Genomic DNA, 54,715 nt, shown 5'->3' on the forward strand with positions numbered 1-54,715 from the left:
CGGATGCATCGCATCCATTGGGTGGGCCGCCAGTCGGCCCACACAGTTACTGGGAAGGCATCGCCGGACAATGGTTCGAAGAAGTTTCGCCAGTGGTTGAAGCACCGTCGGATCAGGCGCCGGAAGGCGTCCGCGAGGGGCGGAGCAGGTCGATGACCTCCTGGTCGTCGAGCTGGTGGAAGTCCCGGTAGTAGTGGCCGACGCTGTGGAAATCCTCCGGCGTCAGCAGGCACACCAGCTCGTCCACCAGCGGCCGCAGTTTCTCCACGGTGGCCGGCGGCCCCACGGGCACGGCGAGGATGATCCGCCGCGGGTCGTCCTCGCGCAGGGCCTGCAGCGCCGCGCGCACGCTGTTGCCGGTGGCCAGTCCGTCGTCCACCAGAATCAGGTCGCGGCCGCGGCGTGACGCCAGCGGTTGCTGCCCACAGTAGCGGGCGCGGCGGCGCTCGATTTCCCGCAGCTGTTCGGCCAGGCGGCGTTCGAACCAGTCGGGCGCCATGCGCAACTGGCGCAGCAGGTCCTCGTCCTTCACCCACCTGGGCGGGTCGCCTTCCACCACCGCGCCCACGGCGTATTCCTCGTGGCCGGGCGCGCCTATCTTGCGCACCAGCAGCAGCTCCAGGGGATATTGCAGGGCCAGGGAGATTTCATAGGCCACCGGCACGCCGCCGCGGGGCAGGGCCAGCAGCAGGGGGTCGTGCATGGGCCGTTCGCGCAGCGCCTCGGCCAGGGCCTTGCCGGCGTGCCGGCGGTCGTCGAATGCGTTCATCGTCGGACTCCGAAGGGGATGGTGTCTGCCGCGTCCGGCTCCGGCAACGGTTCGGCGGCGTGGCAAAGGCGTTCGCGCCCGGCTTCGCTGGTGAAGGAGGACATGCTGCGTACCTCGTCCCGTGGTTCATTCTGGTTTGAGAAGGCAGCGGGGCGGGCGTTCAGGTTTTCAGTGCGGCGGCGGGCAGAGCAGGAAGCGCAGGGCAGGGGGCCGCTGGCCCCGCTCGCGCCGAAAAGCTGACGTCAGGAAATGACGGTAACTGGCTGGCGAAGCGTCGTTATAATTTCCTCTTATACAGGGGGTGGGATTTCAACTCGCGGACGGCGTCCTGGCGCATGAGCAGGCACGGCTTTTCGTAGGATGGTGTTGAGCGAAGCGATACCCATCAGCGCAACAGCATGGGTATCGCAGGCTCAACACCATCCTGTTCCTCCAGGCGCGCGATGGCGGCGTCCTCGGCGCGGTAGGCCGGGTCGGCGAAGCGTTCGCGGAAGCGTTCGGCGAAGGCCTGGCGGTCGAGTTTCGGCGGGGCCTCGCCGAGCCGTGGCTGGAGGGTCATGGGCGCCTCCTCGGGGCCTGCTGTGCAAAGGCTCATGCAGGTGCGAAAGCGTGGCGGGCGCCGAGTTCAAGGCCGATGCCCCGGCGGCGCCAGCGCTGCCGGTCGGCGAGCGCGGCTGAACCTTGGCCCGGAGCGCCGGTCAGCCGGAGACCATGCACCACGGAGGAACACGACCATGGCGCAGCCCCCGCGCTTTCGCATCCATTACGAGCTCGAAGGCCAGCCCTGCTCCCACGAGGTGGATGCCCCCAGTGGCAACCTGACTCCCGACCAGGCGCGCTTCCAACTGGAAAGCCTGCATTCGGACAGCAACCCGGCGGACATCACCGAACTGCGCATCGTCCCGCTGACGCCCTGCGAGGGCGAACCCGGCCCCGGCGACGGCTGGCAGGCCGGCGCCCTGGATGGTGTGGCCTGAGGCTGGCGCGTGATGAAACCTTGCAAGCCGCCCCGGGCAGGGGAGCCGTCGGCATGAAGTCAGCCCTGTTGTGCCTGCTCAGGGGCTGCGAGTGGGAAGGCCGGGAGGTGCTGGAAGTGGGCCACGAGCGCCTGCTGCACCAGTGCTGCCGGCGCTGCGGCGCGCACCGCTACGCCGTCACGGCCGAGCTGCCCTGAGCCCCTGGCCGCTGGTAGAGGGCGATCGGCTGCTCGCAGGTGCGCCGGCGATGGCTCATTCGCCCTGCGCCAGCGGCAGTTCGGCGAGGCTCTCCAGGTAGGCGCCGAAACCGCCGTGGGCGCGGTATTCGCGGCGGGCGCTGGTGGTCACGCAGGTCTGGTGCGTCCAGACGATGCGCGCGCCGCAGCGTTCCAGGTCGCGCACCAGATGCACGTCCTCGTCGCAGGGCAGTGGGCGGAAGCCGCCGGCGCGGCGATAGGCCAGGGCGCAGATGCCCAGGTTGGCGCCGTGCACGTGGCGGTGGCCCTCGCGGGATTGGTAGTGGCGCAGGTAGCGCGCGCGCACCTCGGGGGCATGGGCCGACCAGTCGTCCAGGCACACCGTGCCGCACACCGCCTCGGCGCCGAAGGCCAGCTGGCGCACCAGCCAGTCGGGGCCGACGCGGCTGTCGGCGTCGGTGCAGGCCAGCCAGCGCGCGCCTAGGCCCAGCAGGTGCTGGGCGCCGGCGCGGCGGGCCTGGCCGACGTTGCGTGCGCTCACCGGCAGCACCGCCACGCCCAGTTCGGCGGCGATGGCCGCGCTGCCGTCGGTGCAGCTGTCGAGCACTGCCAGCACGGCTACCGGCTCGCCGTTCAGGGCCGGGTGGCGCGCCGCTTCCAGCAGTGACAACAGGCAGCCACGCAGGCGCTGTTCCTCGTTGTGCGCCGGCACCAGCACGCCGATCACGGGGCGGCCCCGGCGTTGCCGTCGAACCACAGCTCCAGGCGGAAGTCCGGTTCCAGGTGGCAGACCCGCGCCGGCGTGCCCATGGCCTCGGCGAGCAGGGCATGGACGGAGTCGCCGGCCAGTTCGCAGCCCTGGATCGGATGGCGCCAGTGGCAGGCCGCCAGCGCGGCGCCGCGCTCCAGGCTGGCGGCGGCGCGTTCGCAGGCCAGGCGCCAGGACTCCGCATCGAGGTAGTAGCCCAGCTCGCTGAGCACCACCAGGTCGAAACGGCCGGCGGGCCAGTCCTGGGGCAGGCCGCCCTGGCGCACGCGGGCGTGCTCGCAACTGGCCAGGCGCTGGCGTGCCAGGCTCACGGCAGTGGCGCTGGGGTCGCTGCACAGCAGTTCGTCGCAGCGCTGGGCCAGTTCGATGCTCAGTTCGCCGTTGGCGCAGGCCGGCTCGAAGCCGCGGGCGAAGCGCGGGCGCGGCAGGCAGGCCAGCAGCAGCGCGCGCTTGCGCCGTTCGTACCAGCGGGTGCGGAAGGCCCAGGGGTCGGGATCGTCGGCGTACAGCGCCTCGAAATGGCTGGCGGGCAGGCTCACAGGAAGTACACCTCGAAGGGTTGGCTGAGGGTTTCCAGCAGGTGCGGGCCGAGGATGGGGCCGGCGCCGCGGGTGGGGTCCGCTTGCAGCTGGCTGGCATGGGCGGCGATGGCCCGGCGCTTGCGCCCCCGGGCGCGCGCGTCCAGGTCCAGGCGCCGGGCCCGCGCCCAGGGCAGGTGCGGGTCGCCGGGGGCGGCCCAGTGCCAGGCCCAGATCGGCACTTCGAAATGGCGCGCACCGGAAGTAGCGGCTGCCGCCGCGCAGGCCAGGCCGACCTGCTCGTGGTCCGGGTGGCCGTCGCGGCGCCAGGTGCTGAGCAGCCTGTCGCCGGGGCGCAGCAGGCCGCGCAGGGCGGTGTCGAGGGGGGCCGCAGCGACTTGGCCGTCGGCCATGCCCAGGCGCCGCCAGTGCAGGCGCGACAGGTCCAGGCCGAGGCGGGCGAGGGCCTCGCGGCTCTCTTGCGGGCGCACTTCGCGCAGGCGTTCGCGCGTCCAGCGGGACGAGCCGGGGTGGCTGGCCTCGCCATCGGTGACCGACACCAGCAGCAGCTCGCCGGCCCAGTCGCCCAGGCTGGCGAGCAGGCCGCCGCAGCCGAGCACCTCGTCGTCGGGGTGCGGCGCCACCAGCACCAGGCGCCCGTCGCCCAGCAGCGTCTGCGGGGTGATCCGCGGCAAGCGCCGCAGCGCCCGGCAGGCGCGCCAGGCCTGCGGGTCGGTGCCGGCGCCGGCCGCGGCTATCGGGTCCTGCGCCGCGCTCATAGCGCCCAGGCCTCGGCGGCCTGGGCGGCCAGGCGCAGGCCGAGGAAGGCCAGGTCGCGCTCGCCGTGGCTCTGGCGCAGGAACACCGGCAGGTCGGCGGCCAACTGGGCGAAATGCTGGTCGCGGCAGAAGGGCGTGGCGCCCAGGGCGCGGCCGACGTGCCATTGCACCGCCTCCACGGCGCCCTCGACCTGGGCCCGCACGCGCCGGGCGCCGAGTTCGGCGCAGGCGTCGGGGTTGTCGTCGATCCAGCCGGCGCATTCGCGCAGCGCGCCGGCGGCGCCGGCCAGGGCGGCGTCCACCGCGCCCAGGTGGGCCATGGCGTGCGGGTCGTCGGTGTGGCCGTGGTGCAGGTAACTGGCCAGGCGGCTGGCCGCGCCGTACCAGCAGGCGGCGATGCCCGCCGCGCCGTGCCAGAAGCCCGGGCGTTCCAGGTAGGCCAGCGGCCCGCCCACGCAACGCGCCCCGGCTGCCTCGAAGCTGACCTCGACGCTGGCGGTGGCGGCCATGCCCACCGCGTTCCAGCCGCCCTCGGCGACCTGCACGCCCGGCTGCCTGAGGCTCACCGCCACCAGTTGCGGGCGCTGGTTCTCGTCCCGGACGCTGAGCAGCGCCTGGTCCACCTGGGCGGCGCCGGAGCACCAGGGCTTGACCCCGCTGATGCGCACCTCGTCGCCCCGGCGCGCCTCGATGCGTACCCGTTGACTTGGCGGGTCGGCGGCCCACACCGCCCAGACGCCGGGGCGCCGCGGCACTTCGGGGGCCAGCTCGGCGAGGATCGCCAAGGCATCGGTGTGGCCTTCGTACAGCTTGAGCAGCGACAGGTCGGCGCCGGCCACCGTGGCCAGCGCCTGCCAGCGCTGCAGGGTGCGGCCGCTGCCGGGGCGGGGCAACTGGTCGAGGCCGGCGGCGCACAGCTCGCGCAGGCGCCGGCCCAGCGTGTCGGGCTGGCGGCTGAGGTCGCGGGGGAGTTCGAAGTCGGCGAGGGCCTGCAGCAGGCCGGTGGGCAGGTCGTGGGACATGGCGGCTCCGGCGAAGGTCGTTTCCCAGCCGACTGCCGGGCAAGGCCGGAGGTTCAAACCGAACGCCGAACGCGCCGCCGGCCTACCGCCGGGGAAAAAAGCCTGAACTCCGCCGCCGCGCCCGCCCCCAACCAAGAGCCAGCGCGCCCATGGGCGCCGCCCACCTGATCAGGAGATGGACAGATGACGCAGAACAAAGAGTCCGGCAAGCAGAGCCAACTGGCGGGGACCCAGACCACCGACCGCGGCAACGTCAACGAGAAGCTGGAGCAGTTGGAGCGCTACCGCGAGGACGCCACCGGGCAGGCCCTGACCACCAATACCGGCACGCGCATCGCCGACAACCAGAACAGCCTCCGCGCCGGCCCGCGCGGCCCCTCGCTGCTCGAAGATTTCATCCTGCGCGAGAAGATCACCCACTTCGACCACGAGCGCATCCCCGAGCGCGTGGTGCATGCCCGCGGCTCGGCGGCCCACGGCTATTTCGAGGCCTACGAGGACTGCAGCGCGCTGACCAAGGCGGCGTTCCTGGGCAAGGCCGGCAAGCGCACCCCGGTGTTCGTGCGCTTCTCCACCGTGCAGGGCCCGCGCGGCTCGGCCGACACCGTGCGCGACGTGCGCGGCTTCGCGGTGAAGTTCTACACCGAGGAGGGCAACTTCGATCTGGTAGGCAACAACATGCCGGTGTTCTTCATCCAGGACGCGATCAAGTTCCCCGACTTCGTCCACGCGGTGAAGCCCGAGCCGCACAACGAGATCCCCACCGGCGCCTCGGCCCACGACACCTTCTGGGACTTCGTCTCGCTGCAGCCGGAGTCGGCGCACATGGTCATGTGGTTGATGTCCGACCGCGCCATCCCCATCGCCTTCCGCAACATGCAGGGCTTCGGCGTGCATACCTTCCGCCTGGTCAACGCCAACGGCGAGAGCCACCTGGTGAAGTTCCACTGGCGGCCGAAGTCCGGCACCTGCTCGCTGGTCTGGGACGAGGCGCAGAAGCTCGCCGGCAAGGACCCGGACTTCAACCGCCGCACGCTCTGGGAGGACATCGAGAAGGGCGACTACCCGGAATGGGAGCTGGGCGTGCAGGTGATCGCCGAGGACGATCAGGACAAGTTCGACTTCGACCTGCTCGACGCCACCAAGCTAGTGCCCGAGGAACAGGTGCCGGTGCAGCTGCTCGGGCGCATGGTGCTGGACCGCAACCCGGACAACTTCTTCGCCGAGACCGAGCAGGTGGCCTTCCACGTCGGCCACATAGTGCCGGGCATCGATTTCAGCAACGACCCGCTGCTGCAGGGCCGGCTGTTCTCCTACACCGACACCCAGCTGCTGCGCCTGGGCGGGCCGAACTTCAACCAGATCCCGATCAACCAGCCGCTGTGCCCGTTCCACAACAACCAGCGCGACGCCTACCACCAGCACAGCCTGCACCGCGGGCGGGCCTCCTACGAGCCCAACTCCATCGACGCCGGCTGGCCCCGGGAAACCCCGCCGGCGGCGCGCCAGGGCGGCTTCGTCAGCTACCACGAGCCGATGACCGGCAGCAAGGTGCGCGAACGCGCGGCGTCCTTCGCCGACCACTTCAGCCAGGCCGCGCTGTTCTGGCACAGCCTGAGCGAGGCCGAGCAGAATCACGTGGTGGCCGCTTACGCCTTCGAGCTGGGCAAGGTGGAGCGCCAGGCGATCCGCGAGCGCGAGGTCAACGAGGTGCTGATGAACATCGACGCCCAGTTGGCCGCGCGGGTGGCCGCGCAGATCGGCGTGCAGGTCACGGCGGAGGCTCCGCAGAACCCGGCTCCGCAGCCATCGCCGGCGCTGAGCCAGGCGAACCTGCTGGCCGGCGACATCCGTTCGCGCAAGGTGGCGATCCTGGTGGCCGACGGTGCCAGCGAAAGCGAGATAGGCGACATGCTCCAGGCCCTGGGCGCGGAGGGCGCCAGCGCCAAGCTGATCGGCCCCACGGCGGCGCCGGTCAAGACCGACAGCGGCACCAGCCTGGCGCCCCAGGGCACCTGGGACGGCCTGCCCTCGGTGGCCTTCGACGCGGTCTACGTGCCGGGCGGGGTGGCGGTCACGCTTGGCGGGGACGGCCGTGGTCTGCATTACCTGCTGGAGGCCTACAAGCACCTCAAGCCGCTGGCCTTCAGCGGCGATGCGCAGGCGTTGCCGGGGCAGTTGGGGCTGCAGCCGGATGATGGCCTGGTGATGGGGACGGCGGCGGGGGATGTGTTCGCTGGGTTGAAGAACGCATTGCTGCAGCATCGTATCTGGGCGAGGGAGGCGCAGGTGGGGGCGGTGCCGGCGTGACGTGGGGACGCTCCTACGGCCAGAAGGCACGGACGTAGGAGCAACTGTCTTGCCGGCCGCGCCGAGGTGCGCCTCAACGGATGGATTGAGCCTTGGCGAAACCCATGCGGCCGTGGTGATGGGTATCGCTTCGCTCAACCCATCCTACGGGCTTCCCGGAACTGGAGCGGACTTTGTCCGCGATTAGACTCACCGAGCGCACCGGACACCCCGATGGCACGGACAGCCCCCTCTCCCTCTGGGAGCGGGCTGGGGTGAGGGCAACGGACTTCGCCCACACACTGCTGCCAACCCTGACTCCACACTCGTCTAGCCGCACCCATCGCGGACTGGCCGCCACCGCACTGAACTCGCCGTCCGCTGCGCCAGTCCACTGCCAGAGAAGCTCCGGAGGCGGTGATGAAAAGACGCTACAGCCTGCTCCTGTCGAGCGTCCTGGCGATCCTGGCGTTGCTGCTGGTCGCGCATGTCGCGTTGCCCTACGTGATCCGCGACTACCTCAACGGCAAGCTCGACCGCATGGGCGACTACCACGGCCAGCTCGCCGACGTCGATCTCGCGCTGTGGCGCGGGGCCTACCGGATCAATGGCCTGAAGATCGTCAAGGTCAACGGCAAGGTGCCGGTGCCGCTGCTGGACGCGCCGGTGATCGACCTCTCGGTGAGCTGGCACGCGCTCTGGTACGACCACGGCATCGTGGCGCGGGTGGTGTTCCTGCGGCCGCAGCTGAACTTCGTCGACGGCGGCGACCGCCAGGACTCCCAGAGCGGCGCCGGCACCGACTGGCGCGAGCAGCTGGACAAGCTGCTGCCCATCACCCTGGACGAGGTGCGCATCGACGACGGCCGCATCCACTTCCGCAATTACCGCTCCAGGCCGCCGGTGCACCTTACCGCCAGCGCGGTGCAGGCGAGCCTGTACAACCTGACCAACGTGAGGGACGAGAAGGGCGAGCGGGTGGCCCGCTTCGAAGGCCACGCCCAGCTGTTCGGCCAGGCGCCGCTGGAAGTGCAGGCGTCCTTCGACCCCTTCGCCAACTTCGAGGACTTCGAGCTGCGCCTGCGCGCCAGCGACGTGGAGCTGCGGCGGGTGAACGACTTCGCCGCGGCCTACGGCAGGTTCGACTTCAACCAGGGCCACGGCACCCTGGTGATCGAGGCCAGGGCGGACAAGGGCCGGCTCAGCGGCTACATCAAGCCGCTGCTGCGCGACGTCGACGTGTTCAACTGGCAGCAGGACGTGGAGGAGAAGGACAAGGGCCTGTTTCGCTCCATCTGGGAGGCGCTGGTGGGCGGCGGCGAGACGCTGCTGAAGAACCAGCGCAAGGACCAGTTCGCGACCCGCGTCGAGCTCAGCGGCAACATCCATGACCGGGACGTCAGCGCGTTCCAGGCCTTCCTCGGCATCCTGCGCAACGCCTTCATCCAGGCCTTCACTGCGCGCTACGAGCGTTCCGCGCCCGAGGACTGAGGCGCCCGCTCAATGGCTGGTGGAGCCCTGGCCGCCGTCCTGCGCCGGCGGGCGGGCGAAATGGCGTTGCGGGCCGCGCGGGGCATCGCCCGGCGCCTCGACGTTGCGCAGCTCGCGGACCGGGAAGGCGAAGTCGACGCCCAGCGCCTGCACCCCGGCCAGCAGCCCCAGGTTGATCTGCTGCTGCACGTCCATGTAACGGTTGTAGTCGGCCGTCTGCATGATGTAGACGACCTCGTAGAGCAGGCGGCTCTCGTCGAAGCAGAGGAAGTGGGCGCGGTCGAACTTCGCCTCGCGCTGGGCGTCGATGATTTCCTTCACCAGTTCCGCCACCGCCTTGGCCTGCTCGGCCGAGGTCCGATAGCTGATGCCGAACTGGAAGACGATGCGCCGGGTGTTCATCCGCTTGTAGTTATGCAGCGTCTGCTTGAGCAGCTCGGTGTTCGAGCAGACGATCTGCTCGCCGCTGAGGCTGCGGATGCGCGTGGTCTTCAGGCCGATGTGCTCGATAGTGCCGGCCACGTCGCCGAACACCACGAAGTCGCCGATCTCGAAGGGCTTGTCGAAGCCGATCGAGAGGGACGCGAACACGTCGCTGAGGATGGTCTGCACGGCCAGCGCCACGGCGATGCCGCCCACGCCCAGGCTGGCGATCAGCGCGGTGATGTCGACGCCCAGGTTGGCCAGGATGGACAGCAGCATCACGGCCCAGACGACGATCAGGATCACCACCGAGAGGAGGGTCGCCATCACCGGGTTGCGGATGCCGCCGAAGCGCGAGCGGGCCAGCTCGCCGGTCCACAGGCGCACGCAGGCGTCGAGCCACAGGGCCACCTGCAGCACCAGGATGACGAACCAGCCATGGGTCAGCGCCGCCTCCCAGTTGCCCGGCAGGGCAACCAGCTTGAGGGCCAGCATCAGCGAGAAGGCGAACAGCAGCAGGTTGCTGGTCCTGTTGGCGATCGCCGAGGCATAGCGGGCCCACTGGCTGGTCCTGGCCGCCAGGCGCTTTCTCAGGGAACCGATGAGCAGGTGCAGCAGCCCGGCTACCACGAAGGCGGCGGCCACCACCAGCAGCAGGCGGCCGAGGAAGGCGAGCTCGAGCCAGGAATTCAGCGACGCCATGGTGTTCCCCCTTATCGATGCGTATGAGTAGTCTTGGTCGGGGCGAGGCGGCAGAAGTTCAGGAAAACGGCGCGCCGCGGCGGGTCGCTCGCTGCGCAAAGAACCTGGCAACCGGCCGGTTGCCAGGTTCGCGCGCACCTCAGGTTTCGCTGTAGCAGGCCATCACGCCGGCCATGTTTTCGTAGTCCTTGTCGGGCAGCTTGCCGATGGGTTCGATGAGGCTGCTGCCGACCCCGTTGCCGCGGGCCGGGTCCACCAGCATTTCCCGGTTGGCCGGGAAATCGATGCCCTTGAGGTAGGCGGTGAGGATGGCGGGCGACTTGCCGCCGCTGCCCTGGCTCGTGTTCATCTCCCGGCCGTCAGCGCTTGGCCTCGGCGTCCGGGTCGCTGTCGCGGGCGAGGAAGGCCTGGGTCAGCTCCGGCAGGTGGCCGCGCAGCCACTCGGCCATGGCCACCTCCTGCGGCAGTATCCGTTCCAGCACGGCCTGGGTCTGGGTGTCGCCCAGCGCCCGGGCGGCGGCGATCAGCACCGTGTAGGCGGCGATCTCCATGTTCTCGAACACGTAGCCGCTCATGGCGCCCTTGACCACTTCGTCGCTGACGGTCATGCCGCCGATGCCCTGGGCGAAGGCCATCAGCCGGGCGCCGACGTCCTTGAAGGTGGAGGGGCTGCTGCCCAGGCGTTCCAGGCAACCCTCCAGCAGGCGCTGCTGTTCCAGGGTTTCCTGCAGGTGCGCCTCGATGCGCGTCTTCAGCTGCGGGTAGTGCTCCAGGCGCTCGGCCTGCGCCTTGAGCATGCGTTCGGCCTGTTGCTCCATGGCGTGGGCGTCGCGCAGCCAGTCCAGCAGGTTGTCTTTCTTGCTTGTCATCGCATGGTCCTCCTCGGGTGGGGTGTGCCTGTTGGGAGGGGCGCGGCCGCGGAGCGTTCAGATTGTTTGCCCGACCGGGTGGCGGCGCGGGGCGCCGGGTGCCGCCGGGGAGAACTTCTGAACTCTCGGCCGCGGCGCTTTTCCACCGAGGGCGACACCAGAGGCTTTGGGGGCTCGGCCCCGGGAGAGAACGTGATGAGCGACAAGAACACCATCGTGCAGAAACCCCGCCCCGGCCCCGTGGCCGAACATGACGACCCGCCGAAGGCGCCGGTACGCGAGCGCAAGGGCGAACCGCGCCGGCCCGGCCCGGTCATCGAGACGCCCGAGGAGGGCAGCGACGACGAGGGGTGCGTGCAGAAGCCCCCGGCGTCGACGGAGGAGTACTCGCCCGAGGACATCGACATCCAGGGGGGCGGCGATGAGAAGCGCCCGGGCTGAGCGGCCGGGGCGAGCGGCGAAGGCAGCCGCGCCGGGGGCCGACGAGGCATCCCCGGCCGCGGCTGGCGCCGAGCGGGAAAAGCCCGGCGGGCTGTCGTTTTCCCGCTTCGCCCAGTGGCTGTCGCTATGGGCCGGGCGCCCGCCGACCTTCGCCGTGGCCTGCGCGCTGCTGGTGGTCTGGGCCGTCAGCGGGCCCTTCTTCCATTTCAACGACACCTGGCAACTGGTGATCAACACCTCGACCACCATCGTCACCTTCCTCATGGTGTTCCTCATCCAGAACACCCAGAACCGCGACACCGACGCCCTGCACATCAAGATCGACGAATTGCTGCGCACCACCCACGCGGCCCACGACGCCCTGATGGGGCTGGACGAGCTGGACGCCGAGCAGTTGCAGAAGCTGCGCGAGACCTACCAGCGCATGGGCGAGAGCGCCTGCGCCGGGGATACGCCCCAGGGCGTGGCCGACCAGGAGCAGGCCGAGGACGACCCGCCGCCAGCGCGCTGACACCCACCCGACCTGCCGAGGAGCCCCGCCATGCCAAGCCTTCGCACCTTCTGTCTCTGCTGCGCCCTGTTGTGCCTGCAGGGGCCGGCCCTGGCGCTGGACATGCCGGTCTCGGCCCCGCAGGACTTCGTCGAGGCCGCCACCGGCATCAGCTCGGCGGCGATCCGGAGCGGCCAACTGGCCCAGCGCAAGAGCCGCGCCGCGGATGTGCAGGCCTATGCCCGGGAGATGGTCGGCCGCCACGAGGAACAGCGTGCCGCGCTGGCCTCCCTGGCCCACGGCGAGAAGCTCGCCCCGCGCGAGGACCCGGGCCTGGCGGACCAGGCCCGCGAGGCCCTGCTGGGGGTGCGCGAGGCGTCCTTCGACGCCGCCTATGCCCAGGCCGAGGTGGCACTGTACGAGCGCGCCATCGAGCAGTACCGCAATGCCGCGCGCAACCTGGTGGACCCGCAGCTGAAAGCCTTCGCCAAGTCCAGCCTGCCGCGCCTGGAGGACGACCTGCGCGCGGCCAGGGCCCTGCGCGAGGCACACCCGCCGGCCGCGGACTGAGCACCGGCCCATGGGCTTCAACCAGTGGCTGCTGGTGCTCGGCGGCATCCTGCTGACCCTCGGCCTGAGCTCCGCCTACCTGCGCCTGCTGCCGGTCAGCTCCTCGCTGCTGTACCTGCTGTTCGGCCTGGCCATCGGCCCGCTGGGGCTGGACCTGTGGCAGGCGGACATCGGCCGCATCAGCCCCTGGCTGGAGCACCTGGCCGAGGCCACCCTGCTGATCTCGCTGTTCATCGGCGGGCTGCGCATGCGCCAGAGCCTGCGCTCGCCGGTGTGGACCGCCACCTGGCAGCTGGCCGGGCCGGTGCTGCTGGGCTGCATCGCCGGCGGCGCGGCGCTGGCGCACTACCTGCTGGGCCTGGACTGGGGCCTGGCGCTGCTGGTGGCGGCGATTCTCTCGCCCACCGACCCGGTGCTGGCGAGCCTGGTCCAGGTCGACGACGCCAGCGACGACGACGCCCTGCGCTATGGCCTGTCCGGCGAGGCCGGGCTGAACGACGGGGTGGCCTTTCCGTTCGTCAGCGCGGCCTTCCTGCTGCTCAGCGAGCCCCCCGGCGGCGCCCCGGCGCTGCTCCGGCAACTGCCGCACTGGCTGCTGCTGGACGTGTGCTGGGCCATTCCCGCCGGGCTGCTCACCGGCTACTGCCTGGGCTACGGGGTAGGGCGGCTGGCCATCCACCTGCGCGCCCGGCACACCGACACCAGCGTGTCGGCCAACGATTTCCTCGCCATGGCGCTGATCGCGCTGTCCTACGTGGGCGCCGAAAGCCTCGGCGGCTGGGGCTTCCTGGCCTGCTTCGCGGCCGGCATCGGCCTGCGTCACGCCGAGGTGGCCACCATCGGCAAGCGCGAGGACCCGGCCGAAGCCCAGGCCGAGGCCGCGCACGTCCGCGAGGCGGGGCAGGCCCATGGCGCCATCGCCTTCGGCGCGGACCGCGCCGAGCACCCCAAGGTCGCCGCCGGGGCGGTGATGCTCGACATCCTCTCCTTCGGCGACCTGCTGGAGCGCTCCCTGGCGCTGCTGCTGGTGACCCTGCTCGGCGCGCTGCTGGCCCACCACTGGGACTGGCGCGCGCTGCCCCTGGCGCTGGGGCTGTTCTGCCTGCTGCGCCCGGCGCTGGTCTGGCTGCTGGTCACCCGCCGCGCCCTGGCGCCGCGTCAGCGCTGGCTGCTGGGCTGGTTCGGCATCCGCGGCATCGGCAGCCTGTTCTACCTGTGCCACGCGCTCAACCAGGCCGGTTCGCCGCAGGCGCTGGGTACCGCCAGCGACCTGGTGCTGAGCGTGGTGGCGCTGAGCATCTGCCTGCACGGGCTGAGCGCCCAGCCGCTGCTCGAACGCTACGAGCGCGCCCAGCTCAGCTGTCGCTCTCGGGAATGATGGAGATCTTGCCGTTCTTCTCCAGGATGGCGAAGCGGATCTGCTCCATGCGCTCGAGGCCTTGGGTCTGGCGCGCGGCGAGGAGGATGTCTTCCTCGCGCAGGCGCGCCTCGGCCAGGCGCGCGCGCAAGGGCCGGCCGTACTCGACGATGAGCGTCGGCGAGCCCTCGATCAGCCGGTCCACCGCCGGATGGTGCAGCTTGAGCAGCGACAGGCCGACGTCGATGACGATCAGCGTGACTATCACCAGCGCCGCGTTGATCAGCGAGAAGTCGTTGCCCAGCAGGGCCTGCTGGGTGGCCTCGCCGATGATCATCAACAGCAGCAGGTCGAAGGTGGTGATGTCCGCCAGCGACCGCCTGCCGGCGATGCGGAAGAGGATCAGCAACAGCAGGTAGATGGCCGCGGCGCGCAGGACCGACTCCATGGGGCACCTCCTCAGGGGTAGATGAGCTGGTTGAATTCCAGGGCCTGGCCGGCGCCTTCCACCCGGTAGTCGAGCAGGCCCGGCGCGTCGGGCAGCAAGGTCAGGAACAGGTGCCACTCGCCGCGCTCGTCGTGCCGCCCGTGGATGGCCAGCCCGCCGCGCCAGCTGTCGCCGCGCGGCATCGGCTGCAGGCTCTGCACGCTCTGGCGGGCGAGGAAGTCGCCGCCCAGGCGCAGCTCGGCCGGGCTGCCCGGGGCGCCCCGCAGGCGCACGTGCAGGTTGTGGCTGGCGCCGATGCGGCCGAAGCGCTCGTACTCCACCTGCAGCCGGCCATCCTGGCTGGCCAGCTGGCGCGAGCTCAGCGGGCCGCTGGCGAACAGGCCGCTCAGGGCCACCAGCACGATGCCCAGCAGGACGGCCAGCCCCAGGCGCTCCAGGCGCCAGGCCCGGCGCTGTCCGGCCATGTGCTCGTCGACCGGGTAGCTGCGTTCGCTGAACTCCTCAGCGGGCTCGGCCGGGAGGGGGCGAGGATGCTCTGTCATGGCGGGTACCTTTGCTTGGCCGCTCTTTGCTGCGACTGCGGCGGCGCCGCTTGGTGCCGGCCAGCTTACCGGCGGCTGCGCTGGGCATTTTGCAGCGCACGGCGGGGCCGGCAGCGCATTCTGCTGATGTCGTCCTGCCATGTGCCGTGGCGCGGGTGCTCTGCGCCGGGCTTCGCTCCCTGGTGGCGGGTGGGCGTGGTTCTTGCTCGGTTCCTGCCTGGTAGCGCAAAGGCCCCATTCACCGACAGGAGGGACGAGACATGATCGAAACGGACAAGGTGGTGCTGCTGCTCGCCGAGCAGGCCGACCAGCTATGGCGCCTGGAGCAGCTGTTGCTGGACCGCGGCTACGCGGTGCTCAGCGCGGGCGACACGGAGCAGGCGCTGGAACATCTGTCGTCCTCCGTGGTGATCGACCTGATGCTGGTGGACGAGCCCTTCGCCGGGCCGCACACCGGCCCGGCGCTGATCCAGTCGTCGCTGCCGCTGCGCCCGCTGACGCGGGTGCTGGTGCTGACCCAGGACCCGCAGCGCTCGGCCACCCACGGCCGCTCCTACCCCGTGCTGCTCAAGCCGGTGGGCCTGGACGAACTGGGCCTGGCCATCGACGTGGCGCTGCACAGCCCGCCCGTGCAGCCGTGGCTGTGAAGAAGGAGCAGGGCATGCCGGCAGCCTTGAACGAAGCCGAACGCCGCGCGCTGCTGGCGCTGCCCGACTACCACCGGCGCGCCTGCCGCGGCGAACGGGCCTGAGCCGGCGATTGCCTGCAATCATCTTTGCAAAGGAGGACACCCATGGGTAGCAAACCCCTGTACCTGGTCAGCTACATCCTCGACGATCAACCCACCACCCTGGAACTGCACCGCGACGATGACCTCGATGCCGAAGAGGCGCTGGACTTCCTGCAGGGGCTGCACGGCCCCGCCGCGCGCATCAGCGACGTGCAGGTGAGCCGCGTCAAGCGCAGCCAGGAGCGCGACACCACCCCGGGGCACTACCGCCAGCCCTGAGGCCCTCAGGCCAGGCGCCGCAACGTCAGCAGCACCGCGGCGATGCGTTCCACCTGGCGGTAGGCGGGCACTTCCAGCTCTTCGCCGAACACGTCCGGGTCCAGTTCCTCGTAGCGCCATTCCCAGCCGGGGCGGGCCGCCAGCAGCCGGCTCGCCTGGCGCCACAGCGGCGCCTCGCCGTCGATGACCGCGGCGCCCGTGTAGAGCAGCAGGCTGCCGCCGGGCGCCAGGCGGCCGAGGGCGCTTTCGAGGATGCGCAACGACAGCTCCGCGCCCTGGGAGCCGCCGCCATGGCGGTAGGTGCGCTGGGCCGCGTCGAGCATGTAGGGCGGGTTGGCGACCATCAGGTCGAAGTCGCCGGCCAGGCCCTCCAGCAGGTCGCTGCGGCGCACCTGCAGCTGCGGCGCCTCGGCCAGCAGCGCGTTGACGCGGGTGAAGGCCAGGGCGTGGGGGTTGATGTCCACCGCATGCACCTCCGCCCGCGGGCAGGCGCCGGCGAGGAGGATGGCGCCGGGCCCGGCGCCGCAGCCGATGTCCACCGCGCGATGGATATCGCGGCTGTCCAGCGTGCGCAGGTGCTGGGCGATGGCGCGGGCGAAACGGTAGGTGTCGGGGCCGAAGAACACCGCCTCGGCCGCCTCGGTGGGGTAGGCCGAATGGGCGAACAACTGGTCCTCCAGGCTCGACCAGCGCACCTTGCTGCGCCAGTGGCGGCCGTCCCACTGCAACAGGTCGGCGGCCGCCAGCAGGGAGAACAGCGAGCGCTCGAGCAGGTCCTCGGCGAAGGGCCGGCTCCAGCCGAAGACGTCGCGCAGGTCGCGGGCCTGGGCGTTTTCCTCGCGGGCATTGACCCGCGCGTGGGTGGCCGGGCTCACGGTGACGAAGGCGTAGCCTTCCCGCCGCAGGCGCCGCCCCAGCGCCAGCAGTGCCTCCAGGCGTGGCGGCAGCGGCGTCATGGCGCCACCCCCAGGTCCTGGCTGAACAGGCGGGTGGCCAGCAGCCCCAGCGGCGTCCAGTGGTGTTGCGGGGCCAGCAGCGGCAGCAGGTGCTGGCGGCGCTGGTGCGGCGCCAGCTGGGCCAGTTCGCGGCGCAGCCGGCACTCCTCTGCATCGAGATCGGCCGGCGCCGCTTCCAGCGCCACCGGTCGCGGCGCGCGCCGGGCAGGGGCGGGCGACCAGCTGCCGGCGATCCAGTCGTGCAGCAACTGCTGCTCGTAGCCATCGAAGACGCCGAACATGGCCGCGTCGGGGCCGCTGACCAGGCGCCAGAAGCGGCTGTGCGCCGGGTCGGCGTTGCGCAGTATCCAGCCCTCCTGCTGCAGCGCCCGCAGCAGCGCGGCCACGCCCCAGGGCGCGGCCAGCCACTGGTTCAGGGTGCGGCCCTGGATGCGCGTGCGGTCGCTGTGCAGGTGGCGGGCGAAGGGCTGCTTGCGTTCCAGCATGGCCAGCAGCTCGCGGTCGAGGTCGAAGCCGTCGATCACCTGGGTGCTGGACAGACCGACGTCGTTCAGCCCCATGCCGGCCCGCACCCGGGCGAGGAAGGCCCGGCGCCGCGGTTTGTCCGGCAGGTGGTTGTAGAGCGCCTGCAGGGCCCGGCGGGCGTGGCCGCAGCTGGCGTTGTCGATGGTCACGTGGAGGCGGAAGTAGGTGGCGTCGATGCCCAGCTCCTGCAGCTCCCAGGTGGTCACCAGCAGGTGCAGCGGCGGCAGCTCGTAGCCCAGGTTGTAGCCGATCAGCTCGGGCAGGCGCTGCCCGGCCAGGCAGCCCAGCGCCAGTTGTACCGCGCCCTGCACGTAGTGCTCGGCGGACAGCTCGGCCGCGCCGGCGCAGCCCAGGCTTTCCAGCAGGTGGCGGTAGATCAGCACGTGGTTGCTGGCGGCCACGCCGCGGCCGAGTTCCTCCAGGTAGGTATGCAGCAGGGGCAGCAGGCGGGCGTCGCCGGCATGGCCCAGCACGCCATACAGCCAGGCGCCGTCCACCAGCTTGGTGGGGGCCACGCCGCGCAGGAAGTGCAGCGCGTGGGCGCGGTTGCGGAAGTAGCGCCGCGGCGCGCCGGCATGCCGCTCGGCCAGGTACCGGGCATAGTCCCGCGCGGTGCGGGCGGCCCGCGCGTCCAGCCACTGCGGCCAGGCCGCCGGGGTGTCGGGCAGGTCGACGGGCAGCTCGGCCGCCTGGCGCAGCTGCCGGTCGAGGAAGGTTTCGGCCGCCGTCAGGTGCTCCAGGGGCGCATGGAGCAGCGCCGTGTGCAGCGAACGGGCATCGACCGCCTCTTCGCGGGGCGGAGTGCAGGGCAGGTTCATGGGGCGGCTCCTCTGGCGATGGCTCCTGAACATTGCGAGTGGCGCCGGCGGCGAAGGTTTCAACGATCGGCACCAGCGGCTGCGCGTGGGAAAAACGGAACCCCGGACGGGGCCGCGGCGTCGATCCTGTAACCCTTCCGGCAGGGATCCCCATGGTCGCGACGCCCGCCCACCCACCGGCCCGCTTCGGCATCGAGGAAGAGGCCTTCCTCGTCGACGGCGCCAGCCTCGACCTGGCCCGGCAGGTCCCGCCCGAATGGGTGCAGGCCTGCCGCCGGGCGCTGGGCAACTGCTTCGCCGAGGAAATGTTCCAGTGCCAGGCGGAACTGGTCAGCCCGGTGTTCCGCGACCTGGGTGAGGCCGCCACCTTCCTCGCCCGCGGCCGCGCACAGCTGAGCGAGCTGGCCCGGGCCAACGGCCTGCGTAGCCTGGTGGTGGGCGCGCACCCGTTCAGCCGCCTCGCCGACGCCGCGCCCAGCGAGCCGGCGCATTACCGCGCCCTGTTCGAGGACTACGTGCAGCCGGCCCGTAACAGCCTGCTGTGCGGCCTGCACGTGCATGTGGAAGTGCCGCCGGGGCCGGACCGGGTGGCGCTGCTGAACCGGGTGCTGCCCTGGGCGCCGCTGCTGCTGGCGCTGAGCTGCTCGTCGCCGTTCTGGCAGGGCCGCCACACCGGGCTGGCGAGCTACCGCCGGGCGCTGTCCGGGCAGTGGCCGCGCATGGACATCCCGCCCTGGTTCGACGACGAGCCGGCCTACCAGGCCTACCTGAAACTGCTCCATACCCGGGGCCTGATGCGCGAGCCGGGCCACGCCTGGTGGTTCGTCCGGCCCTCGGCACGCTACCCGACCCTGGAACTGCGCATCAGCGACGCCTGCCCGCGCCTGGCCGATGCGCTGTGCATCGCCGGGCTGTTCCGCGCGCTGCTTACCCAGGCCATGGCCGATGCCGACGCAGAGGAGCCGCACCGGCTGCGGGCGCTGCTGGCGGAGAACTACTGGCAGGCCCAGCGCCACGGTTGCCGGGCGCGCTTTCTGCTGGCCGATGGGGATTGCGTGGACCTGGCGCGGTGGCTGGAACTGGCCTGGGCGCAGTGTGGGACAGCGGCGCGTGCCGGCAACGAATGGGCCTATGCCCACGCTTGCCGGCTGGCCCGTGAGGGTGGCAGCGCGGTGCGGCAGGTTCGCAGTTTTCGCCGCCACCTGGCGCGCGGGTGCGATGTGGATGAGGCGTTGCGGGAGGTGGTGGTTGAGTTGCTGGAAGAGAACAGCCAGGCGCCGGTGGGGCTGGAGTAGCCGGTGAGCCCGATCGCGGACGGAGTCCGCTCGGTTCCAGGCAAGCACGGGCGTAGGAGCGGACTCTGTCCGCGATTTGCCGGATAACGCCGTAGGAATTCGCGAGGGTAGCCCGACTCTGTCGGGCCCTTATGGCGGGGCAAGCCTTTTGGGTTCCTTTTTGCGGGGGGCCTTCCACCGTTTGACAAAAGGGACTCGCCCGAGCCCAACCCACTTCCACCCCCACCATTCGTCGCCCCAATGGCTCCCCCAGCCCCCCCGCGACTCACCAGAGAGTCCAGCCCAGCGACCCATGCCCCCAGGAGCCCCCATGTCCACCCATATCATCCACTTCACCGGCCCGATCAACTCCTCCACCTGCGGCAACCTCATCAGCACCTGCACCCGCGCCCTGCAGCAGGGCGCCAGCCACCTGCAGCTGAACATCGCCACCATGGGCGGCGACTGCAGCTACGGCTTCACCCTCTACAACTACCTGCTCTCGCTGCCGGTGCAGGTGGACACCCACAACCTCGGCACAGTCGAATCCATGGGCAACGTCCTGTTCCTCGCCGGCCAGGTGCGCACCGCGTGCCTGTACAGCAAGTTCCTGTTCCATCCCTTCCACTGGTCGCTGCACGGCGCGGTGGACCATGCGCGCATGGCGGAATACGCCATGAGCCTGGACTACGACCTGAAGCTCTACGCCGACATCGTCGACGAGCGCACCCGGGGCGCGGCGGAGCGCCTGGACATTCCCAGCTACCTGATGGCCTATCCGCGCATCCTCGGGGCGCAGGAAGCCATAGCCTGCGGGCTGATCGAGCGGGTGGACGCCATGCCCATCGCCGGCTCCACCTGCCAGTGGACGGTGCACGCCTGACGCCCGGGCAGATTCTTCGAACCCTGGCGGCGACGGACTTTCCACACAGGTGAGTCCACCCTTGAGGAGAACAGCGATGAAAGTCAGCGAAGTCATGAGCCGCGAAGTCCGCACCATCGACCCGGCCACCACCCTGCAGGAGGCGGCGCTGCTGATGCGCCAGGCGGACATCGGCGCCCTGATCGTCGGCGAGGGCGAGCGCATGACCGGCGTGGTCACCGACCGCGACCTGGTGGTGCGCGGCCTGGCCGATGGCCTGGACGGGCGCACGGCGGTCAGCGAGGTGATGAGTCCCGGCGTCTGCTACTGCTTCGACGACGAGGAGCTGGACCACGTGGCCAAGAACATGGGGCAGATCGAGAAGCGCCGCCTGGCGGTGGTGAACCGGCAGAAACGCCTGGTGGGCGTGGTGTCCCTGGCCAACGTCGCCAGCTGCAATGCCGACAAGCTGGGCGCCAACCTGCTGCGGGCGGTGGCGCGGCCGCATTGAGCGCAGGTCCCGCCGCCGGCGCATGCCGGCGGCGGGGCAGGGGGGTTACCAGCGCGGGTTGCGCTCGGCCAGTGCGCGCAGGCGCTCGCCGGCTACCACTATCTTGCGTGGCCGGTGCCGGTAGTTGCCGGGGACGAAGGTGCGCAGCTCGATACGCTTGAGGAACCAGTCGACGTTGTCCGGCTGCAGCGGACCCGACTCGGTGATCAGGTCGCGGCGGATGCGCTCCACCAGGTTGTTCAGCAGGACGTCGTTTTCCTGCTCTTCCTTGTGCAGCACGCGCAGGGCGATGCGCTCGCCGTTGGCGTCGTGCAGGTCCATCAGCACCGAGCCGTCGGGGCGGTAGGAGAATTGCGGGGCATAGGCGCGGAACTGGTTCTGCAGGTATTCGATGGCGGCGTTGGAAATGGCAGGCATGACGTATTCCCTGTGTGTTGGTTGGGTAGCCGATGACTTTGCAGCGATCGTTCCGCCCTTGTCGCTATTTCTAAATGACTGTTTTTGCTGGTTTTTTATCCTGATAGATGGCCCTTTGATGCTTGCGTATTGCAAAGCCTCGACAGCGCTCGGCGCCTTACTGCAAGCCCGGATGCTGGCGAAGTGGTGTCGAGGCGCGCCGCGGCTGCGGCAGGCCCGCCGGCGGTTGGTACGGCGGTACCGATAACGCCCTGGGGCGCGTACCGCTCGTCGGGCCCGGCGCTTTTTGGGGCGACAAGAAAGCGACGCGCAGGTCCGCGGCCCGCGCTAAGTGGATGACCCGCGGAGCGCTTTCGCCGATCAGGCATTCTGCATGGCCAAAGGATGGCGTCCTGCCAGCCTTTTTTCGCTGGCGACCGGCGCTACCTTTTCCCGAAAGAGGGGCTTTTCCCGGGGAGGGTATCCGCATGACGCATTTCACTCGTGGCGAAATCGAAGCCTTGTTGCAGCACAACCATCCGGGGTTCCGCTTCAACTGCTGCCGCCAGCTCGATGGCTGCTACGCCATCAGCCTGCGCCACCCGTCGCAGGGCAGGGCGCCCACCACGGTGGTGGGCATCAGCGGCGAGGAACTCTGCACCGTCGAGCAGGTGGAAAGCCTGGGCCAGGAGCTGATCCGCACCTACGCCGCCGCCTGAGGCGCGGCGGCGTCGCCCGCGGGAAAAGCTGAACTCCCCGCTTGCGTCCGGCTCAACCGAGGTAGAGCTGACGCACGGAGGAGCCTGGAAATGAAACCCGATATCTGTGCCTGCCCCAACTGCATCTGCGAGCTGGACGCCGCCGCCGTGCGCGAGGGCGACCGCTATTTCTGCTGCCAGGCCTGCGCCCAGGGCCACCCCGAGGACCGCCAGTGCAAGGACCCCGAATGCCCCTGCGCCGACAGCGGCAGGCTGAAGAAGGCGCAGGAACGGCAACTGGACCACTCCCTGGAAGAAACCTTCCCCGCCAGCGACCCCATTTCCCCCTGAGGCCCATGCGCCGCGCGCGGCCCGTAGGTGGCCGGACAGGGCGGCGCTCAGCAAGAGGAGAAGGCCATGAGCGATGATCGCAAGCACAGCCAGCCGCAGGAAATCGACGACACCGAGGACCGCATGGGCTCGGTGCGCGAACTGGATTTCGAGGACGAGCGCGCCGAGGGCCGCATCGGCGACGAGCGTCCGCGACGCGAAGTGAATGAGGAGTTCCCGCCGCAGCGGGCTGCCGAGATGGGCATGACCGGCGGCGAGACCCTGGTCGATGGCGAGTACGAGGACCACGTGGACAGCGACGACCTGGCCCCGGAGACGCTGCTGGACGAAGGCACCGAGTCCGAACTCGAGCCCGCCGACGAAACCCCGGTGGACCGCGAACTGCGGGTGGTGGGCGAGGAGGAGATCGGCGGCGGCATCGGCCTGGACGAGGCCGAGCTGGGCCGCTCCGCGCCTTTGGACGGCAAGCCCTGGACCGACCAGGTGTCGCCGCCGGACACTGACGAGGAAGAACGCTGAAGCGGCCCGCCGCGGAGGAAACGCCCATGGCCAGTGATACGCCGAGCCTGGAGGAGTACGCCCGCCGCCGTGACTTCAGCGGCACGCCGGAGCCGCGCGGCGAGGCCCCCGGACACCAGGCCGGGGAACTGGAATTCGTCGTCCAGAAGCATGACGCCAGCCACCTGCACTACGACTTCCGCCTGGAACTCGATGGCGTGCTCAAGAGCTGGGCGGTGCCCAAGGGGCCCTGCCTGGACCCTTCGGTGAAGCGCCTGGCCATCGAGGTGGAGGACCACCCGCTGGAATACGCCGGCTTCGAGGGCCACATTCCCGAGGGCCATTACGGCGCCGGCGACGTCATCGTCTGGGACCGCGGCCGCTGGCAGCCCCTGGGCGACCCGCGGCAGGGTCTGGAGAACGGCCACCTGAAGTTCCGCCTGGAAGGCAGCAAGCTGCACGGCAGCTGGAACCTCATCCGCACCCGCATGGCCGGGCGCAAGCCACAGTGGTTCCTGGTCAAGGGGCGCGACGACCAGGCCCGCGACTTCCCCCGCCACGACATCCTCGCCGAGGCGCCGCAGAGCGTGCTCAGCGGGCGGACGCTGCCCGGCGAGGCGGCGCCGGCGCAAAAGCCGGCCGACCCGCCCAGGCGCGCCGCCGCGGCCAAGGCGCCGCGCCGCAAGGCCGCCAAGGCCGGCGCCATGCCCGAGCGCATCTCCCCGGAACTGGCCACGTTGCTGGATGCGCCCCCGGAGGGCGACTGGCGCTACGAGCTGAAGCTCGACGGCTACCGCATCCTGGCGCGGGTGGAAAAGGGCGAGGTGCGCCTGCAGACGCGCAACGGCCACGACTGGGCGGAGCGCCTGCCGGACATCTGCGCCGCGCTGCGTGCCCTGCCGCTGCAGTCCGCCTGGCTCGACGGCGAAATCCTGGTGGTGGACGAGGAGGGTCGCCCGGACTTCCAGCGCCTGCAGAACGCCTTCGACGTCGGCGCCAGCGACGAGGTGCGCTACACCCTGTTCGACCTGCTCTGGCTGGACGGCGAGGACCTGCGCCGGCAGCCCGTGGAGCAGCGCCGCGTCATGCTGGCCGGGTTGCTGAAGCACAATGCCAGCGACCGCCTGCGCTACTCGGAGGATTTCACCGACGACCCGCGCAGCATCCTCGACAGCGCCTGCCGCCTGGGCCTGGAAGGGCTGATCGGCAAGCGTGTCGGCAGCGCCTATGTCGAGCGCCGCTCCACCGACTGGATCAAGCTCAAGTGCAAGCGCCGCCAGGAATTCGTCATCCTCGGCCTGACCCCGCCCAAGGGCAGCCGCCGGCATTTCGGCGCGCTGCTGCTGGGCCTGCACGACGACCAGGGCGAGCTGCGCTACGCCGGCAAGGTGGGCACCGGCTTCGACGCCGCCACCCTCAAGCGGGTGCACGACAGCCTGCGCCCGCTGGCCAGCAAGACCTGCCCGCTGGCCTCGCCGCCGCGCGGCCAGGCCTTCCAGGGCGTGACCTGGCTGCGCCCCGAGCGGCTCTGCGAAGTGGTCTTCGCCGAAATGACCCGCGAGGGTCTGGTGCGCCACGCGGTGTTCCACGGCCTGCGCAACGACAAGCCCGCCGAGGCGATAGTCGAGGAACGCGCGAAGCCGGCGGCCGGGGAGGGCGCGCAGCCCGCGGCGAAACGTCCGCGCAAGGCGGCGAAGGACGACGCGAAGGTGGCCGGCGTGGCCATCACCCACCCCGAGCGGGTGATCGACGCCGCCAGCGGCCTGCGCAAGCTGGACCTGGCGCGCTACTACGAGAGGGCCGCCGAGCGCATGCTGCCCTGGCTCGGCGACCGCCCGGTGTCGCTGTTGCGTGCCCCGGACGGCGTCGGCGGCGAGGTGTTCTTCCAGCGCCACGCCTCGCGCAACGCCATGCCCGGCGTGGAACAGCTGGACCCGCGCCTGGACCCGGGCCACGCGCCGCTGCTGCGCATCGCCACCGCCAAGGCCCTGGCCGGCGCCGCGCAGATGGGCGTGGTCGAGCTGCACACCTGGAACGCCCGGGTGGACGACCTGGAGCACCCCGACCGCTTCGTCCTCGACCTAGACCCCGACCCCAGCCTGCCCTGGGCGCGGATGATCGAGGCGACCCGACTGACCCTCGCAGTGCTCGACGAACTGGGCCTGGCCTGCTTCCTCAAGACCAGCGGCGGGAAGGGCATGCACATCCTGGTGCCGCTGGAGCGCCGCCACGGCTGGGACGAGGTCAAGGACTTCGCCCACGCCATCACCCGCTACCTGGCCAGGCAGATGCCGGACCGCTTCAGCGCCGTATCCGGGCCGAAGAACCGCGTCGGGCGGATCTTCGTCGACTACCTGCGCAACAGCCGCGGCGCCAGCACCGTGTGCGCCTGGTCGGTCCGCGCCCGCGAAGGCCTGCCGGTGTCGGTGCCGGTGGCCGAGGGCGAGCTGGATGCGTTGCGCGGCGCCAATGCCTGGAACCTGGGCAACATCGACGAGCGCCTGGCGCTGAAGGGCAGGGACGATCCCTGGGCGAGCTGGGGCGAGACCCGGCAACGCCTGACGCGGCGGATGTGGCAGCAGTTGGGCGAGGAGCGCTGAGGCCGGCCTGCCGGCCGGATCGCGGACGAAGTCCGCTCCTACGTCCGCAAACACAATCCGTAGGATGGCGTTGAGCGAAGCGATACCCATCGCCACGACCGCATGGGTTTCGCAAGCTCAACCCATCCTACGAAAAGCGCCTCGGCACAAGACAGTTGCTCCTACGAAAAGCCGTGCTCGCCTGCAATGTAGGTCGGGCCCCAGGACGCACGGACGTAGGAGCGGACTTCGTCCGCGATCGCGCTCACCGGCGGCTCCTCACCTCAGGGTTCGCTAGGCCCCCAGGCAGGCGAATAGCCGCAGGGAAATGCGCGCGGCCGGCGGGCCGCTGGCGGGAAAAGCTGAACTCCGCCGCCCACGGCCGGCCGAACCCTGTGACCGGCGGGGCTGCGGCCCCGCGCCACGAAGCGGAGGAGACCTGTCATGAGCGACCAACCCTGCGCCTGCCCCGGCTGCCAGTGCAGCCTGGGCGCCGCCGCCGTGTTCGCCGACGGCCGCGCCTATTGCTGCCAGGCCTGCGCGGACGGCCATCCCGATGGCGAGAAGCACTGCCAGGACCCGCACTGCCATTGCGGCGAGACACTGCCGCCGCGCGGCTGACGGCCCGCGATACCGACCCACGCACCGGAGGACAGCCACCATGAGCGAGAAACTACCGCCCCAGCACCAGGACCAGCAGCCCGGCCGCGAGGAGATCATGCAGCCGCCGCCGGAGTTCGCCTCGGAAAGCTACCGCGCCGCCGGCAAGCTGGAGGGCAAGGTGGCGGTGGTCACCGGCGGCGACAGCGGCATCGGCCGCGCCGTGGCGCTGACCTTCGCCCGCGAGGGCGCCGACGTGATGCTGCTGTACCTGGAGGAAACCGAGGACGCGACCAAGACCTGCCAGTTGATCGAGGCCTGCGGCCAGCACTGCCTGGAACTGGCCGGCGACATCGCCGACGCCGGTTTCTGCGCCGAGGTGGCGCGGCGCCTGAAGGAACGCTGGGGCAGGCTGGACGTGCTGGTGAACAACGCCGGCGAACAGCACCCGGCCGACTCCCTCGAAGACATCAGCGAGGAACAGTGGGAGCGCACCTTCCGCACCAACATCTTCGGCATGTTCCAGCTGACCAAGGCGCTGCTGCCGCTGATGGGCGAGGGCGCGGCCATCGTCAACACCACCTCGATCACCGCCTACAAGGGCAACCCCAGGCTCATCGACTATTCCTCGACCAAGGGCGCCATCACTTCCTTCACCCGTTCCCTGGCGCTGAACCTGGTGCAGCGCGGCATCCGGGTGAACGCCGTGGCCCCGGGGCCGATCTGGACGCCGTTGATCCCCTCGACCTTCAGCGCCGAGGAGGTGGCGGAGTTCGGCAGCAACACCCCGATGGGGCGGCCTGGCCAGCCCGACGAACTAGCCCCGGCCTACGTCTACCTGGCCTGTTCCGACTCCTCGTACATGAGCGGCCAGGTGCTGCACGTCAACGGCGGAACCGTGGTCAACGGCTGAGACGCCCGGCCCCTGGCGCAATGCAGCTCCAGGGGCCAGGGATCAGGCCTTGCGCAAGGCCTCGATCAGCTCCTGCTTGCGCATGCTCGAGCGCCCGCGGATGTTCTGCCGGCGCGCGCGCTCCAGCAGCTCCTGCTTGTTCATCGCCTCCAGGCGCTGGCCGGGGCGCGGCACGCCGTGCTTGGTGGCCACCGCGCGGCGCGCCGAGGAACGCCGCGACTCGGCCTTGGCTCCCGGGCTCTTCTTCTGGCCCGAGCCGCCGGAGCGCTCGCCGCCGCCGGACTGCTTGTTGACGGTGGCCCAGGCCCGCGCTTCGGCCTCGTCCCTGGACACGCCACGCTCCTCGTAGCTTTCCTCGATATGTTCGGCCTTGCGCTTCTGCTTGTCGGTGTACTTGTCTTTGCTGCCTCGGGGCATCGCTCTTCTCCTTTCGCGGCCGCTTCACTGCGGGGTTCGTTCGGGAGAGGCCGCGGTGCCGGGCGGTGTTCAGCGATTCGGACGGACGGCCGCCCCGGGCGGGGAAAACACCTGAACTCTGGCCGGCGCACCGGGCCTAGATACACGAGGCGGCCGCCGGCGCCGCCGGTTTCCCACAGGCGAACCGCGGAGAACACGCCATGCAAGGCTCCAGCACCCCCGTGCCCGAACAGGTGGAGAACTTCAAGCAGGAAGTGCTGACGCGACTGCGCTACGACGTCGGCAAGGACGCCGCCGACGCCTACGCCCACGACTGGTTCGAGGCCGTGGCGCTGGCCGCGCGGCGCTACATCGTCGACGGCTGGGACGAGGCCAGCCGGAGCATCGACCGCGGCCAGCGCAAGCGCGTCTACTACCTGTCGCTGGAGTTCCTCATCGGCCGCCTGCTGATCGACAACCTGAGCAACCTCGGCCTGCTGGAGATCGCCCGCGAGGCGCTGCTGCAGCTGGGCGTGGAGCTGGAGCAGGTGCGCCTGGCCGAGCCCGACGCGGCCCTGGGCAACGGCGGCCTGGGCCGCCTGGCGGCGTGCTTCATGGAGAGCATGGCGACCCTCGACATCCCCGCCTACGGCTACGGCATCCGCTACGAGCACGGGCTGTTCCGCCAGAGCATCGCCGACGGCTGGCAGCAGGAGCAGCCGGAGACCTGGCTGGACTTCGGCAACCCCTGGGAGTTCGAGCGCCCGGAATGCAGCATCAGCATCGGCTTCGGCGGCAGCGTGTACGCCATCAACGGCAGCGACGGCAGCGCGCGGCAGCACTGGGAACCCATGGAGCGCCTGCGCGCGGTGGCCTACGACATGCCCATCGTCGGCTGGCGGCGGGCCGGGGTGAACACCCTGCGGCTGTGGCGCGCCCGTGGCGAGGAAACCCTCAAGCTCGACCGCTTCAACGCCGGCGACCACCTCGGCGCGGTGGCCGACACGGCGCGCGCCGAGAGCATCTCGCGGGTGCTCTACCCAGCGGACAGCACCGAGGCCGGCCAGGAGCTGCGCCTGCGCCAGGAATACTTCTTCGTCAGCGCCTCGCTGCAGGACCTGCTGCAGCGCCACCTGGACCATGGCCTGGCGCTGGCCAGCCTGCCGGCGCGGGTGGCCATCCAGCTCAACGACACCCACCCGGCCATCGCCGTGGCCGAGCTGATGCGCCTACTGCTGGACGACCACTACCTGCCGTGGGAACAGGCCTGGGGGCTGACCGTGGCGACGCTGTCCTACACCAACCACACGCTGCTGCCCGAGGCCCTGGAGTCCTGGCCGGTGGGGCTGATGGAGCGCATGCTGCCGCGGCACATGCAGATCATCTACCTGATCAACGCCTTCCACATCGACGCGCTGCGCGCCAAGGACATCCACGACTTCGCCCTGCTGCGCGCGGTGTCGCTGATCGAGGAGGACAACGGCCGGCGGGTGCGCATGGGCAACCTGGCGTTCCTCGGCTCGCACAGCGTCAACGGCGTATCCGCGCTGCACACCGAGCTGATGCGCGAGACGGTGTTCCGCGACCTGCACCGCCTGTACCCGGGGCGCATCAGCAACAAGACCAACGGCGTGACCTTCCGCCGCTGGCTGTTCCAGACCAACCCGGAGCTGACCGGGCTGCTCTGCGAGTTCCTCGGCCGCGAGCTGCTCGACGACCCCGAGATGCGCCTGCGCGCCCTGGAGGCCCACGCCGGCGACGCCGCTGTGCAGCGCGGCTTCGCCCAGCAGCGGCGGCACAACAAGGCGCGCCTGGCGCAGCGGGTGGAGGAGCGCCTGGGCATCCGCCTGGACGTCGAGGCGCTGTTCGACGTGCAGGTCAAGCGCATCCACGAGTACAAGCGCCAGTTGCTCAACCTGCTGCACGCCGTGGCGCTGTACCAGGACATCCGCAACGACCCGGCCGCCCCGCGGGTGCCGCGGGTGAAGATCTTCGCCGGCAAGGCCGCGCCCAGCTACCACCAGGCCAAGCTGATCATCAAACTGGCCAACGACGTCGCCCGCATCGTCAACGACGACCCGACCGTGCGCGGCCTGCTCAAGGTGGTGTTCATCCCCAACTACAACGTCAGCCTGGCCGAGGCCATCATCCCGGCGGCGGACCTGTCCGAGCAGATTTCCACCGCGGGCCTGGAGGCCTCGGGCACCAGCAACATGAAGTTCGCCTTGAACGGCGCGCTGACCATCGGCACCCTGGACGGCGCCAACGTCGAGATGTCCGAGCGCATCGGCCTGGAGAACCTGTTCATCTTCGGCCTCACCGCCCAGCAGGTGGAGGCGCGCAAGCACGCCGGCGAGCTGTCCATGGCCGGCGAGATCGCCGCCTCGCCGCGCCTGCAGGAGGCCCTGCAGGCCATCGGCTCGGGGGTGTTCTCGCCGGACGACGCCAACCGCTACGCGGCCCTGGTCGACGGGCTGCGCCATGACGACAGGTTCATGCTCTGCGCCGACTTCGAGGCCTACTGGCAGGCCCAGGAACGCGTCGAGGCGCTGTGGCGCGAGCCGGCGCGCTGGTGGCGGGCGGCGGTGCTGAACACCGCGCGGGTCGGCTGGTTCTCCTCCGACCGCACCATCCGCGAGTACGCCGAGGACATCTGGAAGGTGCCGCTGGGCGGCGCCTAGGGTCTACCAGAAGCCGCCGCCGTGGCGGCGCGCCAGGTAGTCCGGGCTGAGGCCGAAGCCGGTCTGGAAGAAGGCCTGCAGGCGGGTGTCCAGCACCATGCGGTTGAGCGAGGCCAGCGGGCCGACGATGCGCTCGGGGTCGCCGCGCCCGCCGTAGTGGTTCTCGTGCACCAGGCTGGCGCCCTGCGGCTCGGCGCGGATCAGGCAGTGGCAGTCCAGGCCCTCGCCGGGTCGGCGGGCGTGCAGGCCCAGTTCGGAGAGCCCGTCGGCGCCGCGGTGCAGGCCCACGTGGCAGAGCAGGCCGTGGGCGCGGGCGTACTCGCCGGCGGCGGCGAAGGCGGGCAGGGCCACCTCGGCCAGGGCCCGCTCGTAGGCCTGGGCGAAGTCGGTGTCGTCGCGGCTGTTCATGGCGCATTCCTTTGGTGTTCGACGCTTGCCGGGGTTGGACCGGCGCGGCGGGCGAATGCGCGGACGATCCGCCGGGCGGTCGTGCCGGGCTACCGCCGGGGAAATCGTTCAAACCATCGGCCGGCGCGGCAGTCTGCACCTGCAACAGCCCTTCGCGGAGAAGCCCATGGAAACCCTGTCGCGCATCGGCGCGGCGCTGCTGGCGGAATTTTCCGACCTGCGCGAGCTGGAACAGATCACCCGCGCCTGCTTCCGCCTGGCGCTCGCCGCGCTGCTCGGCGGCCTGCTGGGCTACGAGCGCGAGGCCCGGGGCAAGGCCGCCGGGTTGCGCACGCACATGCTGGTCACCCTGGGCGCCGCGCTCTTCGTCATGGCCATGAGCGAGGGCGGCGCCGGCGACGACGCCATCAGCCGGGTGATCCAGGGCATCGCCGCGGGCATCGGCTTCCTCTGCGCCGGCACCATCCTCAAGGGCGGCGCCGACACCGCGCGGGTGAAAGGGCTGACCACCGCGGCCGGGCTGTGGCTGAGCACCGCCATCGGCATCTGCGTGGGCCGCGGCCATTCCGCCACCGCGGTGCTTGGCACCCTGCTGGCGCTGCTGGTTCTGCACAGCCTGCCGCGCCTGTTCGAGCGGCCGCGGGCGCCGCGCAAGACTTCGGAGCAGCAGCATGTTCCGTGAATTCGACGGCAGCAGCGCCTGGACCGACGCCATGCGCAGCGGCGGCGCCTACGTCGGGCTGATCGAATACCAGCCCAAGCGCGAGGGCGCGGCGGTGCAGGTGCTCTGGGTGTTCGCCCCCGGCAGCCGCAACGAGGCCCAGGCCGAGGACGCGGCCCGGCGCATGCTGGCGCGCATCCGCGACATTTCGGCGGACGGCCGCGTCCGCTTCGACGACGGCATCTCACTGTAGGAGGCATGCATGGCGCGCATGATCTGGAAGGGCGCGATCAGTTTCGGCCTGGTGCACATTCCCGTGGGGCTCAACAGCGCCAGCCGCTCCGGCGGCACCGACTTCGACTGGCTGGACGCCCGCAGCCTGGAGCCGGTGGGCTACAAGCGGGTGAACAAGGTGACCGGCAAGGAGGTGCCCAAGGAGCAGATCGTCAAGGGCGTGGAATACGAGAAGGGCCGCTACGTGGTGCTCAGCGAGGCGGAAATCCGCGCGGCGCGCCCGCGGGCCACCCAGACCATCGACATCCTGCGCTTCGTCGAGCGCGGCGAGATTCCCTTGCCGTACTTCGACTCGCCCTACTACCTGAGCCCCGAGCGGCGCGGCGAGAAGGTCTACGTGCTGCTGCGCGAGACCCTCGCGCGCAGCGGCAAGGTCGCGGTGTGCCAGCTGGTGCTGCACAGCCGCCAGCACCTGGCGGCGCTGCTGGCCGACGGCGAGGCGCTGCTGCTGATGACGCTGCGCTGGCCGGGCGAGGTGCGCTCGGTGGACGAGCTGGACCTGGCGCTGGACGACATCGCCCTGGACAAGCGCGAGCGCGAGATGGCCGCGCGCCTGGTGGAGGACATGAGCGAGGCCTGGGACGACTCGGCCTTCAAGGACAGCTTCAGCGACGAGATCCACGCCCTGGTCGAGCAGAAGGCCGCCAAGGGCCAGCTGGAGGAAGTGCCCGGCGCCGAGGCCCCGGAAGCCGGGGAGGGCGCCGACATCATCGACCTCACCGACCTGCTGCGGCGCAGCCTGCGCGGCAACGCCAGGGGCGGCGGCAAGGCGGCCAAGGACAAGGCCGAAGCGGCGCCGGCGCCGCGCAAAAGCAGCGGCCGGCGGCGCGCCTCGCGCTGAGCCGGCCCGCCGGCGAAAAGTCTGAACTTGCCGGCGGGCCCGGCCTCGGAAAACATGGGGCCGCAGGTGGCGGCCGACGACGAACAGGCGATCGCCTGGCGAGGAGGGCGCAGCGATGAATTCGGACCTGCAGGGGCGCGCCAGCGCCGCGGCCAAGGCGCCGCGCATCGCCATCGAGGGCGTCGAGCCCCAGGTCGAGGGCGGGCGCTTCGCCGCCAAGGCCATCGCCGGCCAGGGCTGCCCGGTCAGTGCGCGCATCTTCATGGACGGCCACGAGCAACTGGGCGCCGAAGTGACCTGGCGCCTGGAGCCGGAAGAGGCCTGGCGCAGCCTGCCGCTGGCCTGGCAGGGCAACGACCTGTGGCGCGCCGAACTGCTGCCGCCCCACGAGGGCCGCATCCAGTTCGTGATCCAGGCCTGGCTGGACCGCTACGCCAGCTTCCGCCACGACCTGGAGAAGAAGTACGCCGCCGGCCAGGCCGTGGACCTGGAACTCAGCGAGGGCGAGCAGCTGCTGCGCGAGGCGCGGCAGGGCGCCCAGGGCGAACCGGCCGCGCAGCTCGACGCCCTGCTGGGCCGGCTCGCCGCCGAGCAGGCCCGCGACGGCCGCGTGGCCCTGCTGCTGGCGCCGGCCACCCTGGCGCTGATGCAACAGCTGGAGCCGCGCCTGCACCGCGTGCGCAGCCCGCTGCTGAGCCTGGAAGTGGAGCGGCCGCTGGCCGGCTTCGCCAGCTGGTACGAGCTGTTTCCGCGTTCGGAGGGCGCGCAGCCGGGTGTGCACGGGCGCTTCGAGGACGTGCGCCGGCGCCTGGCGGAAATCGCCGCCATGGGCTTCGACGTGCTGTATTTCCCGCCCATCCACCCCATCGGCCGCACCCACCGCAAGGGCCCGAACAACAGCCTGCGGGCCGGCCCGGACGACCCCGGCAGCCCCTACGCCATCGGCGCCGAGGAGGGCGGCCACGAGGCCGTGCACCCGCAGCTGGGCAGCCTGGAGGACTTCCGCGCGCTGGTGGCCGATGCCCGCGCCCACGGCCTGGAGGTGGCCCTGGACTTCGCCATCCAGTGCTCGCCGGACCACCCCTGGCTGCGCCGGCATCCCGGCTGGTTCAGCTGGCGCGCCGACGGCAGCATCCGCCATGCCGAGAACCCGCCGAAGAAGTACGAGGACATCGTCAACGTCGACTTCTACGCCGCCGACGCCGTGCCTTCGCTGTGGCTGGCGCTGCTGGAGGTGGTGCTGGGCTGGGTGGCCCAGGGCGTGACGCTGTTCCGCGTCGACAACCCGCACACCAAACCGCTGCCGTTCTGGGAATGGCTGATCGCCGAGGTGCGCCACCTGCACCCGGAAGTGATCTTCCTGGCCGAGGCCTTCACCCGCCCGGCGATGATGGCGCGCCTGGGCAAGCTCGGCTTCAGCCAGAGCTACACCTACTTCACCTGGCGCAACACCAAGCAGGAATTGCAGGAATACTTCGCCGAGCTGAACCAGCCGCCCTGGCGCGACTGCTACCGGCCCAACTTCTTCGTCAACACCCCGGACATCAACCCCTTCTTCCTGCAGCGCAGCGGGCGCGCCGGCTTTCTCATCCGCGCCGTGCTGGCGGCCACCGGCTCGGGGCTGTGGGGGATGTATTCGGGCTTCGAGCTGTGCGAGGCCGCGGCCATCCCCGGGCGCGAGGAATACGCCGACTCCGAGAAGTACCAGCTGCGCCAGCGCGACTACCGCGCGCCGGGCAACATCGTCGGCGAGATCACCCGGCTCAACCGCATCCGCCGCGAGAACCCGGCGCTGCACAGCCACCTCGGCTTCCAGGCCTACAACGCCTGGAACGACAACATCCTCTACTTCGGCAAGCGCACCGCGGACCTGGCCAACTTCGTGCTGGTCGCCGTGTGCCTGGACCCGGACAACGCCCAGGAGGCCGACTTCGAGCTGCCGCTGTGGGAGTTCGGCCTGGCGGACGACGCCGCCATGGGCGGCGAGGACCTGATGAACGGCCACCAGTGGACCTGGTACGGCAAACGCCAACGGATGCGCATCGAGCCCTGGCACCTTCCCTTCGGCATCTGGCGCCTGCACCCGCAGCGCCGCTAGGAGTTCGCCCATGGCCAGACGCCTGAGAAAGCCCCGTCCCTTCCTGCACGACCCGCTCTGGTACAAGGACGCGGTCATCTACCAGCTGCACGTGAAGTCCTTCTTCGATGCCAACAACGACGGCATCGGCGACTTCGCCGGGCTGATCGACAAGCTCGACTACATCGCCGACCTGGGGGTGAACACCCTCTGGCTGCTGCCGTTCTATCCCTCGCCGCGGCGCGACGACGGCTACGACATCGCCATGTACCGCGGCGTGCACAGCGACTACGGCAACCTGGCCGACGTGCGCCGCTTCATCGCCGCCGCCCATGTGCGCGGCCTGCGGGTGATCACCGAGCTTGTGATCAACCACACCTCCGACCAGCACCCCTGGTTCCAGCGCGCGCGGCGGGCGAAGAAGGGCTCGCGGGCGCGGGAGTGGTACGTGTGGTCCGACAGCGACGAGCGCTACGCCGACACCCGCATCATCTTCGTCGACAGCGAGACCTCCAACTGGACCTGGGACCCGCTGGCCGGGCAGTACTACTGGCATCGCTTCTACTCGCACCAGCCGGACCTGAACTTCGACAACCCGCAGGTGCTGCGCGCGGTGCTGGGGGTGATGCGCTTCTGGCTCGACCTGGGCGTGGACGGCCTGCGCCTGGACGCCATTCCCTACCTGATCGAGCGCGAGGGCACCAGCAGCGAGAACCTGCCGCAGACCCACGCGGTGCTCAAGCGCATCCGCGCCGAGCTGGACGCCCACTACCCCGACCGCATGCTGCTGGCCGAGGCCAACCAGTGGCCGGAGGACACCCGTCCGTACTTCGGCGGCATGGACGACGGCGGCCCCGGCGACGAATGCCACATGGCCTTCCACTTCCCGCTGATGCCGCGCATGTACATGGCCATCGCCCAGGAAGACCGCTTCCCCATCAGCGACATCCTGCGCCAGACCCCGGCCATCCCCGACAACTGCCAGTGGGCGGTCTTCCTGCGCAACCACGACGAGCTGACCCTGGAGATGGTCACCGACGACGAGCGCGACTACCTGTGGAACTACTACGCCGCCGATCGCCGGGCACGCATCAACCTGGGCATCCGCCGGCGCCTGGCGCCGCTGGTGGAGCGCGACCGGCGGCGCATCGAGCTGCTCAACAGCCTGCTGCTGTCGATGCCCGGCACGCCGACGCTGTACTACGGCGACGAGATCGGCATGGGCGACAACATCTACCTGGGCGACCGCGACGGCGTGCGCACCCCCATGCAGTGGTCGGTGGACCGCAACGGCGGCTTCTCCCGCGCCGACCCGGCGAGCCTGGTGCTGCCGCCCATCCTCGACCCGCTGTACGGCTACCAGAGCGTCAACGTCGAGACGCAGCTGCGCGACCCGCATTCGCTGCTCAACTGGACGCGGCGCATGCTCGCCGTGCGCAAGCAGCAGAAGGCCTTCGGCCGCGGCAGCATGACCCTGCTGTCGCCGAGCAACAGGCGCATCCTCGCCTACCTGCGGCAGTACCGCGGCGAGGACGGCGAGGACAGCCTGCTGTGCGTGGCCAACCTGTCCGGTGCGGCCCAGGCGGTGGAGCTGGAACTGGCCGAGTTCGACGGCCGCGTGCCGCTGGAAATGCTCGGCGGCGCGGCCTTCCCGCCGATCGGCCGGCTGACCTACCTGCTGACCCTGCCGCCCTACGGCTTCTACTGGTTCTACCTGGCCGACTCCCAGCGCATGCCCAGCTGGCACCGCCAGCCGGAAGAACGCCTGCCGGAGCTGCCGACCCTGGTGCTGGGCCAGCGCCTGGAGGAGATCATGGCCGGTGCCCCGCGCGAGCTGCTGGAGAGGGATTCGCTGCCGCGCTACCTGCCGCGCCGGCGCTGGTTCCCCCATGCCCGCGCGCAGGCCGGCAGCGTGCGCCTGCTCTACGCGCTGCCGCTGGAAGAGGGCGACGCCGCGCCGCTGCTGGCGGAGCTGGAATACCGTGACGGCGAGTTGCACGAGCGCTACCAGCTGCCGCTGGCCGCGGCGCCGGAAAAAAGCGCCAGCGGCTACGACCTGCCGCAGCAACTGGCCCTGGCCCGGCTGCGCCGCGGCCGCCGCGTCGGCCTGCTGACCGACGCCCTCAGCCTGCCGCGCTTCAGCCGCGTGGTGCTGCGCCTGCTGCGCGAGAACGCGACCCTGGCCGGCGCCGGCGGCGAGGTGCAGTTCCTGGCGCAACCCGGCCTGGCCGAGCTGGAACTGGCCGAGGACGTCCCGGTGCGGGTGCTGGCCGCGGACCAGTCGAACACCTCGGCGCTGGTCGGCGACGGCCTGCTGCTCAAGGTCCTGCGCCGCGTCTCGCCCGGCCTGCACCCGGAGGCGGAAATGGGCGCCTACCTGAGCCGCCACGGCTTCGCCAACGTCGCGCCGCTGCTGGGCGAGGTGCGCCGGGTGGACGAGCAGGGGCAGACGCACACCCTGATGCTGCTGCAGGGCTACCTGAGCAACCAGGGCGACGCCTGGACCTGGACGCAGAACAACCTCGAGCGGGCCATCCGCGAGGCCCTGGCCGCCGGCGCCGCGCAGACACCGGAATTCGATGCCCTGGAAGAGCTGCGCGGCTTCGCCGCCACCCTCGGCCGGCGCCTGGGCGAGATGCACCAGGTGCTGGCCAACGGCGTGGACGAGCCGGACTTCGCCCCGCGGCGCAGCGGCCCGGCCGATAGCCGGGCCTGGCAGGAGGGCGTCGGCGCCCAGGTCGAGCAGGCCCTGCGGGCGCTGGAAGACGCCCCCGGGCTGGACGAGCGCGGCCGCGCCCAGGCCGCGCGCCTGCTGGAGCTGCGCGACGACCTGCTGCTGACGCTGGGCAACCTGGCGCGGCTGGCCGAGGGCGGGCTGATGATCCGCGTGCACGGCGACCTGCACCTGGGCCAGGTGCTGGTGGTGCAGGAGGACGCCTACCTGATCGATTTCGAGGGCGAGCCCAACCGTTCGCTGGCCGAACGCCGGGCCCTGAACAGCCCGATGAAGGACGTGGCCGGGGTGCTGCGCTCCTTCGACTACGCCGCCGCCATGGCCGAGCGCAACCTGCAGAGCGCCGACGTCTCGGAGGAAGCGGTGCAGGTGCGCCGCGCCCTGGCCCAGCGCTACCGCGCGGATGCCCGCGACGCCTTCCTCGACGCCTACCGCCTGGCCGCCGCCGGGCTGCCCCACGAATGGCGCGGGCGCGAGGGGGAGGGCGCGGCCCTGGCGCTGTTCAGCCTGGAGAAGGCGGCCTACGAAGTGGTCTACGAGAGCGGCCACCGCCCCGACTGGGTCGCGGTGCCGCTGCTGGGAATGCTGGAACTGACGCTCCACCTGCTGGGAGGAAGGACATGACACAAGCGTCGCAAGACGACGAACGCAACCACCTGGAACGGCTGCAACGGGCCGAGCACGGCGACCCCTTCGCCTTCCTCGGTCCGCACCCGGAAGGCGCCGGCTGGCGCGTGCGCGCCTGGCTGCCGGGGGCCTTCGCCTGCGAGCTGCTGGGCCGCGAGGGCGAGTGCCTGGCGGCCATGCAGCAGCAGGACGCCAGCGGCCTGTTCAGCGCCCACCTGGATGCGCGCCAGGCCTACCTGCTGCGCATCCACTGGCCCGAGGGCGAACAGATCACCGAGGACCCGTACGCCTTCGGCCCGCTGCTGGGCGAGACCGACCTGTACCTGTTCGCCGAAGGCAACCACCGCCACCTGGGCCAGTGCTTCGGCGCCCAGGCCATGACCCTGGACGGCGTGGCCGGGGTGCGCTTCGCCGTATGGGCGCCCAACGCCCGGCGCGTGTCGGTGGTGGGCGACTTCAACGCCTGGGACGGGCGCCGCCACGCCATGCGCCTGCGCTACCCCAGCGGCGTGTGGGAGCTGTTCGTGCCGCGCCTGCAGCCGGGCGAGGTCTACAAGTACGAAATCCTCGGCCCCGGCGGCCTGCTGCCGCTCAAGGCCGACCCCGTGGCGCTGGCCACGGAACGGCCGCCGGCCACCGGCTCGCGGGTGGCCGACCCGGCGCCGTGGCACTGGCGGGACGAACGCTGGATGAGCGAGCGGCGCAGCCGCCAGGGCGCGGAAAGCCCGCTGGCGATCTACGAGTTGCACGCCGGCTCGTGGCAGACCCTCGACGGCCGCCCGCCGAGCTGGGACGAGCTGGCCGAGCGGCTGATCCCCTACCTGCAGGATATGGGCTTCACCCACGTCGAGCTGATGCCGATCATGGAGCACCCCTTCGGCGGCTCCTGGGGCTACCAGCCGCTGTCGCTGTTCGCCCCCACCGCGCGCTACGGCAGCCCGGCGCAGTTCGCCGCCTTCGTCGAACGCTGCCACCAGGCCGGGATCGGCGTCATCCTCGACTGGGTGCCGGCGCATTTCCCCACCGACGCGCACGGCCTCGGACAATTCGACGGCACAGCGCTGTACGAATACGCGCACCCTTTCGAGGGCTTCCACCCGGACTGGGACACCTACATCTACAACCTCGGCCGCACCGAGGTGCACGGCTTCCTGCTGGCCTCGGCGCTGCACTGGCTGCGCGAGTACCATGTCGACGGCCTGCGCGTCGACGCCGTGGCCTCGATGCTCTACCGCGACTACTCGCGCAAGGAAGGCGAGTGGATCCCCAACCGCCACGGCGGGCGCGAGAACCTGGAGGCCATCGAGTTCCTCCGCCACCTCAACGAGGTGGTCGCCGCCGAGGTGCCCGACGCCCTGGTGATCGCCGAGGAGTCCACCGCCTGGCCCGGCGTCAGCCGGCCGGTGGCCGAGGGCGGGCTGGGCTTCTCGCACAAGTGGAACATGGGCTGGATGCACGACACCCTGGCCTACATCCGCGAGGACCCGTTGTACCGCGGCTACCACCACCACCGCCTGACCTTCGGCCTGCTCTATGCCTTCACCGAGCGCTTCATCCTGCCCATCTCCCACGACGAGGTGGTGCACGGCAAGGGCTCGCTGCTGGGCAAGATGCCCGGCGACCGCTGGCGCCAGTTCGCCAACCTGCGCCTGTACCTGAGCCTGATGTGGACGCACCCGGGGCGCAAGCTGCTGTTCATGGGCTGCGAGTTCGGCCAGTGGCGCGAGTGGGACCACGACGACCAACTGGACTGGTATCTGCTGCGCTACGCCGAGCACCTGGGCGTGCAGACGCTGGTGCGCGACCTCAACCGCCTGTACCGCGAACTGCCGGCGCTGCACCAGCTGGACGACAGCGCCGAGGGCTTCCACTGGCTGATCGGCGACGACCAGCGCAACAGCGTCTATGCCTGGCTGCGCCTGGACCGCGAGCGCTCGCCGCTGCTGGTGGTGCACAACTTCACGCCGCTGCCGCGCGAAGGCTACCGGGTAGGGGTGCCGCTGCAGGGCGCCTGGCAGGTGCGGCTGAACTCCGACGGCGCCAGCTACGCCGGCTCCGATGCCGGCAGCCGCGAGCGCTGCGACAGCCTGCCGGAGCCGTCCCACGGCCAGCCGTACTCGCTGCTGCTGGACCTGCCGCCGCTGGGCAGCCTGGTCCTGGAGCCGGCGCCGGCCTTGCCGGCTTAATCGCGGATGAGATCCGCTCCTACGCTGCGCCACCTGCGCCATTCCCCTGTAGGAGCGCGCCCTGCGCGCGAATCGCGGGCAGGGCCCGCTCCTACAGGTTTGCGCGAGGCACGGCATGTTCTTGTAGGAGCAGATTCATCCGCGATAGCCGGACGTTCCGGCGCGGTTCGCGGATGAGATCCGCTCCTACGCTGCGCCACCCCCGCCATCCTCCTGTAGGAGGCACGGCATTCCCTCGTAGGATGGGTTGAGCGAAGCGATACCCATCAACCCGCCCGCGCCAGGCGCCGTTGCCGGCGGCGCAGACGGCGTGCCCGGCGTTCCAGCCACAGGTAGACCAGGCAGGCCAGGAACAGCGGCACCAGGAAGTACAGCACCCGGTAGCCGATCAGCGCCGCCAGCAGGGTGCCGCGGCCCAGGTGGTCGTGGAGGATGGCGATGAACACCGCCTCCAGCACGCCCAGGCCCGCCGGCACGTGCAGCACCACCCCGGCGATGCTGCTGATCAGCAGGGTGGCCAGTACCTCCGCATAGCTGGCCTTGTCTGGCAGCAGCACGCTCACCAGCAACGCCATCAGCGACCAGTTGGCCGCCCCCATGGCGCCCTGCAGCAGCGCCAGGCGCCAGCTCGGCAGGGCCAGGCTGAACTGCCGCCAGCCCCAGGCGCGGCGCCGGGCGTAGCGGCAGGCCAGGGGGTAGGCCGCGCCCAGGGCCAGCAGCAGCGCGCCGATCAGGCGCAGGCCGTTGCGGCCGACCGACCAGTCGTCCGGCAGGTCGGGGTAGCCGCTGACGAACAGCGCGCCGGCCAGCAGCAGGTAGCCGTACCAGTTGGTCACCAGGCTGAAGCTGAGGATGCGGGTGATGTCCGCCGCGCTCATGCCCAGGCGGCCGTACAGGCGGTAGCGCAGGGCCACGCCGCCGACCCAGGAGCTGAGGTTGAGGTTGAAGGCGTTGCACACGAAGGCCACGGTGAACACCCGCCGCACCGGCAGCGGGTGGCCGATGTAGTAGCGGCTGAGCACGTCGAAGCTGCTGAACACCGCGTAGCTGGCCAGGCTGATGCCCAGGCCCAGGAGCAGGGTGGTGGCGCGGTATTCGCTGAGCAGGTGGAACACCTCCTGCCAGTCGGTGGCGCGGATCAGCAGGAACAGCAGCACCGGCAGCAGCGCCAGCAGGGCGATGGAGAAGCCGCGCCGGGCCAGCTTCCAGGCCTGCTTGTGCTTCTCCCGCGGCGCGGCGGCGTTCATGGGCGCACCCGCGGGGCATCCGCCGCCGGTTCGCCTTCCAGGCCCCGCGGCGAGCGCAGGCGCTGGCGGTGCGCCGGCAACTGCCCGGCGATGGCCGGGAAATGCCGCAGGAAGTGGAAGCTGAGGAACACCAGGGGCGCGCGCCACCAGTAGCCGCGGCGCGCCACCTTGCGGGTGATGCGCCGGCAGTTGTCGCGGGCCAGGGCGTCCAGGTGCGCCTCCAGGGCGTGGGCGAAGCGCACGTCGTCGATCATCAGGTTGCCCTCCAGGTTCAGCGACAGGCTCAGCGGGTCCAGGTTGCTCGACCCCACCGTGGCCCAGCGCCCGTCGGCCACCGCCACCTTGCCGTGCAGCGGGCGGTCGCAGTACTCGTAGATCTCCACGCCGTCGCGCAGCAGGGTGTCGTAGAGCAGCTTGCTGCACAGGCGCACCAGCGGCATGTCCGGCAGGCCCTGCAGGACCAGGCGCACCTTCACCCCGCGCTGCGCGGCCTGGCGCAGCGCCCGCAGCAGGCGGTAGCCGGGGAAGAAGTAGGCGTTGGCGATGGTCAGCCGCCGCCGCGCGCCCCGGATCGCCGCCAGGTAGTGGCGCTCGATGTCGGTGCTGTGGCGGTCGTTGTCGCGCAGCACCAGGCAGGCGCGGCTCTCGCCGGCCAGTGTCGGCGCGCAGGGCGGCGCGCGGTCGGCGGCGCGGCCGTACTGATGCAGCAGGGCCAGGCTGGCCTGGCGGATGTCCCGGGCCACCGGGCCCTGCACCTGCACCGCGTAGTCCTGCTTGGCCATGGCGCCGAAGTCGGCCAGGTGGTCGGCGCTGAAGTTGATGCCGCCGACGAAGGCGGTGCTGCCGTCCACCACCAGCAGCTTGCGGTGCAGGCGGCGGAACAGGTTGGTGCGCAGGCCCAGCAGGCGCGGGCGCGGGTCGAACAGGTGCAGGCGCACCCCGGCCTCCAGCAGGCTGCGCACGTAGTCCCGGCCCAGGTCGGCGGTGCCGTAGCCGTCGACGATCAGCTCGACGCGCACGCCGCGCCGGGCCGCTGCCAGCAGCGCCCGGCGCAGGGCCAGGCCGACCTTGTCCTCGTAGATGATGAAGGTCTCCAGCAGGACTTCGCGCTGGGCCCGGGCGATGGCCTCGAACACCCGCGGGTAGAAGGCCTCGCCGTTGACCAGCAGTTCGATGCGGTTGCCCGCGTGCCAGCGATCGTTCATGGGCCCACCTCGGCAAGCAGCGGCAGATGGTCGGACAGGTGCGGCCAGGGGCGGCTGCCCAGCACCTGGCTGCTGCGCACCCGCAGGTTGCGCAGGTAGATGCGGTCCAGGCGCAGCAGCGGCCAGCGCGCCGGGAAGCTGCGCGGCGCGCCGGCCTTGTCGGCGAAGGCCGGCGCCAGGCCGCAGCCGGCGAGCAGGGCGCCGGCCTGGCAGCGCCAGTCGTTGAAATCGCCGGCGACGATCAGCGGCGCCTCGGCGGGCAAGCCTTCCAGCAGGCGGCAGAGCAGCGCCAGTTGCTGCCGCCGCTGCGCCTCGCGCAGGCCCAGGTGCACGCACACGGCATGCAGCGGGGCGCTGCCCGGCAGGTCGATGCAGGCGTGCAGCAGGCCGCGCTCCTCGTTGCCGGCGATGGAGATGTCGTGGTTGTCGTGGCTGATGATCGGGTAGCGCGAGAGCAGGGCATTGCCGTGGTGGCCCTCGGGGTACACCGCGTTGCGCCCGTAGGCGAAGGCCGGCCACATGCTGTCGGCGAGGAACTCGTAGTGCGGCTTCGCCGGCCAGCCGGGGTGGCGCCCGGCGTGCAACTGGTGCTCGCCGTGCACTTCCTGGAGGAACACCAGGTCGGCGGCGGTGCCGCGCACCGCCTCGCGCAGTTCGTGGAGGATGAAGCGGCGGTTGAAGGCGTTGAAGCCCTTGTGGGTGTTCACCGTCAGCACCCGCAGCGACAGGCCGCTAGCCAGCGCCGGGCCGGCGCCGGGGTTGACCGGCTGGTTCATGCCCAGTCCTCCGCCGGTTCGCCCGGCACCTGCTGCTGCGGCAGATGCACGTCGAGCAGTTGCATGAGGCGGAAGGCATCGAAGGGCGCGCGCACCTTGATGTCGTTGTCGAAATAGCAGTACAGCTCGCGGTGACGGCGGTCGCCGCGCTTGTCCGCATCGATCAGCTCTGCGTCGGCGGGCTGCAGGCCGTTGCGCCACAGGCGGATGCGCTCGCTCCAGCGGCGCAGCGCCGCCTCGCCATAGCCGCTGGCGTACAGCTGTTCGGCGCCGTGCAGGCGCAGGTAGGTGAAATCCGGGGCGGTGAGGTCCTCGGCGTAGGGCCACTTCGAGGGCGCGTCGGCCATCACCAGGGCCACGCCGTGCCGGCGCAGCTGGTCGGTGAACTCGGCGCTGCAGAAGCTCTCGTGGCGCACCTCCAGGGCATGGCGCAGGGCGAAGCGCCGGCCCGGCGAGGGCGCGTCGTGGCGCAGGCGCGCGTCCGCCGAACCGGCCAGTTCGGCCGCCGCATGGCTGTCGCGCGGCAGCAGGGCGAGGAAGGCCTCCAGCAGCTCGCCGTCGTAGACCAGGCTGGGCGGCAACTGCCAGAGGAAGGCGCCGAGCTTGTCATCCAGTTCCAGCGGGCCGGAGGCGAAGAAGTTGGCCAGCCCCTGTTGCGGCTCGCGCAGGCGCCGCAGGTGGGTGACGAAGCGCGGGCCCTTGACGCTGAAACGGAAGCCGGCGGGCGTCTGCGCCTTCCACTGGCGGTAGCGGCCGGGCGTCTGCAGGCCGTAGAAGGAGCCGTTCAGCTCGATGCTGGCGAAGGCGTGGGCGGCGTAGCGCAGCTCCTCGCGCTGGGGCAGGCCCCTGGGGTAGAACTCGCCGCGCCAGGGCGCGTAGCGCCAGCCGGAAATACCGATGTGCAGGCCGTCCGTTCCCATGGCGTCACTCCGTGGCGGGCGGCGCCGGCTGGCGGACGTGTTCCTCGTCGCCCTCGGCGGCATGCCGGCGCTGCGGCTGCAGCTCGACCTTCACCCAGCCGGTCTGGCGCTGGTCGAAGGCCTCGAAGGCGGCGATGGCGTCGCTGATGGGCTTGACCTGGGTGAGCACCTTGGCCGGGTCGATGCGCCCGCTGAGCACCAGTTCGATCAGTTGCGGGATGTACTTGCGGTGGTGGCAGTTGCCCATCTTCAGCGTCAGGTTGCGGTTCATCGCCACGCCGATGGGGAAGGTCCGCGAGTCCGGCCCGTATACGCCGATGATGCCCAGGGTGCCGGCCTTGGCCAGGCCGGCCACCGCCCAGTCGAGCACCTGGGCCGGCGCGTTGCCCGGCGTCCAGGGCGTCTCGTGGCCTGCGCCGGGGGCCGGGGTGACTTCGCCGTGGCTGCGCTCGGCGTCCACCCCGACGGCGTCGATGGCGCGGTCCACGCCGATGCCGTCGGTGAGCCAGAGCAGCGCCTGCACCGGGTCCTCGCGTTCGAAGTCGATGACCTCCGCGCCCTGCTGGCGGGCCATGTGCAGGCGGTCGGGGTGGCGGTCGACGGCGAACACCCGCGAGGCGCCCTTGAGCAGCGCGCTGGCGATGGCGAACTGGCCCACCGGGCCGCAGCCGAACACCGCCACGGTGTCGCCGATGCCCACCTCGGCCAGTTCGGCGCCGAACCAGCCGGTGGGGAAGATGTCCGAGAGCAGGATCGCCTGGTCGTCGCCGATCTGCGAGGGCAGGCGGATCAACCCGATGTTGGCGTAGGGGATGCGCGCCTTCTCGGCCTGCAGCCCGTGAAAGGCGCCGTTGGCCTCGGGGCCGCCGAAGAAGGCGGTGCCGGCGCGCCGGCCGCCGGGGTTGGCGACGTCGCACTGGGCGTAGTAGCCGGCGCGGCAGTACACGCAGTTGCCGCAGGCGATGGTGGAGGGGATCACCACCCGGTCGCCCACCTGCAGGTTGCGCACCTCGTCGCCCAGCTCCTCGACTATGCCCACGCCTTCGTGGCCGAGGATGGTGCCGGGCTTCATGCCGCCCACGCTGCCGCGCACGAAGTGCAGGTCGGTGCCGCAGATCGCCGAGGCGGTGAGGCGCACGATGGCGTCGTTGGGCTGGCGCAGCGTCGGCGCCGGGACTTCGTCCAGGCGGATGTCGCCTACGTCGTGGAATACCACAGCTTTCATGTCGTTCTCCCCGCTATCCGGCCGGCCACGGCCCGGGTGGTGCCGTGGCCAGGGGAAGCTCAGTGGGCCTGGGCCACGCCGCGCAGCACGGTGTCGCTGGCCTTGGCATCGCGGCAGGCGGCGATGTTGCCGAGGGAGACCACGCCCACCAGGCGCTTCTCGCGGCTGAGCACAGGCAGCCGGCGCATCTGGATCTGCGCCATGTTGCTGGCCACGTGCTGCACGTCCTCGTCCTCGAAGCAGTAGTGGATGTCGCCGCTCATCACCCGCGACACCGGGGTATCCACGCCCAGGCCGGCGGCCACCGCGCGGATGACGATGTCGCGGTCGGTGACCATGCCCACCAGGCGGTCGCCGTCGTTGACCAGCAGCGCGCCGCTGTCGATCCGCGCCATGGCCGCGGCCGCCTGGTGCAATGGGGTGTCGGGGGCGGTGGTCTGGACGTTGCGCGTCATGATTTCGCTGATTTTCATGCTGTCCTCCGTAGCGGTTGCGGTTGGGCGCCTTCGCGGACGCCTATAGCTTCCGACTGGGCGGTGGGGGCACCGTTCAGGCGGATTTCATGGATTGTTTGGGGAGGGGAGTGTGGGGCTGGCGGTGGAGTGGGGGCGGAGTCCGTTGCCCTCACCCCAGCCCTCTCCCAGAGGGAGAGGGGCCGTTCGGCGTGGCTGGATAACGCAGCGTCAGCCGGTGATCGTAGGGCGCATACCCGTTCGCGGTTATCCGCCGCCTGGCCTTGGCCACAGGGCGCGCCGGATCCGAACCCGAAGCGTCCGTTTCCGCGCGCTCCGGGCTGGACCAGGAGGCCAATCGCAGACGGCGTTCGCTCTACGAAGAGCGGAAGGGCGGTTCCGCGCTGCCCTCGCGGCTCCTTCAGCCATCCCCATCCTTGCGCAACACGAACAACGCCAACGACCGCGGCCCCATCTCGAAGGCCGCATCGAACCCGTGCACCAGCCCGTCGTCCAGCGCCGGCGGATCGGCCATGGTATCCAGCAGGCACTGCCAGTCGCGCCCCTGGGCCACGCCGGGCAGCTGGAACTGCAACGCCTCATGGTGGGCATTGAGCAACAGCAGCAGGGTGGCATCGGCCCCGCTGCGGCGGATGCCGGTGGGCTGCGCGCGGCCGTCGAGGAGCATGCCCAGGCAGCGGGCCTGGGGTGTCTCCCAGTCCTCCTGGGTCATCTCGCGGCCGTCGGGGGCCAGCCAGGTCACGTCCTTCACCCCCAGCTCGGCGTTGTACTCGCCGACCAGGAAGCGCCCGCGGCGCAGGATCGGGTAGCGCCGCCGCAGGCGGATCAGGTAGCGGGTGAAGGCCAGCAGCTGGCGGCCCTCGTCGTCGAGGTTCCAGTCGATCCAGCCCAGTTCGTTGTCCTGGCAGTAGACGTTGTTGTTGCCCTGCTGGGTGCGGCTGAACTCGTCGCCGGCCAGCAGCATGGGGGTGCCCTGGGACAGCAGCAGGGTGGCCATCAGGTTGCACATCTGCCGCAGGCGCAGCTGGCGGATCGCCGGATCGCCCGTGGGGCCTTCCTCGCCGTGGTTCCAGGAGCGGTTGTCGTCGTGGCCGTCGCGGTTGTCCTCGCCGTTGGCCTCGTTGTGCTTGTGGTCGTAGGACACCACGTCGCGCAGGGTGAAGCCGTCGTGGGCGGTGATGAAGTTGACCGAGGCGTAGGGCCGCCGGCCGCGGTGGTTGTACAGGTCGCCGGAGGCGGTGAGGCGCCGCGCCAGGTCCGGCAGTTGGCCCTCGTCGCCGCGCCAGTAGCTGCGCACGGTGTCGCGGAAGCGGTCGTTCCACTCCACCCAGCCGGGCGGGAAGCGGCCCACCTGGTAGCCGCCGGGGCCGCAGTCCCAGGGTTCGGCGATCAGCTTGCGGTGGCTGAGCACCGGGTCCTGGCGGCAGGCCACCAGGAAGCTGTGGCGCTCGTCGAAGCCTTCGGCGTAGCGGCCGAGGATGGAGGCCAGGTCGAAGCGGAAGCCGTCCACGCGCATTTCCGTGGCCCAGTAGCGCAGCGAGTCGGTGACCATCTGCAGCACGCAGGGGTGGCTGAGGTCGAGGGTGTTGCCGGTGCCGGAGTCGTTGACGTAGTAGCGCCGGTCGTCGGCCTGCAGGCGGTAGTAGGAGACGTTGTCGATGCCGCGCATGCTCAGCGTCGGACCCAGTTCGTTGCCCTCGGCGGTGTGGTTGTAGACCACGTCGAGGATCAGCTCGATGCCGGCGTCGTGCAGGTGCGCGACCATCTCCTTGAACTCGTTGACATGGCCGCTGGCCAGGTAGCGGGCGTGGGGCGCGAAGAAGGCGATGCTGTTGTAGCCCCAGTAGTTGCTCATGCCCTTTTCCAGCAGGTGCTTGTCGTCGACGAAGCCGTGCACCGGCAGCAGCTCCAGGCTGCTGATGCCCAGGTGGCGCAGGTGCTTGATCAGCTCGGCGTTCATCAGCCCGGCGCAGGTGCCGCGCAGGCGCTCGGGCACCGCCGGGTGGCGCATGCTGATGCCGCGCAGGTGCGCCTCGTAGATCAGCGTCTCGTCCCAGGGGATGCGGGTGAACTGCTGCTCGCCCCAGGTGAAGGCCGGGTCTATGACCTTGCACCTGGGCACGAAGGGCGCGCTGTCGCGGGTGTCGAAGCTCAGGTCCGCGTCGGCCGAGCCGATGGTGTAGCCGAACAGCGCCTCGGACCAGCGCAGCTGGCCCACCAGTTGGCGGGCGTAGGGGTCGATCAGCAGCTTGTTGGGGTTGAAACGGTGCCCGGCGTCCGGTTCGAAGGGGCCGTGCACGCGGTAGCCGTAGATCTGCCCGGGGTGGGCGTCGGGCAGGTAGCCGTGCCAGATCTCGTCGCTGTACTCGGGCAGCTCGATGCGTTCCAGTTCGCGCTTGCCGCTGGCGTCGAACAGGCACAGTTCGACGCGGGTGGCGTGGGCCGAGAACAGGGCGAAGTTGACGCCCAGGCCGTCCCAGGTGGCGCCCAGGGGGAAGGGGCGACCCTCGGTGACTCGCGAGTGCGAGCGTTTGCTCATGGGGGTTTCCTCTGCTGGCCGGTGATTCGGGGCGGGTGCATGGGATCAGCCCTCGTCAGGGCGCTCGGGATTGGCGGCGGGCAGCTTGCCCTTGCGCCGTGGCGGTTTCTGCAGCAGCGCCGGTCTTTCCGGCGGCTCGCCAGGAGGCTCGCGCTGGGCGAGCTGTGCCTGCTCGGCCTCGGCCAGGCTGCGGGCCATGCGCCAGTGGCGCTCGGCCTGGCCTTCGGGGCGGCCCTCGGATTCCCATATCTGGTGGGCCAGTTCGCGGACGCGCGCTTCGTCGATCTTCATGGGCTTGCCTCCTGGTGCTCGTCGACGCTGATCAGCAGGTTGACCGGCAGTTCGCCCAGCACTTCGGCCACCGCCAGTTCGCCGCCGTCGTCCCGGTGCCCGGCGGCCAGGCCCTGCCAGTGACGGCCGGCCAGTTCGGCGGGCAGGCGCACGCGGGTGTCGCCCCAGCGTTCGGGCGGCACCTGCGGCCTGTCTTCCAGCAGGCCCGCGCACAGCCGCGGCACCAGCACCAGCAGGTGCCGGCCGGCCTGGCTGCGCAGGAAGCCGAAAAGGCAATCGGCGTGCTCGCCGTGCAGTTCGAGCGGCTGGTAGCTGCCCTGGCTGAACAGCTGCGGCCAGCGCCGGCGCAGTTGCAGGGCCTGGCGCAGCAGGGCCTGCTTGATGCGTCCGTCGCGCCAGTGCTGCAGCAGCTGCGGCCAGTTCGGCTGCGCCTGCAGGGCGGCCTGGCGCCGGGCGTAGTCCGGCGTGCGGCGGTTGTCCGGGTCCACCAGGCTGAAGTCCCAGAACTCGCAGCCCTGGTACAGGTCCGGCACGCCCGGGGCGGTGCAGCGCAGCAGGCACTGCGCCAGGCCGTTGAGGGCGCCGGCGGGCATCAGCGCCCGGACCGCCGCGGCAATGGCCTGGCGCAGCGCCAGGCCGGCAGGTTGCAGGAGCAGGGCGTCGAGGAAGTCCGCGCAGGCGCTTTCATAGGCCTGCACCGGCGCGCTCCAGTCGGTTTCCAGCTTGGCTTCGCGCAGGGCCTTGAGTTGCCATTGGGCGATGCGCGCGTGGTAGGCGCGCAGCCCCTCGGCGTCGTCTTCGGCCAGGTCGTGAGGCCAACTGGCCAGCAGGCATTGGTAGAGGATCAGTTCGTCGCCGCCGCTGGGCGCGTGGGGCGTTTCGGGGTGGCGCAGGGCCGCGGCCAGGGGCCGCCACTGCGCCACCTGCTCGGCGAACCAGGGCGCGCGCTCGCTCAGCGCGGCCAGGCGGGCGCGGCAGTCCTCGCCGCGCTTGTGGTCGTGGGTGGCGGTGGCCAGCAGGGCGCGGGGGAACTGGGCCAGGCGCGCCTGGCAGGCGGCGTGGAAGTCCGCCGGCGGGGCCGCCAGGCGCTGCGGGTCGAAGCCCACGTCGTTGCGCCCCAGGGCCGCGGCGTGACGGTAGCAGGCGGTGTCTTCCAGGGCCTTGGCGGCGATGGGCGGGGTCAGCTGCTGGAAGCGCGCCAGCACCTGCCGGCGCTTCTGCCGCAGCGGCCCGGGCGGCACCGCGCGCAGTGGCTCGCCGCCCAGCACCCGGTCGAGCCAGGCCAGGGTGCGGCGGTCGTGCTTGTCCAGCCGTTCGGCCGCCAGCGCGCGGGCCTGTTCGAAGTAGCGCCGATCCTGCGCGGAGCGGCCGCAGGCGCCGGCGTAGCTGCGGTACACCGGGAAGGCCCGCAGCAGCTGGAACAGTGCGCGGCGGATGGAGCCCAGCGGCAGGTCGCGGCTGGCCAGGTCGGTGCGCGCCAGTTGCCAGAGCTGCTGGGCCATGCCTTCGAGGTCGCCGGCGAAGGCGCCGCGCAGCACCCATTCGCGGGCCGCCAGGCGCTCTTCGTCGAAGCCCTGGCGGCGGCCGCTGGCCTGCTCCCAGAGCGCGCGCAGGGGGATTTCGCCGCGCGGGTCGTGCTGCAGCAGCGACACCTGGTTCATGAAGTCGTAGCCGCTGGTGCCGTCCGCCTGCCAGTCCGCCGGCAGGTGTTCGCCGGGGGCGAGGATCTTTTCCACGTACAGCGGCGCGGCGCCGTCGCAAAAGGCGCGGCGCAGGCGCCGGCAGTAGCCGCGCGGGTCGGCCAGGCCGTCGACGTGGTCGATGCGCAGGCCATCCACCAGGCCTTCCTGCATCAGTTGCAGGAGGTAGGCGTGGCAGGCGCCGAACACGTCCGGCAGCTCCACGCGCAGGCCGACCAGTTCGTTGATGTCGAAGAAGCGCCGCCAGTTGATGTCGTCGGCCGCCACCCGCCAGTTGGCCAGGCGGTAGTGCTGGTGTTCCAGCAGGCGGTGCAGGGGGCGCCAGTCCTGGCCTTCGGTCACCCGGTAGAAGCCCAGCAGGCGTTCGCGTAGGGCCGCATCGCCCAGCAGCGCGGCCAGGCGCCGGCACAGGGCGGTGGCCAGCACGCGGGCCTGGGGGTGGCCGCGCAGCTCGGCGAAGCGCGGCGCCAGTTCGTACAGCGGGCCCTGCTCGGCGTGCACCAGGATCATGCCGTAGCTGGCCGGGCACACCGGGAAGCAGTGCTCGCCATAGTGCAGCTGGAAGCAGCCGGCGTGCTCGGCGAAGCCCAGGCGGATGCGCCCGGCCTGCAGCTCGTCGAGGTAATCACCGCCCAGGCAGGGCAGCAGCACCTGGCGGTCCAGCAGCGGGTCGTCGCTGCGCCAATGAATGTCGAAGAAGTGCGCGTAGGGGCTGGCCAGGCCCCACTTGAGCACGTCCTGCCACCAGGGGTTGGCCTGGCCGATGCGCATGTGGTTGGCCACGCTATCGACGATCAGCCCCATGCCGCGCAGGCGCAGGCCGCCGACCAGCCGGCGCAGGGCCGCCTCGCCGCCCAGCTCGGGGTTGATGCGGGTGGGGTCGACCACGTCGTAGCCGTGGCCGGAGCCGGGCTGGGCGGTGAGCAGCGGCGAGGCGTAGAGGTGGCTGATGCCCAGCTCGGCGAAGTAGTCCAGCCAGGGTAGGGCGTCGTCCAGGGTGAAGTCGCGGTTGAACTGCAGGCGCAGGGTGGCGCGGATGGCGTTCATCGCTCGCCCTCCCGGCGCGCCTGGTCCAGCCGCTGCAGGCGCGCGTCCACCGCGGGGATGTCGAGCATCTGCCCGGCCTGCGCCGGGTAGCGCCAGCGCCAGTTCGGGTGCTCGTCGCCGGGGCCGGGCAGGTTGGGCTGCTCGACGCTGCCCAGGGCGTCCTCAAGGGGCAGCAGCACCAGCGGCGCCGGGGTGCGGCCGACGAACTCGATGGCGCCATCCAGCGCTTCGTGACCGATGCCGTCCTCGTCCAGCGCCCGGGCCAGGCCCTGGACCTCGCGCTGGCGTTCCTCGCGGTCCTGCCTGGCCTGCTCCCCGCTGCGCTGGCCCAGGCGTTCGCGCCAGTCGATGTCGTGGCCCTGGCGCCAGCCTTCGAGGCTCGGCAGGTCGTGGGTGCTGGTGGTGGCCAGGGCCTCGGCGGACCACTGCCGTGGGGCGTGGAAGTGGCCGCCGGCCTGTTCGAAGAGCAGCACCCGCATGCCCAGGATGCTGTGTTCGGCGAGGCGCTCGCGCAGGCCCTCGGGAATGGTGCCGAGGTCTTCGCCGACGATCAGCGCGCGCGCCTGCCAGGCTTCCAGGCAGATGAGCCGGAGCAGGTCGTCCAGCGGGTATTCCAGGTAGGCGCCGGCCTGCGGCGGCGCGCCCTCGGGGATCACCCAGAGGCGGCGCAGCCCCAGCACGTGGTCGATGCGCAGGCCGCCGGGGTAGCGCAGGTTGGCCCGCAGCATCTCGATGAAGGCGCGGTAGCCGTGCAGGCGCAGGCCGTGGGGCGAGAAGGCGCAGATGCCCCAGTTCTGCCCGGCGCGGTTGAGCACGTCGGGCGGGGCGCCGACGCTGACCCCGGCCAGCAGTTCGTCCTGGCGCATCCAGGCCTGGCTGCCGCGCGGGTCGGCGCCCACCGCAAGGTCGGCGATCAGGCCGATGCCCATGCCGGCCTCGCGCGCGGCCCGCTGGGTGTGTTGCAGGCTGCGCGCCAGCAGCCACTGGCAGAACTGCTGGAAGTCGATTTCCTCCGGCTGTTCGAGGAGGAACCGGCGCACGCCCTCGGCCTCCGGGCGGCCATAGGCCGCCGGCCAGCGGCGCCAGTCCAGGCCGTCGCCGGCTTCGCCGCGCCGGCGTTGCAGGGCCTGGAAACAGCAGTGCTGCAGCAGGGCCTCGCCGCCGTCGCGGCGGAAGCGCTGGAAGTCGCGGCGCAGGCCGGCGTCGGCCCGGGCGAAGCTGGCGTGCAGCTGGCGCAGCAGGCGTTCGCGGGCCCGGGCGCTGCCTGGCCAGTCCACCAGGGGCAGGCTTTCCAGTTCGTGCAGTTCCCCGGCGAGCCCGGCCTCGGCGATGGCCCGGTCCACCGCGGCCTGGCCGAACACCTGGCGCGGCGCGGCGTGCAGTTCGTTGAAGAACAGCCGGCTGGATGGCGAGTAGGGGCTGTAGGCCTGGCGGGCGGCGGCGAACATGGCGTGCAGCGGGCTGATGGCCAGGGCGTCGGCGCCCTTGGCGGCGGCGCTGCGGGCCAGGGCTTCCAGCGCCGCCAGGTCGCCCAGGCCGCCGTCGCCGGGTTCGCGCAGGGCGTACAGCTGCGCGGCCAGGCCCCAGGCGCGCCGGCGCCCGCCGCACAGTTCCGGCACCTGGGGGCAGCGCGGCGGGGCGACGGCCAGACTCAGTTCGCGCTCGGCCAGTTGCAGGCGGTAGTAGCCGCATTGCGCCAGCGGGGGCAGGGCGGTGGCTTCGTCCAGGCGTCCTTCGATGTCTTCGCCGCGCTCGGGGATCAGCCGGAAGGCCTCGTTGGGCCTGGCCAGGCGGTCCAGCTGCAGCGGCCGGCCCTGGTCGAGGGTCAGCAGCGACGGCGGCGCGGCGCGCTCCTGGCGCACCAGGGCGAGGCTCTGGCGCAGCTGTTCGGGGCTCTGCGCCGGCAGCCCCAGGGCCTCCAGCACCTGGCGCAACACGTCGGGGCCGGCCTGCTGCGGGCGGTTGTCGGCGTCCACCCAGTCGGGCTTCAGGCCCACTTCGCCGGCCAGGTCGCGCAGCAGCGCATCGCTCATGGGCTTTCCTCCAGGCTCAGGGCCAGGCTGCCGGGGGCGAGCCGGCCGGCGCGGTAGTCGGCGACTTCCTGGCCTTCGCAGAAGAGGATCTGCGCCTGTGCCGCCGGCGCTTCGACGAAGACTTGCTCGCTGCCCAGGTTGAGTTCGATGCGCCACAGGCTGCTATCGCCCAGGCGCCAGCGCGCGCTGACCGCCGCCTCGCCCAGGGGCACCGCGCCCAGCGCGCGGGTGCCGCCCAGGCGCGGGATGAGCCAGGCGTGGCGCAGCTCCAGCAGGCGCCGGTAGTGGGCGCGCCAGTTGCTGTCGGCGTGCTCCGGGCGCGGCCGCGAGGCGACGAAGGTCTCGTAGTCGTTGGGCTCGGGGATGGCGCCGGAGAAGCGGCCGAAGGCGGCGAACTCCTGGCGCCGACCGTCGCTGACCGCCTTGGCCAGCTCGCCCTGGTAGTCGGTGAAGTACAGGAAGGGGTTGCGCTCGCCCCATTCCTCGCCCATGAACAGCATCGGCACCATGGGCGCCAGCAGCACCAGGGCCACCGCCACGCGCAGGCGCTCGGGGCGGCTCAGGGCGACCAGGCGCTCGCCCAGGGCGCGGTTGCCGACCTGGTCGTGGTTCTGCAGGAAGGCCACGAAGGCCAGCGGCGGGAGGTCCGCGCTGGGCTCGCCGCGCGCCCGCCCGCGGTAGTCGCGCTGGCCCTGGAAGACGAAGCCTTCGCCCAGGCAGGCGCACAGCTTGGCGGTGGTGGCCTCGGCGTAGTCGGCGTAGTAGCCCTCGCGCTCGCCGGTCAGCAGGTGGTGCAGCACGTGGTGCAGGTCGTCGTTCCACTGGGCGTCGAAGCCCTTGCGCAGCAGGCTCGCCTGGTTGTCCTCGTTCTCCAGCACCAGGTGCAGGTGGCGGCCCTGGGCGGCGGCGCGGGCGCGCCCGGCCAGCTCGACCAGGAAATCCTTGTCGGCGATGGCGTGCACGGCGTCCAGGCGCAGGCCGTCGACGCGGTAGTCGCGCACCCACATCTCGGCGTTGCCGATGAAGAACTCGCGCACCGCCGGGCGGGCGAAGTCGATGGCGTGGCCCCAGGGCGTGGGCTGCTCGCCGAAGAAGCCCGAGGCGTACTCGCCCAGGTAGTTGCCCTGGGGGCCGAAGTGGTTGTAGACCACGTCGACGAAGACCATCAGGCCCAGCAGGTGGGCCTGGTCGATCAGCCGCTTGAGGTTTTCCGGCGTGCCATAGGCCGCGGCCGGGGCGTAGGGCAGCACGCCGTCGTAGCCCCAGTTGCGGCGCCCGGGGAAGGCGCCCAGCGGCATCAGCTCGATGGCGGTGACGCCCAGCTCGACCAGGCCCGGGAGGAAGTCGAGCAGGGCGGTGAAGCCGTCGAACAGGCCCACGTGCAGTTCGTAGAGCACCGTCTCGTGCCAGGGCCGGCCGCGCCACTCGCGGCTCTGCCAGGCGTAGGCGGTGTGGTCGAGCACCAGGCTGTCGGCTTCCACGCCGCCGGCCTGGGCCCGCGAGGCCGGGTCGGCCACCGACAGGCGCTCGTCGATGCAGAAGCGGTAGGCGCTGCCGGCCGCGCAGGGGATTTCCAGGCTGTACCAGCCGTCGTTCAGGGCCTGCATGGGCAAGCGGCTGCCGTCGCCCAGTTGCAGGTCCACCCGGCGCGCGTCCGGCGCCCAGAGGGCGAAGCGCGTCAGCCCGTCGGGCTGCGGCAGGGCACCGGCGC

General features: G+C 71.2%; 53 protein-coding genes (1 of these 53 running past the window's edge). 26 read left to right on the plus strand and 27 right to left on the minus strand.

All coding sequences use genetic code 11. The annotated features are described in order from the left end of the window. Positions 1-112: 112 nt before the first annotated feature. Positions 113-769: a phosphoribosyltransferase gene (locus ACTWJ5_RS11865; protein WP_444438655.1), complete on the minus strand. Its 657-nt coding sequence runs from the start codon at positions 767-769 to the stop codon at positions 113-115. Between the two features lie 385 nt (positions 770-1,154). After that, positions 1,155-1,328: a hypothetical protein gene (locus ACTWJ5_RS11870; protein ID WP_444438657.1), complete on the minus strand. Its 174-nt coding sequence runs from the start codon at positions 1,326-1,328 to the stop codon at positions 1,155-1,157. Between the two features lie 175 nt (positions 1,329-1,503). On the opposite strand from ACTWJ5_RS11870, the gene ACTWJ5_RS11875 reads away from it, so the two are divergent. Together ACTWJ5_RS11875 and ACTWJ5_RS11880 are read left to right on the plus strand one after the other, a co-directional pair. Further along, the gene (locus tag ACTWJ5_RS11875) at positions 1,504-1,746 is read left to right on the plus strand and encodes a hypothetical protein (RefSeq protein WP_009619767.1); all 243 of its coding nucleotides are present in this window, start codon (positions 1,504-1,506) and stop codon (positions 1,744-1,746) included. Between the two features lie 53 nt (positions 1,747-1,799). Next, positions 1,800-1,943, plus strand: coding sequence for a PSPA7_2676 family Cys-rich small protein (locus ACTWJ5_RS11880; protein ID WP_444438659.1), 144 nt, complete (start codon positions 1,800-1,802; stop codon positions 1,941-1,943). A gap of 55 nt (positions 1,944-1,998) precedes the next feature. On the opposite strand, the gene ACTWJ5_RS11885 is transcribed toward ACTWJ5_RS11880, so the two are convergent. The 4 genes from ACTWJ5_RS11885 to ACTWJ5_RS11900 are packed head-to-tail and all read right to left on the minus strand — an operon-like array spanning position 1,999 to position 5,031. Continuing rightward, positions 1,999-2,670: a glycosyltransferase gene (locus tag ACTWJ5_RS11885; protein WP_444438661.1), complete on the minus strand. Its 672-nt coding sequence runs from the start codon at positions 2,668-2,670 to the stop codon at positions 1,999-2,001. Beyond that, on the minus strand, positions 2,667-3,251 hold the full coding sequence (locus tag ACTWJ5_RS11890; RefSeq protein ID WP_444438663.1) for a methyltransferase domain-containing protein: 585 nt from the start codon (positions 3,249-3,251) through the stop codon (positions 2,667-2,669). The genes ACTWJ5_RS11885 and ACTWJ5_RS11890 overlap by 4 nt, the downstream gene beginning before the upstream one ends. Continuing rightward, the gene (locus tag ACTWJ5_RS11895) at positions 3,248-4,009 is read right to left on the minus strand and encodes a PIG-L deacetylase family protein (RefSeq protein ID WP_444438665.1); all 762 of its coding nucleotides are present in this window, start codon (positions 4,007-4,009) and stop codon (positions 3,248-3,250) included. Before ACTWJ5_RS11895 ends, ACTWJ5_RS11890 begins: the two co-directional genes overlap by 4 nt. Continuing rightward, entirely contained in the window at positions 4,006-5,031 is a 1,026-nt protein-coding gene (locus ACTWJ5_RS11900) for a hypothetical protein (protein ID WP_064583389.1), read from the minus strand. Before ACTWJ5_RS11900 ends, ACTWJ5_RS11895 begins: the two co-directional genes overlap by 4 nt. Before the next feature lie 183 nt (positions 5,032-5,214). Here ACTWJ5_RS11900 and katE point away from each other — a divergent pair, with 183 nt between their 5' ends. Next, positions 5,215-7,341: a catalase HPII gene (gene katE / locus ACTWJ5_RS11905; RefSeq protein ID WP_444438667.1), complete on the plus strand. Its 2,127-nt coding sequence runs from the start codon at positions 5,215-5,217 to the stop codon at positions 7,339-7,341. 399 nt (positions 7,342-7,740) lie between these two features. Continuing rightward, positions 7,741-8,811 (plus strand): DUF748 domain-containing protein, encoded by a 1,071-nt coding sequence (locus ACTWJ5_RS11910; protein ID WP_444438669.1) that lies wholly within the window; start codon positions 7,741-7,743, stop codon positions 8,809-8,811. Positions 8,812-8,820: 9 nt separating this feature from the next. On the opposite strand, the gene ACTWJ5_RS11915 is transcribed toward ACTWJ5_RS11910, so the two are convergent. From ACTWJ5_RS11915 to ACTWJ5_RS11925, 3 genes are all read right to left on the minus strand, one after another. After that, a complete protein-coding gene (locus ACTWJ5_RS11915) occupies positions 8,821-9,936 on the minus strand; it encodes a mechanosensitive ion channel family protein (protein WP_444438671.1) in 1,116 nt (371 codons plus the stop codon). 139 nt (positions 9,937-10,075) lie between these two features. Beyond that, positions 10,076-10,285 carry a DUF2795 domain-containing protein gene (locus tag ACTWJ5_RS11920; protein WP_444438673.1) on the minus strand — a complete coding sequence of 70 codons (210 nt, stop codon included), beginning with the start codon at positions 10,283-10,285 and terminating at the stop codon, positions 10,076-10,078. Positions 10,286-10,295: 10 nt separating this feature from the next. Then, on the minus strand, positions 10,296-10,805 hold the full coding sequence (locus tag ACTWJ5_RS11925; RefSeq protein WP_444438675.1) for a ferritin-like domain-containing protein: 510 nt from the start codon (positions 10,803-10,805) through the stop codon (positions 10,296-10,298). A gap of 195 nt (positions 10,806-11,000) precedes the next feature. Here ACTWJ5_RS11925 and ACTWJ5_RS11930 point away from each other — a divergent pair, with 195 nt between their 5' ends. The 4 genes from ACTWJ5_RS11930 to ACTWJ5_RS11945 all read left to right on the plus strand — a co-directional run bounded on the left by ACTWJ5_RS11930 (position 11,001) and on the right by ACTWJ5_RS11945 (position 13,684). Continuing rightward, on the plus strand, positions 11,001-11,246 hold the full coding sequence (locus ACTWJ5_RS11930) for a hypothetical protein (RefSeq protein WP_444438677.1): 246 nt from the start codon (positions 11,001-11,003) through the stop codon (positions 11,244-11,246). A 91-nt stretch (positions 11,247-11,337) separates the two neighbouring features. Further along, positions 11,338-11,757, plus strand: coding sequence for a low affinity iron permease family protein (locus ACTWJ5_RS11935; RefSeq protein WP_275630453.1), 420 nt, complete (start codon positions 11,338-11,340; stop codon positions 11,755-11,757). Positions 11,758-11,787: 30 nt separating this feature from the next. Continuing rightward, positions 11,788-12,306: a DUF4142 domain-containing protein gene (locus tag ACTWJ5_RS11940; protein WP_275629523.1), complete on the plus strand. Its 519-nt coding sequence runs from the start codon at positions 11,788-11,790 to the stop codon at positions 12,304-12,306. Positions 12,307-12,316: 10 nt separating this feature from the next. Next, positions 12,317-13,684 (plus strand): cation:proton antiporter, encoded by a 1,368-nt coding sequence (locus ACTWJ5_RS11945; RefSeq protein ID WP_444438678.1) that lies wholly within the window; start codon positions 12,317-12,319, stop codon positions 13,682-13,684. On the opposite strand, the gene ACTWJ5_RS11950 is transcribed toward ACTWJ5_RS11945, so the two are convergent. Further along, a complete protein-coding gene (locus ACTWJ5_RS11950; protein WP_444438680.1) occupies positions 13,662-14,111 on the minus strand; it encodes a DUF421 domain-containing protein in 450 nt (149 codons plus the stop codon). The two genes, ACTWJ5_RS11945 and ACTWJ5_RS11950, sit on opposite strands and share 23 nt — an antisense overlap. An 11-nt stretch (positions 14,112-14,122) precedes the next feature. Then, positions 14,123-14,653: a hypothetical protein gene (locus ACTWJ5_RS11955; protein ID WP_444438682.1), complete on the minus strand. Its 531-nt coding sequence runs from the start codon at positions 14,651-14,653 to the stop codon at positions 14,123-14,125. A gap of 260 nt (positions 14,654-14,913) precedes the next feature. Here ACTWJ5_RS11955 and ACTWJ5_RS11960 point away from each other — a divergent pair, with 260 nt between their 5' ends. Next, a complete protein-coding gene (locus ACTWJ5_RS11960; RefSeq protein ID WP_444438684.1) occupies positions 14,914-15,300 on the plus strand; it encodes a response regulator in 387 nt (128 codons plus the stop codon). 146 nt (positions 15,301-15,446) lie between these two features. Further along, positions 15,447-15,662, plus strand: a complete 216-nt coding sequence (locus ACTWJ5_RS11965) for a hypothetical protein (RefSeq protein ID WP_444438686.1) — start codon at positions 15,447-15,449, stop codon at positions 15,660-15,662. Positions 15,663-15,667: 5 nt separating this feature from the next. Here the strand turns inward: ACTWJ5_RS11965 and ACTWJ5_RS11970 are convergent, their stop codons facing one another. Both ACTWJ5_RS11970 and ACTWJ5_RS11975 read right to left on the minus strand, forming a co-directional pair. After that, the gene (locus ACTWJ5_RS11970; protein WP_444438688.1) at positions 15,668-16,618 is read right to left on the minus strand and encodes a methyltransferase; all 951 of its coding nucleotides are present in this window, start codon (positions 16,616-16,618) and stop codon (positions 15,668-15,670) included. After that, positions 16,615-17,961 (minus strand): iron-containing redox enzyme family protein, encoded by a 1,347-nt coding sequence (locus ACTWJ5_RS11975; protein WP_444438690.1) that lies wholly within the window; start codon positions 17,959-17,961, stop codon positions 16,615-16,617. Before ACTWJ5_RS11975 ends, ACTWJ5_RS11970 begins: the two co-directional genes overlap by 4 nt. Positions 17,962-18,113: 152 nt before the next feature. Between ACTWJ5_RS11975 and ACTWJ5_RS11980 the strand changes: the two genes are divergently transcribed. From ACTWJ5_RS11980 to ACTWJ5_RS11990, 3 genes are all read left to right on the plus strand, one after another. Next, positions 18,114-19,256 (plus strand): carboxylate-amine ligase, encoded by a 1,143-nt coding sequence (locus ACTWJ5_RS11980; RefSeq protein ID WP_444438692.1) that lies wholly within the window; start codon positions 18,114-18,116, stop codon positions 19,254-19,256. Between the two features lie 310 nt (positions 19,257-19,566). Then, positions 19,567-20,118 (plus strand): ATP-dependent Clp protease proteolytic subunit, encoded by a 552-nt coding sequence (locus ACTWJ5_RS11985; protein ID WP_444438694.1) that lies wholly within the window; start codon positions 19,567-19,569, stop codon positions 20,116-20,118. A gap of 76 nt (positions 20,119-20,194) precedes the next feature. Continuing rightward, entirely contained in the window at positions 20,195-20,608 is a 414-nt protein-coding gene (locus tag ACTWJ5_RS11990) for a CBS domain-containing protein (protein WP_043266468.1), read from the plus strand. 45 nt (positions 20,609-20,653) lie between these two features. On the opposite strand, the gene ACTWJ5_RS11995 is transcribed toward ACTWJ5_RS11990, so the two are convergent. Further along, a complete protein-coding gene (locus tag ACTWJ5_RS11995) occupies positions 20,654-21,025 on the minus strand; it encodes a DUF3509 domain-containing protein (RefSeq protein ID WP_058072375.1) in 372 nt (123 codons plus the stop codon). A gap of 467 nt (positions 21,026-21,492) precedes the next feature. Between ACTWJ5_RS11995 and ACTWJ5_RS12000 the strand changes: the two genes are divergently transcribed. The 6 genes from ACTWJ5_RS12000 (at position 21,493) to ACTWJ5_RS12025 (ending at position 26,643) form a co-directional block, all read left to right on the plus strand. Continuing rightward, positions 21,493-21,723: a hypothetical protein gene (locus tag ACTWJ5_RS12000; RefSeq protein WP_444438697.1), complete on the plus strand. Its 231-nt coding sequence runs from the start codon at positions 21,493-21,495 to the stop codon at positions 21,721-21,723. 90 nt (positions 21,724-21,813) lie between these two features. After that, positions 21,814-22,053: a metallothionein gene (locus tag ACTWJ5_RS12005; RefSeq protein WP_043314121.1), complete on the plus strand. Its 240-nt coding sequence runs from the start codon at positions 21,814-21,816 to the stop codon at positions 22,051-22,053. A gap of 66 nt (positions 22,054-22,119) precedes the next feature. Then, the gene (locus tag ACTWJ5_RS12010; protein ID WP_064582905.1) at positions 22,120-22,572 is read left to right on the plus strand and encodes a hypothetical protein; all 453 of its coding nucleotides are present in this window, start codon (positions 22,120-22,122) and stop codon (positions 22,570-22,572) included. Between the two features lie 26 nt (positions 22,573-22,598). After that, positions 22,599-25,151 (plus strand): DNA ligase D, encoded by a 2,553-nt coding sequence (ligD, locus tag ACTWJ5_RS12015; RefSeq protein WP_444438698.1) that lies wholly within the window; start codon positions 22,599-22,601, stop codon positions 25,149-25,151. 423 nt (positions 25,152-25,574) lie between these two features. Beyond that, complete coding sequence (locus tag ACTWJ5_RS12020; RefSeq protein ID WP_009619813.1) at positions 25,575-25,751, plus strand: metallothionein; 177 nt, start codon at positions 25,575-25,577, stop codon at positions 25,749-25,751. A 40-nt stretch (positions 25,752-25,791) separates the two neighbouring features. Then, entirely contained in the window at positions 25,792-26,643 is an 852-nt protein-coding gene (locus ACTWJ5_RS12025; RefSeq protein WP_444438700.1) for an SDR family oxidoreductase, read from the plus strand. A 42-nt stretch (positions 26,644-26,685) separates the two neighbouring features. Here ACTWJ5_RS12025 and ACTWJ5_RS12030 read toward each other — a convergent pair whose 3' ends face one another. Beyond that, positions 26,686-27,060 carry a Rho termination factor N-terminal domain-containing protein gene (locus ACTWJ5_RS12030; RefSeq protein WP_109933737.1) on the minus strand — a complete coding sequence of 125 codons (375 nt, stop codon included), beginning with the start codon at positions 27,058-27,060 and terminating at the stop codon, positions 26,686-26,688. A 200-nt stretch (positions 27,061-27,260) separates the two neighbouring features. Between ACTWJ5_RS12030 and ACTWJ5_RS12035 the strand changes: the two genes are divergently transcribed. After that, on the plus strand, positions 27,261-29,720 hold the full coding sequence (locus ACTWJ5_RS12035) for a glycogen/starch/alpha-glucan phosphorylase (protein WP_444438702.1): 2,460 nt from the start codon (positions 27,261-27,263) through the stop codon (positions 29,718-29,720). Between the two features lie 3 nt (positions 29,721-29,723). Here ACTWJ5_RS12035 and ACTWJ5_RS12040 read toward each other — a convergent pair whose 3' ends face one another. Next, complete coding sequence (locus tag ACTWJ5_RS12040) at positions 29,724-30,128, minus strand: hypothetical protein (RefSeq protein ID WP_444438704.1); 405 nt, start codon at positions 30,126-30,128, stop codon at positions 29,724-29,726. 166 nt (positions 30,129-30,294) lie between these two features. Between ACTWJ5_RS12040 and ACTWJ5_RS12045 the strand changes: the two genes are divergently transcribed. From ACTWJ5_RS12045 to glgB, 6 genes are all read left to right on the plus strand, one after another. Next, positions 30,295-30,810 (plus strand): MgtC/SapB family protein, encoded by a 516-nt coding sequence (locus tag ACTWJ5_RS12045; protein ID WP_444438705.1) that lies wholly within the window; start codon positions 30,295-30,297, stop codon positions 30,808-30,810. Beyond that, positions 30,800-31,042 (plus strand): hypothetical protein, encoded by a 243-nt coding sequence (locus tag ACTWJ5_RS12050; RefSeq protein ID WP_444438707.1) that lies wholly within the window; start codon positions 30,800-30,802, stop codon positions 31,040-31,042. The genes ACTWJ5_RS12045 and ACTWJ5_RS12050 overlap by 11 nt, the downstream gene beginning before the upstream one ends. Positions 31,043-31,051: 9 nt before the next feature. Next, entirely contained in the window at positions 31,052-31,924 is an 873-nt protein-coding gene (ku, locus tag ACTWJ5_RS12055; protein WP_444438709.1) for a non-homologous end joining protein Ku, read from the plus strand. 115 nt (positions 31,925-32,039) lie between these two features. After that, positions 32,040-34,022: an alpha-1,4-glucan--maltose-1-phosphate maltosyltransferase gene (locus ACTWJ5_RS12060; RefSeq protein WP_444438711.1), complete on the plus strand. Its 1,983-nt coding sequence runs from the start codon at positions 32,040-32,042 to the stop codon at positions 34,020-34,022. Between the two features lie 10 nt (positions 34,023-34,032). Then, positions 34,033-37,359, plus strand: a complete 3,327-nt coding sequence (gene treS / locus ACTWJ5_RS12065; RefSeq protein ID WP_444438713.1) for a maltose alpha-D-glucosyltransferase — start codon at positions 34,033-34,035, stop codon at positions 37,357-37,359. Continuing rightward, positions 37,356-39,548: a 1,4-alpha-glucan branching protein GlgB gene (gene glgB, locus ACTWJ5_RS12070; protein ID WP_444438715.1), complete on the plus strand. Its 2,193-nt coding sequence runs from the start codon at positions 37,356-37,358 to the stop codon at positions 39,546-39,548. Before treS ends, glgB begins: the two co-directional genes overlap by 4 nt. A 266-nt stretch (positions 39,549-39,814) precedes the next feature. On the opposite strand, the gene ACTWJ5_RS12075 is transcribed toward glgB, so the two are convergent. From ACTWJ5_RS12075 to treZ, 11 genes are all read right to left on the minus strand, one after another. Continuing rightward, complete coding sequence (locus tag ACTWJ5_RS12075; RefSeq protein ID WP_444438717.1) at positions 39,815-40,795, minus strand: lysylphosphatidylglycerol synthase domain-containing protein; 981 nt, start codon at positions 40,793-40,795, stop codon at positions 39,815-39,817. Beyond that, the gene (clsB, locus tag ACTWJ5_RS12080; protein ID WP_444438718.1) at positions 40,792-42,000 is read right to left on the minus strand and encodes a cardiolipin synthase ClsB; all 1,209 of its coding nucleotides are present in this window, start codon (positions 41,998-42,000) and stop codon (positions 40,792-40,794) included. The genes ACTWJ5_RS12075 and clsB overlap by 4 nt, the downstream gene beginning before the upstream one ends. Next, on the minus strand, positions 41,997-42,776 hold the full coding sequence (locus ACTWJ5_RS12085; RefSeq protein WP_444438720.1) for an endonuclease/exonuclease/phosphatase family protein: 780 nt from the start codon (positions 42,774-42,776) through the stop codon (positions 41,997-41,999). Before ACTWJ5_RS12085 ends, clsB begins: the two co-directional genes overlap by 4 nt. Then, positions 42,773-43,696, minus strand: coding sequence for a DUF72 domain-containing protein (locus tag ACTWJ5_RS12090; protein ID WP_444438722.1), 924 nt, complete (start codon positions 43,694-43,696; stop codon positions 42,773-42,775). Before ACTWJ5_RS12090 ends, ACTWJ5_RS12085 begins: the two co-directional genes overlap by 4 nt. A 4-nt stretch (positions 43,697-43,700) precedes the next feature. Further along, positions 43,701-44,921, minus strand: a complete 1,221-nt coding sequence (locus ACTWJ5_RS12095) for a zinc-dependent alcohol dehydrogenase (protein ID WP_444438723.1) — start codon at positions 44,919-44,921, stop codon at positions 43,701-43,703. A gap of 59 nt (positions 44,922-44,980) precedes the next feature. Continuing rightward, entirely contained in the window at positions 44,981-45,394 is a 414-nt protein-coding gene (locus ACTWJ5_RS12100; protein WP_043266424.1) for a CBS domain-containing protein, read from the minus strand. Between the two features lie 400 nt (positions 45,395-45,794). Beyond that, positions 45,795-47,933 carry a glycogen debranching protein GlgX gene (gene glgX / locus ACTWJ5_RS12105; RefSeq protein WP_444438725.1) on the minus strand — a complete coding sequence of 713 codons (2,139 nt, stop codon included), beginning with the start codon at positions 47,931-47,933 and terminating at the stop codon, positions 45,795-45,797. A 45-nt stretch (positions 47,934-47,978) separates the two neighbouring features. Continuing rightward, entirely contained in the window at positions 47,979-48,224 is a 246-nt protein-coding gene (locus tag ACTWJ5_RS12110; protein ID WP_444438727.1) for a DUF2934 domain-containing protein, read from the minus strand. Further along, positions 48,221-50,971 (minus strand): malto-oligosyltrehalose synthase, encoded by a 2,751-nt coding sequence (gene treY, locus ACTWJ5_RS12115; RefSeq protein ID WP_444438729.1) that lies wholly within the window; start codon positions 50,969-50,971, stop codon positions 48,221-48,223. The genes ACTWJ5_RS12110 and treY overlap by 4 nt, the downstream gene beginning before the upstream one ends. Further along, a complete protein-coding gene (gene malQ / locus ACTWJ5_RS12120) occupies positions 50,968-53,004 on the minus strand; it encodes a 4-alpha-glucanotransferase (protein WP_444438730.1) in 2,037 nt (678 codons plus the stop codon). Before malQ ends, treY begins: the two co-directional genes overlap by 4 nt. Beyond that, positions 53,001-54,715, minus strand: partial view of a malto-oligosyltrehalose trehalohydrolase gene (treZ, locus tag ACTWJ5_RS12125; protein WP_444438732.1) — the 3' portion only. Its footprint extends 19 nt past the window's final position; 1,715 of the gene's 1,734 nt are visible here — the last part of the coding sequence; the start codon falls outside the window, past its right edge — the gene reads right to left on this strand; its stop codon occupies positions 53,001-53,003. Before treZ ends, malQ begins: the two co-directional genes overlap by 4 nt.

This window comes from Pseudomonas sp. A6 (assembly GCF_052367875.1).
GTDB lineage: Bacteria > Pseudomonadota > Gammaproteobacteria > Pseudomonadales > Pseudomonadaceae > Pseudomonas > Pseudomonas citronellolis.

Bases quoted from the DNA above. Each gene is read 5' to 3' on its own strand.
- clsB (WP_444438718.1), bottom strand. From the start codon at position 42,000: ATGAACGATCGCTGGCACGCGGGCAACCGCATCGAACTGCTGGTCAAC.
- ACTWJ5_RS12035 (WP_444438702.1), top strand. From the start codon at position 27,261: ATGCAAGGCTCCAGCACCCCCGTGCCCGAACAGGTGGAGAACTTCAAG.
- ACTWJ5_RS11870 (WP_444438657.1), bottom strand. From the start codon at position 1,328: ATGACCCTCCAGCCACGGCTCGGCGAGGCCCCGCCGAAACTCGACCGC.
- ACTWJ5_RS12000 (WP_444438697.1), top strand. From the start codon at position 21,493: ATGACGCATTTCACTCGTGGCGAAATCGAAGCCTTGTTGCAGCACAAC.
- ACTWJ5_RS11930 (WP_444438677.1), top strand. From the start codon at position 11,001: ATGAGCGACAAGAACACCATCGTGCAGAAACCCCGCCCCGGCCCCGTG.
- ACTWJ5_RS11955 (WP_444438682.1), bottom strand. From the start codon at position 14,653: ATGACAGAGCATCCTCGCCCCCTCCCGGCCGAGCCCGCTGAGGAGTTC.
- ACTWJ5_RS12010 (WP_064582905.1), top strand. From the start codon at position 22,120: ATGAGCGATGATCGCAAGCACAGCCAGCCGCAGGAAATCGACGACACC.
- ACTWJ5_RS11960 (WP_444438684.1), top strand. From the start codon at position 14,914: ATGATCGAAACGGACAAGGTGGTGCTGCTGCTCGCCGAGCAGGCCGAC.
- ACTWJ5_RS11895 (WP_444438665.1), bottom strand. From the start codon at position 4,009: ATGAGCGCGGCGCAGGACCCGATAGCCGCGGCCGGCGCCGGCACCGAC.
- ku (WP_444438709.1), top strand. From the start codon at position 31,052: ATGGCGCGCATGATCTGGAAGGGCGCGATCAGTTTCGGCCTGGTGCAC.
- ACTWJ5_RS12030 (WP_109933737.1), bottom strand. From the start codon at position 27,060: ATGCCCCGAGGCAGCAAAGACAAGTACACCGACAAGCAGAAGCGCAAG.
- ACTWJ5_RS11975 (WP_444438690.1), bottom strand. From the start codon at position 17,961: ATGAACCTGCCCTGCACTCCGCCCCGCGAAGAGGCGGTCGATGCCCGT.
- glgX (WP_444438725.1), bottom strand. From the start codon at position 47,933: ATGAGCAAACGCTCGCACTCGCGAGTCACCGAGGGTCGCCCCTTCCCC.
- ACTWJ5_RS11980 (WP_444438692.1), top strand. From the start codon at position 18,114: ATGGTCGCGACGCCCGCCCACCCACCGGCCCGCTTCGGCATCGAGGAA.
- ACTWJ5_RS11880 (WP_444438659.1), top strand. From the start codon at position 1,800: ATGAAGTCAGCCCTGTTGTGCCTGCTCAGGGGCTGCGAGTGGGAAGGC.
- ACTWJ5_RS11945 (WP_444438678.1), top strand. From the start codon at position 12,317: ATGGGCTTCAACCAGTGGCTGCTGGTGCTCGGCGGCATCCTGCTGACC.
- ACTWJ5_RS12090 (WP_444438722.1), bottom strand. From the start codon at position 43,696: ATGGGAACGGACGGCCTGCACATCGGTATTTCCGGCTGGCGCTACGCG.
- ACTWJ5_RS12095 (WP_444438723.1), bottom strand. From the start codon at position 44,921: ATGAAAGCTGTGGTATTCCACGACGTAGGCGACATCCGCCTGGACGAA.
- treY (WP_444438729.1), bottom strand. From the start codon at position 50,971: ATGAACGCCATCCGCGCCACCCTGCGCCTGCAGTTCAACCGCGACTTC.
- ligD (WP_444438698.1), top strand. From the start codon at position 22,599: ATGGCCAGTGATACGCCGAGCCTGGAGGAGTACGCCCGCCGCCGTGAC.
- ACTWJ5_RS12060 (WP_444438711.1), top strand. From the start codon at position 32,040: ATGAATTCGGACCTGCAGGGGCGCGCCAGCGCCGCGGCCAAGGCGCCG.
- ACTWJ5_RS12050 (WP_444438707.1), top strand. From the start codon at position 30,800: ATGTTCCGTGAATTCGACGGCAGCAGCGCCTGGACCGACGCCATGCGC.
- ACTWJ5_RS11950 (WP_444438680.1), bottom strand. From the start codon at position 14,111: ATGGAGTCGGTCCTGCGCGCCGCGGCCATCTACCTGCTGTTGCTGATC.
- ACTWJ5_RS12100 (WP_043266424.1), bottom strand. From the start codon at position 45,394: ATGAAAATCAGCGAAATCATGACGCGCAACGTCCAGACCACCGCCCCC.
- ACTWJ5_RS11985 (WP_444438694.1), top strand. From the start codon at position 19,567: ATGTCCACCCATATCATCCACTTCACCGGCCCGATCAACTCCTCCACC.
- ACTWJ5_RS11915 (WP_444438671.1), bottom strand. From the start codon at position 9,936: ATGGCGTCGCTGAATTCCTGGCTCGAGCTCGCCTTCCTCGGCCGCCTG.
- katE (WP_444438667.1), top strand. From the start codon at position 5,215: ATGACGCAGAACAAAGAGTCCGGCAAGCAGAGCCAACTGGCGGGGACC.
- ACTWJ5_RS12075 (WP_444438717.1), bottom strand. From the start codon at position 40,795: ATGAACGCCGCCGCGCCGCGGGAGAAGCACAAGCAGGCCTGGAAGCTG.
- ACTWJ5_RS12025 (WP_444438700.1), top strand. From the start codon at position 25,792: ATGAGCGAGAAACTACCGCCCCAGCACCAGGACCAGCAGCCCGGCCGC.
- malQ (WP_444438730.1), bottom strand. From the start codon at position 53,004: ATGAGCGATGCGCTGCTGCGCGACCTGGCCGGCGAAGTGGGCCTGAAG.
- ACTWJ5_RS11940 (WP_275629523.1), top strand. From the start codon at position 11,788: ATGCCAAGCCTTCGCACCTTCTGTCTCTGCTGCGCCCTGTTGTGCCTG.
- ACTWJ5_RS11900 (WP_064583389.1), bottom strand. From the start codon at position 5,031: ATGTCCCACGACCTGCCCACCGGCCTGCTGCAGGCCCTCGCCGACTTC.
- ACTWJ5_RS12020 (WP_009619813.1), top strand. From the start codon at position 25,575: ATGAGCGACCAACCCTGCGCCTGCCCCGGCTGCCAGTGCAGCCTGGGC.
- ACTWJ5_RS12005 (WP_043314121.1), top strand. From the start codon at position 21,814: ATGAAACCCGATATCTGTGCCTGCCCCAACTGCATCTGCGAGCTGGAC.
- treS (WP_444438713.1), top strand. From the start codon at position 34,033: ATGGCCAGACGCCTGAGAAAGCCCCGTCCCTTCCTGCACGACCCGCTC.
- ACTWJ5_RS12110 (WP_444438727.1), bottom strand. From the start codon at position 48,224: ATGAAGATCGACGAAGCGCGCGTCCGCGAACTGGCCCACCAGATATGG.
- ACTWJ5_RS12085 (WP_444438720.1), bottom strand. From the start codon at position 42,776: ATGAACCAGCCGGTCAACCCCGGCGCCGGCCCGGCGCTGGCTAGCGGC.
- ACTWJ5_RS11920 (WP_444438673.1), bottom strand. From the start codon at position 10,285: ATGAACACGAGCCAGGGCAGCGGCGGCAAGTCGCCCGCCATCCTCACC.
- ACTWJ5_RS11965 (WP_444438686.1), top strand. From the start codon at position 15,447: ATGGGTAGCAAACCCCTGTACCTGGTCAGCTACATCCTCGACGATCAA.
- glgB (WP_444438715.1), top strand. From the start codon at position 37,356: ATGACACAAGCGTCGCAAGACGACGAACGCAACCACCTGGAACGGCTG.
- ACTWJ5_RS11995 (WP_058072375.1), bottom strand. From the start codon at position 21,025: ATGCCTGCCATTTCCAACGCCGCCATCGAATACCTGCAGAACCAGTTC.
- ACTWJ5_RS12040 (WP_444438704.1), bottom strand. From the start codon at position 30,128: ATGAACAGCCGCGACGACACCGACTTCGCCCAGGCCTACGAGCGGGCC.
- ACTWJ5_RS11970 (WP_444438688.1), bottom strand. From the start codon at position 16,618: ATGACGCCGCTGCCGCCACGCCTGGAGGCACTGCTGGCGCTGGGGCGG.
- ACTWJ5_RS11925 (WP_444438675.1), bottom strand. From the start codon at position 10,805: ATGACAAGCAAGAAAGACAACCTGCTGGACTGGCTGCGCGACGCCCAC.
- ACTWJ5_RS11910 (WP_444438669.1), top strand. From the start codon at position 7,741: ATGAAAAGACGCTACAGCCTGCTCCTGTCGAGCGTCCTGGCGATCCTG.
- ACTWJ5_RS11875 (WP_009619767.1), top strand. From the start codon at position 1,504: ATGGCGCAGCCCCCGCGCTTTCGCATCCATTACGAGCTCGAAGGCCAG.
- ACTWJ5_RS11865 (WP_444438655.1), bottom strand. From the start codon at position 769: ATGAACGCATTCGACGACCGCCGGCACGCCGGCAAGGCCCTGGCCGAG.
- ACTWJ5_RS11990 (WP_043266468.1), top strand. From the start codon at position 20,195: ATGAAAGTCAGCGAAGTCATGAGCCGCGAAGTCCGCACCATCGACCCG.
- ACTWJ5_RS12045 (WP_444438705.1), top strand. From the start codon at position 30,295: ATGGAAACCCTGTCGCGCATCGGCGCGGCGCTGCTGGCGGAATTTTCC.